A 57,671-nucleotide genomic window follows, 5' to 3' on the forward strand; every position below is an offset into this window, starting at 1 on the left:
ATATTAATTGCAGTATTGCTGAGAGTCTTGAGCGCTTCCGTCCACTGGTGGAAAAAGCGAAGCAAGACGGTATACCCGTGCGCGGATACGTATCCTGCGTACTTGGTTGCCCCTATGAAGGCGATATTGATCCGGCCAAAGTGGCAGAAGTTAGTGCCGCTCTATTGGAAATGGGTTGCTACGAAATTTCCCTCGGCGACACCATCGGTGTCGGCACCCCGGAATCCGCCAAGCGTATGCTGGAGCAGGTAATGACCCGCGTGCCTGTGGAAAAACTTGCGGTGCATTTCCACGATACCTACGGCCAGGCCTTGGCCAATATCTACGCGGCCTTACAAATGGGTGTCGCAGTAGTAGATTCCGCCGTAGCCGGCCTGGGCGGCTGCCCCTATGCCCGTGGCGCTTCCGGTAATGTTGCCAGTGAGGATGTACTCTATATGCTCAATGGCATGGGTATTGAAACCGGCGTGGATTTACAGTTGCTGGCAGAGGCTGGGAACTTTATTTCTGAACAGCTGGGGCGGGAGACTAACTCCCGTGTGGCTAAGGCTTTGGTGCCTTGCTGAGAAATTTCTAGGGCGGTTGGAACACCGCCCAGATACTATGGATTCACTTATTAGCGAAGATCAGATATTTACCCGATAAATTAGTGGGTAATTATTTCCGTTACCTTCCCTGCAATCCTCTACTCCAAAACCTACAGTATTAGATTTTGCAAAATATGCAGACAAAAGTGATGAGAATTGCTCTTTCGTGTCATTATTATTTGTTCCATCATTGCGGTCGAATTCTATGACTACATGGTTGCTGGAAGCTGATGGGCAGCCTTCCCCTAATTCGTTGCCGCTAGCATTTGGTGAGAATTTAATAACTGCATAGTATTTATAGGTAGTAATGCCTTCGATAGTTTTATTAGGCTCAATTGTACTTGATGCAAAACTGGTGCTGGCTAGTAGCGCTAGTAGTAGTCCGGAGAATAAATTTTTCATTTTCATAATATAATTAAAAACTCTTAACTCACTTAAAGTGTAATGAAAATCATCTGTCAATTTTTAGCCCGGCCATTTTATGGTTAATTAAGAAAGATTGAAATCGATTTATTATTATTTTGTACCCCTCGTTTAATTGGAATTAACCGCCATATTTGCAAGTGATAGTTATTACTAGAAGCTCCCGTGCTGCGCCTAAAAAAGGAAAGAGTAGGTGTGGATAATAATTTTTAACCTGGGTTTTTTGGTTTTCTATATAGGGTTAATTGTCGCAGGTGGTAAGCTTTTTTGTTTCTATTTCAGTAAGTTTTTGTTGGTTGGTTGTTTTAAGCTTATAGCTAGAAATTTCTGTATTTGCTTCTTGTTTTCTTATTGTCTTATTAAATTTGAGTTGTTGAATAATGATAGCCAATCAATACTCCGGTCTTGAGTTGAGATTAAAGGTTATCTGTTTAGTGATTATTTTTCGGTTTAGGCGCCAATACCTTAAACGGTCGCATCATATCGTAATCTTCATGAGAGAGTAGATGACAGTGCCATACATAGAGGCCCTCACGGTCAAAGCGAGCTATTACCCGTGTTACTTGGCCGGGAAGGGCAATGACCGTATCTTTAGGGCCGCTTTCTTCTGGTTGTGGTGGAAGGGGTTTCCCCTGTAGAGATGTTACTTCCAGTCGTGCCCCCTGAAATACCTCATCGGTATGCATAAATTTCTGCGGCTTGGGGATAAGTTTGCCTTTAAAAGGCTGACGATCCAGTACCTGGAATTCCACCAGATGAATATGGATTGGATGAGCCGATACTGTAGGGTTGTATATCTCCCAGATCTCTACGGCGTTGTGCTGGATAATTTCCGTGGTAGGGTCCTCGAAAAATAGGGAGCCTTCTTTTACTGGACCTAACATCAGCAGATTACGGCCATAGGGGTCGTCCAGGCGGTAGGTGGCAAGCTGTCGTGTGTAGTTCGCTTGACTAAGCCTATTAAGTGGAGGGCGCAGGGGAGTATTCAAGGTTAGCTTTAAATCTCCAATCATATCTTTGACCGCTGCTTTCTGTTTATCGGGAGAGGCTTTTGCAGGCGCCGAAGCAATATGGAATTGCAAAACTTGGCCAGTGGTATCGGGGTCGGTAGCTGGTGTGGTGCCACCGCGCCCATCACTTAATACACGTTTACCATCAGGGTTGTATACCAGTGGAATTGAACTCTTTGGATCATTGGCCTCTACAAATCCCTTAAAAGGGATATCCGGTCCAAAATTTCGCAGTGTCAGTTTGTGTCCTTCATAACCACTGAAATCCACTAAAACATCTGCTCGCTCTGCGGGCGCCAATACCAGCTCGTTAAGTTGCACAGGGAGATCGAGAAAGCCACCGTCGCTGCCGACCTGCACAAAGGGGGTACCTTCGTCGATCCTGAGTATCAGTGTGCGTGTATCGGACGCATTGAGAAATCGCAGTCGATAAACGTGTGGTGTGACGTTGACTTTGGGCCAAGCCATGCCGTTTACCAACATAAAATTGCCAAAAAATTCGTCCAGGTGAGAAGGGTTGGGCCAATTGGCCTTCACTGCCTTGTGGGAAACCGGTGATGGAGGCTGGTCCCTCCAACCAGGAAAATAGAGCTGCCCATCTGAGCTAAACAGGCTGTCTGTAATAGCGGCAACCAAGGTACGCTCTTCTGTGGGAAGTAGTTTTTCCTGTATCAGGCGATCTTCATTGTCGTCGCCGACCAAGTAAAAACCGAATAATCCTGCATAAACATTAAGTCGGGTCATTCCCAGGGTGTGATCGTGATACCAGATAGTGGTGGCATCCTGGGAGTTGTCGTATTCGTAAATCTTTTTGTCAAATAACGGGCCCGTCTCGTGATAATTTCGTGTGTACCAAGCGAGGGGATTGCCGTCACTTTTCCATTCTGTATGCCCGCCGTGAAGATGAATAACCATGGGTACAGCTTTGGGATCTTTTACATCGGCGAGGTGAATGGATCGATCCACCGGAAATAGATGCGGCCCCGGTAGCTCATTGGCCCAGTGTACAAATACCGGTTGGCCTTCCCGGGCGCGAATAGTAGGGCCGGGAGAGTGGATGCGACCTGCATACTCAAAACCCCAGGCCTTTGTCATTAAACGTTTGCCTTCCTTATCCCGTAGCCCCATCCAAACCTGGGTGGGCCTTGCTGGCAGTTTGAGTGGAGCTGAGCTCTTGGGTCGTATCTCTACAGGTATTGGCAGCTCGTTAACGAATTTATCCACAGTTGTTGGATCCAGGAGGGTCAGGGGAGGTGCCTTGACGACGGAAATTTTTTCCTCGCTAGCAATTAGGGAAACAGGAAGTGATAACAATAGGCAGAAGAATATCCGAAGCATTGGCTGCTCATGGTGGTTCGTATTTAACAGCCAAGTATAGGTAAGGGAGTACTGTCAGATCGGAGAGACCTTAAGTGCAGACAAAGGCGCACAGGGCCCTTACCTGATGCGACCCTTCACTAGATAAAGCGATTGATCGCCGTTTTGGCATTGTCCTGATAGGTAGGGTTGTCCAGGTCCGGGAAAAGCTTCCGCTGTTCACCTAGAGGTCCTGTCAATCCGCGTTCACTGCCGTAAAAAATACCTGTGCGGAAGGATGTTGTATCCAGCAGGGCATCGATATAGCGCTTGGCGCCTATTTCGACTTTGTGGACTTTGCCCAATAGCAGCATAATCCGCATCATGCCCTTCATCATATATTGCTTGAATAACGACAGTGTATTGAAGCCCTCTGTGCCTACAGTAGCCCCCGGACTCATGGTTACGAAGCGGATATGGGGGAATTCCCGTGCCATGGAAGACATCCATAGGGCGCCCATATACTTTATCGGACCATAGGGCACCGTAGCGTCTTTGGTACTGGCATAGAGCTCTCCTTCACAGATCTGCATAAATTCCTCCACAGAGGCGCTTTTCAGGTCTGGTTGCTTCATACCCATCTCTTTTACGCCGCGAGCGGCCTCGGAGCCGGCGTAGATAGCAGCCTGGGTTAATTTATTGGCTTTCAGCAACTCGTTAGTCAGTAGTGCATGCCCGAGCAGGTTGACGGCGAAAATTTGTGTGACTCCCTCAGGGGTTTTCTTATAAAACTCTTTACCTCCAGTGCCGCCAGCATTCATAACCAGTGCATCAATTGGGGAGTCTAAGGTTTGAACCGCCTCTTTCACGGATTGTTGATCTGCGACATCGATCAGCAATACTTCGAAGATATTCCTGCCTGTTTCCGACATCAGCTCGGCCTGGGCTTCTTTGACTCTCTGCAGATTGCGGCACCCGAGATAGATCTTGTTAATCTGCTGGTACTCCGCCAGTTGCTTGGCGCACTCCCTGCCTAAGCCTGCATTCGCTCCGGTAATCAATACACTCTTAATCATCTTTCTGTCTCTGTGGATATTGGGAACTGGTACCCGGATATGGATATACCCGGCTGTTGGAGGGAAAGATAAGCGGTTAAGCGCCTCGGGTTTTGATATTTCTTGCTGTCCTCATGGGATACCAAGACCGCAAGAAATATCAAAAATTGGGCCTTACCGACCAATATGATTAGGTCATCTCTTCAAATACGGCAAACTAAGGTGACACTATGAATCAGGCGAGTTCTATAGAAAGAAAAATTTTCCAATTGTTAGTGGTAGCACTGGCAGTGATCTGTTTTGTTCCTGGCGGGATCAGTGCATTTGGGGGGCTGAATGGCAGTGCTGCCCTGAGTGGTGGTGCTATGCTTTTCGGCCCGGATAGCCCCTTGAGAGGATTTGGGGATAATCAATATCGATTTGCCTTTGGTGTTTTCTTTGCCCAGGGGTTGGTTCTACTGTATTTCCTGAGCAATATCGAAAAACATAAAGCATTGTTTTACTTCGTGGCTTTATCCCTCTTCATTGGCGGTCTGGGTCGCTTAAGCAATATTCTGGAATTTGGATTGGTGGATGACCAGGTCTTACCGCCTACGATTATTGAGCTTGCGATAGTTCCACTTCTGGTTTTTTGGCATAGGCGAGTGGCCTCTCAAAGTTAGTCATTAGAAGCTCTTAGTCAAGCAACTTAAAATTTTTTATGCTTAAGAGGTTATTGCTTTGTTACCAGTATTTTTACATATAGAGTCTTCACCAAACCTACAGGAATCGCAGGCTCTTCAGCAGTATATAGGTTTGGCTCCGCAATTAATGCAACAGTATGGGGGGGTGCCTATCGCCTCTTATGATGTGGAAGAAGCCCTGGACGGAGGTCGGTCACCAAAGGCATTTGTTGTGGTATCTTTTCCGGATCGGGAGGCGATCTATGCATTCTTCAATGATCCAGCCTACCAGGCGATTATTCCTTTGAGGGACAAGGCATTTGCCCATTTACGCTTTTTTATCACTAGTGAACGAATTTGATTTAAAGGCATGCTAAACCGGGAAGGTATTCCTCAAAAATCTCACCGTCCCAACGTAAATAGGCAGTAAAGGAGCCTCTCATGCAGCGATTTTTTAAAAGTATCAACTTCGTAGAGCAGCATCTATACGACAAAATTTCTGTTCACGAAATTGCCGCTGCCTCTCATTACTCCACCTACCACTTCAGCCGTATTTTTAAGGCATTAGTGGGGGACTCACCGAAAGAGTATTTGCGTAAGCGCCGATTGACCGTCGCTGCAAAGAGGTTGTTGAGTGAAGATATTGGTATTCTTGAGCTTGCCATGGAGTGCCAATTTGATTCCCAAGAAGCGTTTACTCGTGCGTTTAAAGCTTTATTTAATGTAACCCCGGCGCAGTATCGAAAGCAGCAGGACCCTTTCCGGTTGCTATATAAAGATCAATTCAGCCCCCATATGCTGCACTTCTTGAAAAATGAGCTGTCCATGGAGCCACAAATTATTTCGCGCCCAGCGATGCAATTGGTGGGGATAGCGCAGGAATACGATCATGAAAATCTCAGCTTGCCAAAGCTCTGGTCTGCATTTCGACCTTACAGGGATAAAATCCCCAATCGTATCAACGATGAATCGTTTGGCATCTATGAGTGTTATGAGGAAGCGGGTGATGAAATTCAGTTTAAGTATGTCTGCTGTGCGCCGGTTGCCGACCTGACTCAGGTACCCGAGGGAATGGTGGCGCGGGAACTACCGGAGCAGCTATATGCAAAATTTGTTCACCGCGGATCTATTACCACCCTGGAGCAGACATTGAAGTATATCTGGGGGAGCTGGCTGCCAAAGTCTAATTATGACTATATCGAGAAGCCAGACTTTGAGCTCTATCCGCCCAGGTATCAGGTTGCCAGCCCGACAGCCGAAATGTACCTCCATATCCCCGTTAAAGAGAGACAATGATCGTTTAACAATAACGCAGAGTTATCACTATTCAACATTTTTGGCTACTTGATCTGTGCCATACCGATTTTGCAGATTGCTTCTTCGATCGAAATTTTTATGTAATAAATTCTATATTGGAGGGAAGTACTCCCTGCAGGTGTTCGCGAAAGAAGGCAGGCTTATTGGATGGAAAGATAAATTACGGAATTTTTCCTGGTGAAATCTGGTTGTAGGATAGGGAAAAATAGCCATGCTCCTCAACTGAATCAATGGCTATCTTTCTTATTTCGGATTTTTTGATTGATAAATTGCCAATAAAGGAAAACGTTTCATCGAGTCGTACATGGGAAACGGCAAAGCCGATCACTATGGTGCTATAGGAGAGTGGCCCTTTTACTTTAAATTGTGAGAATTGTTCTGCCCCTCAAAAAGAAGAATAATTTTTAATTTCTTAAGCAGAACTCCCTTACTCTATATCTTGGTTTTCTTGGCTTCTCTAGATAATGGTTGCCAAAGAGGATAAGGCGCTATGCCCAGTGGTTTATTCTTAGAGTGGTTCTAAAGAGTAGCAACTATAAACCTTGCTGGTTTCTATCTTGGTATTTCGATCGTACTAGTTTCTGCATAATCTGCTAACATCGGCGTAAATCCTGTTGTTAGATCAATCCCTATGAAACTATTACGTTGGCTCCTGCTTATTGTGCTTGTCTTATTGGTGATTTCCGCCCTTGCGGCGCCGGGTTTCATTGGCCCCAAGGTGGAGGAGGTCTGGAAACAACAGGTCGGTAGGTTACAAGGGGGTAATTCCACGAGTTACCAGCGTGGCTGGTTTGGTGCTGAGACTAATACTGAGGTTGGACTGCAAAATGGTACTACCGAGCTGCATACTGAAATTCACCATGGCCCTGTACTGTTTACTTCCCAAGGGCCGAGATTAGGGGTTATCTATAGTGAAACACGCTTGGAATTGGAGCAGTTAACCCCTGAATTGCGCGCACGGCTTGAGAACATATATGGCCGTTTACAGGATAGCCCATTGGTGCTGGAAACTCTTGTAACAGCCGATAACCGCGTACTGAACACACTGCGTTTTGAGCCCTTCAAAAATACCGGTACCTATGGCCAGCTGGAATTTGATGGCGGTGAAATCACAGTAAAAACGGATTATAGCGGAGCCATGTTAGATGGCGTTATTGATTTGGGTAGCCTGCGACAGATACGGGACGAGGTGGAGGTATTATTTACTGAGCCCCTCAAGGGTGAGTTTCAAGTAGAGCCCGGGCGCGGTGGTAAGGCGCAGCTGCAATTATCGTTGTTACGTGCTGAGTCTGATTCGGGACCTGTACAACTGCGAAATATTACTCTCGACCTGGATTTGGAGATACTTGCTGCACAGACTTTAAAAATTGTAAGTGATTTGCAGTTGCCCAGTGTAGAGTCTGCAACTCCGATCATCTCCGCTCGTCAACAGATGACCTTGCCCGAAATCACCGCTGCAGACTTGGGCCACTACCTGCGTGTATTGTTGCCCAATCCTGAGCGCAACTGGGCCCGTGAGATGCGCCCACCTTTGCGTCTTCAACAGCAACTGGTAGTGGAGTCACATAATGGTCCGGTGTTAGTGGATGCGGATATTGACTGGAAAGGGTTACAACGTCCACCTCGTCACCGTGGGGGCAGCCCACTGAATCAATGGTTGAAACCACTGGTGGGCACCATGACATTGAGCGCGGCGGAGTCAGCCCTATTGCAGTCACCATTAGTAGCTCAAGCAATGATGTTACGAGAATATGGGCTGCTGCTGGAAAAAGATGGTGAGTTGCAAATGCACCTTGAAGTAAAACGGGGACGGTTGGAAGTGAATGGCCAGGATTTGCCACCGGACCTATTTATCATGGCGCTTACCGGGCGGTTTTGATCGGAACTAAATAGGGGAGCGGCCCGTCCGCTCCCCGCATACTATCTAGTGGCCTCGATTTGATCACACAGCTGTGCTGCACTATCTTGGAACGGGTTTCTTACCACCCTCAACCAGTATTGCGCATACCGGCTGCAATTCCGGCGATGGTAACCATTAAGGCACTTTCCAATACCGTGTCGGCCTCCCTCTCCCGCAAACGCGCCATCAGCTCTGCCTGGAGCAAGTGAAGTGGATCTGTATAGGGGTCACGTACGCGTATCGACCAACGCATTACCGGATTATTATCCAGCAGACTTTCCCGCCCGGTGAGCCGCTGCAGTGCACTCACTGTGTGGCTGAGGCGCTCTCGGAGGTTCTCACCAAGGGCAATCAATTCCTGATCGTCGGTCAGTCGCTCCTCATACCAGGAGGCGACCCGTGTATCGGACTTGGCCAATACCATTTCCAGCATATCCACCACGCCTTGGAAGAAGGGCCACTGGTGGTTCATATCGCGCAGAGTATCGGCCTCGTCAGCGTGCTTTAAGGCCTGCTCCAAGGCGGTACCGGTACCCAGCCAAGCGGGTAACATTAAGCGAATCTGGGTCCATGCGAATACCCAGGGAATGGCACGCAATGTTTCCACGCCGCCACCGGGCTTTCGTCTTGCAGGACGGCTTCCCAGAGCGAGCCGGCTCAACTCCGTTTCGGGAGTGACGGTGCGTAAGTAAGCGACCAGCGCGGGGTCGTCGCGAACAACCTCCCGGTAGCTATCGACAGAGATATCCGTAAGGCGCTCCATTTGGTTGCGCCACTCAGGTCGTGGTTGCGCGGGTGGCATTAGGGTGGCCTCAAGTGTTGCAGCCACGTACTGCTCCAGGTTATAGGCAGCAACTGCCGGGCGGCCGTATTTAAAGCGGATCATTTCTCCCTGCTCGGTAACCCGGATGCGGCCGGCAACAGAACCTGGCGGCTGAGAGAGCAGAGCCATCCGCGTGGGGGAACCGCCACGGGAAATGGAGCCTCCGCGACCATGGAATAAAGTCAGTGGAATACCGTGGTTGCGAAAGATATCGGTGAGTGCTTCCTGGGTGCGAAATTGCGCCCAGGCGGCACCGAGGAAGCCGGCATCCTTGGCGGAATCTGAATAACCAATCATTACCTCCTGGCCATCCAGCACACGTTGCTTGTATTGGGAAATATTGAGCAAGGTGCTCATGGTGGTAGCAGCATTGTTCAGATCGTCGAGGGTTTCAAACAGTGGTACTACGCGCATTGGTTGTTGAACGCCGGCAATTTTTTGCAGCAGCATTACCGCCAGGACATCGGAGGATTTTTTCGCCATGGAAATCACATAGGCACCGAGACCTTCGGTGCCCTGCTCAGCGACTACCTTGCAAGTTTCCAGCACTTCGCGCACATCTTCATCGCAGAAATCTGTTTGGTAAAAATCTGCGTTGATCAATGGCCGGCGGTTGTCCAGCTCTGCCAGTAGGAACTCCAGTTTGCGCTTCTCATCCCAGGTGATGTAGTTGCCAATACCGAGATAGCGAGTGATGGCATCGAGAGCATCTGCATGGCGAGTGGATTCCTGGCGAATGTCGAGACGTAGCAAGGTAATGCCGAAACAATTGAGACGGCGCAGGGTATCTTTAAGCTGGGCATCGGCAATTGCGGAGAGGCCCATCGAGCGGAGGGAGCGGTCGATTAGGCGCAGTTGTTCGGACAGTTGGCCGCTGGTGAAGGTTTCGCCCTTGGGCTTCGGTTGGTTATTGATGCACGCTTCTATCTGCGCGCGAGTGTTGCGCAAACGGTTGCGGATCTGGCGCAGCACCAGGCGATAAGGCTCGTGGCTGGGTCCGGTATGCGCTAATAACTCTTCGCTGGCTTTGTGCATCGATAAGTCTGCAAGCAGATTTTCCACATCCCGCAAGTAGAGATCAGCAGCCATCCAGCGCGCAAGTAGCAACACCCTACGGGTTACCGAGGCAGTGACATTGGGGTTGCCATCGCGATCGCCCCCCATCCAGGAGGCAAAGCGGATAGGCACCCAGTCTTCCGGCAGAGGCGGTAACTCCGCCAGATCAAGCTCTTTCTCAATGGCGCGCATGCTTTGGGGAACTGCCTGCCACAGGGATTGTTCGATAGTGGCAAAGCCCCACCTGGCCTCGTCGACCGGTGTCGGCCTTTCGCGCCGAATTTCATCGGTGCTCCAGGCAGAGAGAATCTGTTCATGTAAATGTCGCCGTAGCTCCTGGCTTTCCTCTACAGTGAGGTCTGGCCGGTCCAGCTTAGCGAGCAGGTCAGCAACTCGGTCGTACTTGCGGATCAAGGTGCGGCGGGTAACCTCTGTAGGGTGGGCGGTAAGGACCAGCTCTACTGACAGGTTCTGCAAAACCTTGTGAATTTCATCTGAGGGTATCTTGGCCCGTTTCAGCTCCTCCAGCACCTGGCGTAGGCCGCGATCGGTGTCTGGGTCGCCGGAGAAGCGCTGGTGCTGCCGGTGCAGGCGTTCGCGATGGCGTTGCTCAGCAATATTCGCCAAGTTCAGGAATTGGCTAAAGGCGCGGGCTACCTCGAGCAGGGTCTCATCATCGAGGGGGTCAAGTAGATGACGCAGGCGATCTACCTGCATCTCTCCAGTGCTGCGGCTCTCTACAGCGGCCTGGCGTATCGTTTCGACGGTATCGAATAGCTGCTCGCCAGCCTGCTCAAGCAATACCGAACCCAGCTCCTCGCCAAGCAGACGCACATCTTCCCTCAGTGGGGTATTTTGATCCTGACTCACGAATCCTATTCTCCCTAGCAAAGGCAACGAGGCGACTATCTTCGCATAATTTCACCTGCTGAGGGATTGGGCTTCTAGCCATACTGAAATTCAGGGCGAATAATCCGAACAATAAGAAATTTAAATTAGTAAGTATTCAACTAATTAATAGCTGGTTGGTAGTTATTTGTCATAAATTTACACAAATTGGGGGAGGTGGCTTTTTCTAGTGAAATTAGTGAATTTAGAGAGGCAAAAACTTTTTACTTCGAATAATTGAGCAGAATCTTTATTTCTTTTGCCACTGGGTGTGTGTTCTTAGCAGTAGTGATTAAAAGGAAAATATTGGCTTTAGGAAGGCTTATGAAAATTAAAGAGAATGTAAAACCTGCGCAATATGTTGCGCAGGTAAAACGAAAAATTTGAATTTATTAACTTTTGCAAAGTCAGTAGGCTGGGCGACGATCTACGAGTACCAGCCAGCCGCGGATGACACGGTATAAAACCCAGATCCAGTTAATGGCGAGAACGACATAGCCAAGGCCAAAAATCCATACGGTGCAGATGCCTACGATGGTCCACAGCAGCCAGAACCAGAAGGTACGAATCTGCCAGCGAAAATGGGATTCTGCCAGGGTGCCGCGCACATCGCTGCGTTTAAAGTAGTTGATCAGCACACCAATAAACATTGGAACAGCAGTAAACAGGCTGATGGCCTGGATTAAATAAACCATGATGGCCAGGTCGCGTCCGCTTTGCTCTCGGGCTTCCTGGGACCGCACGGGGTACTGCTCAGACATAACTTTATTCTCTTAAGGGTTCAGTAAAATATAGTGTGGCCTGAGCGATTCAATTCAACTTAGGTGAGTTGGAATGGCAGTTATTTGCGACAATCGGATGTGGTTGCCGCCTTTGACGATATGGAGCTACCCCTTTTATTTCAAGGCCCACTCTGTGTGTACATTGCGTTCACGCCAGGCTTTTAGTTGGCGAACGGATTCACGCATAAGCTGCAGCAGCTCCGTGCGCTGTTGCCTGCAGTGCTCCCGCTCGCTGTCGATCGATAGATTGGCTGCGAGGCTGCGCAGGCGTGCGGCGACACTGTCGAGCCCAACCTCTGATGCTGCTCTGGATATATTTTGTGCCTGTTTTTCCGCATCCCGCCAGTGGCGTCCAGTCAGGGCACTGGTCAGGGTGGTTATCCGTTTGGGCAAGGTGGCACTGCGATCACTGAGGAGTTCGGCGAAAGTCAGGTGATCGAGAGTGTCCCGTTGGCGAAACAAAGTGTTGGTATTGAGAAGTTTTGCTGGCCGCGGTTTTTGTTGAATATTGGCGTCCTGGCTGCGTCGCCCGGCCCAGCTCATTAATTGCATTATTTGGCGGTCGGCGACAGGGTGAGTAAGCACCCCGGTAAAACCGCGGGCCTGGTAGCGCTCTTTGTCTCCAGTATTAGTATTTTGCAGCAGGGCAAAAATTGGGAGTTCAGCGCCGCGTTCACGGCGAATTTCACGTACTGCTTCAACACCATCCATTAGTGGTAGATGAGTGTCCGTGAGAATCAAATCAAATGTTTTTTGCAGCGCGGCACTACTGCCGTCAATACCATTACATTCCCGTTGCACATGGTGTCCCATGGATTCCAGGACTGACTGGAGGGATTCGTGTTTATTATTTTCTACTAATAACACTGAAAGGCGAGTACCGTTATTTCCAATAACTTCCTTTGGCAACTTCAGTTCCACCATTTCCACTTTTCCAACCTGGCGAAGGTCATCCAGAGATTTAAGTACCGCATTAAGTTGGCGCTTGCCGATTTCCACCAGGGCCTTGATGTTATTGTCTTCACTACGTGCCAGTAAATTAAGGGTGCCGAGTAAAGTATCTAGTGGATGGTGTAACTGGTGACGGGCGATAGTGAGTAGATCAGATTTTTCCTGTCGTAAAAGTTCCAGGCTTTCGCGAGTTTCTTCCAGTTGCTTTCCCATAGCATTAAATTCGCTATTGCGGCTGTGCACTTGCTGAAACAGACTGGTATTTTCCGCGCCCAGACTATCAATGCGTCGGTCAGTTTCCCGTTTTAATTTGCTTAGACTCAACTGTCTATTCAGTGCAAAAGCACAAACTATCAAAAACGCAATGACCGTTAAGACGAGCCAGATAATTGGCAGCTGTTGATCGAGAGTGGGCAGCTCGTAAGCCTGTGCGATACTGGAGATAAACACAGAGCCACATACTATTGAGCCGATCAGCAGGGCGTGTAATGAAACACGACGAGAGGGTACCCTCCCAGAAGATATGGTTTTTATCATCCTTGTAACCATTTTTTTGTTGGGGCGGACTAAATCCTGCAGTCCGCATTCTGTTTTTTACGGTGGGTTTCTATAGATACTCCCGAATACTTCAGACCGTTTGATACTGCAATATTGCACAGGGCACAAGAGATATTTTTTGGATGAAGGCCCTATGCAGGAGGAGAAAACAGTCATATGTATGAATGCTTTCTCTACTATCCAAGTAATATCGCGCCAATCAGGCATTGGCGATTTTTTTGTAGGGGTTAATAGGTAGGAATTGCAGCCTATTACAAAGGCTGGGAGGACAGACTTTTTTACAGGACGCGTACGAGGTTTGGCGAGTTCACAACTCAGGCTAAACGGCGCGATTCCCTGTGAATAAAACCCTGAGGCAATTAGGCGGCCTGGGGTAAACGCTCCTGCAGTAGCTGTAACATACGCTCTGAAGGGAGGAAGAGACGGATGCCATCGCAGTGGGCGAGTAGCTCCTGATAGAAATAATCAAAGTGGGTGCAACCCAGGATCAGGATTTGCACGCCGCTTTTTACCAGTGCGGCAACGAGGTCATCGAGGGCATGCTGCTGCACGATCATTTCCGCGGCGAGACCGTCCTCAATATCCTCGACAATCTGCAAGTTGCCGATGCCAATTACTTTTGCAGTTTTATTGCGCTCGAGGATTTCACGCTCGATATTGGCGCAACTCTGGCAGTTAGCTGCGAGCAGGCCAAAGTTGCGATAGCGCTGTGTCAGCTCGGCGTAGACTTCCAGGGGCGAGACAACCTCAATGGGGGAGGCGGCTTTGACTGCCGGCATATCTACCGCACCGGAAAGGGAGTTGCAGTAGATCATGGCAGCATCAGCACCTGCTTCGTGCAATTGCTTGATGGCTTCGATCAGTTGCTGAGTGAGGGCACCGCGCTCCAGGGCTTGCAGTTGGGTCTGGGCTTGTGGCGATGCTGAAAGTGAAAGGCCCAGCCCGCGAAAGTGTCGTGCAGCAAGGAAATCGAGACCAAAGCGGGTATCTGTGGGGGTGCCGGCGACTATGCCAATGGTCATGGAACTCTTCTCAATGGCGTTATAGGTCAACACAGCGAATTTCCTCTCTCTCGTAATGCTCAGTCGAGTGTTATTGTTCGCCTAGGAGACTCTTCTGCTCCACAGGGAACTGACATTATTAATCCATACTCGGCGCACCCAGTCGAGATAAATCCCATAAGGGCGCCCGAGAGCGCCGGCGATTAGCATAAACGTGATACTGGCAGTGGCGATTTCATCCCAGCTGGCGCCGCCGAGGCGCATATTGCACAGATACAGAGGAAACTGAAAGCTCAGAAATACGAAGGTGTCCACGAGGTAGGCATTGACCACACCGCCTCCGCCAAATCTGTTCACAATCCAGCTGCGATAAACACTGAAAGGACGTGCTATCAGAGTGTTGAATACCAGCGCCATCAGTCGCACTTTCAGGTGTTCATTCCAGCTCATACCGGCCAGGACCAGCTCAATGGGAATTGCCACAGCCCAGGAGAAGCTGTTCATTGCGAAGATATCCAGCAGAAAGTCCCAGCGGCGAGCATTGGGCGTTTCTGTGTCGGCGTCTGGGCTGGATGGAGTGATTGCGGGCGCGGACATGGAGCTGGAAACCTCGTAGACTTCTGGCCGCCTGATACAGGGTGGCGGCAAGCCGGCGATTATATCTACAATTGGCATAAATGCTAGCCCCTACATCTCGACTGGTAAGACTTGTCGAGATAAACATCCTAAATTTTTTTAGAAAATTAATCTAATTATCTTATTGGCTCCTGGTGCCTCCTGGCTATAAGGGCTATTCAGCAGTTAATATGCAACTCTTTGCATAAGCTTAATCGGAGTTCCTATGTCCTTGCGCTATGCTGTCCTCACCTTGCTGGATATCGAGCCCGGCAGCGGTTATGACCTAAAGCGCCGTTTCGAGCGCAGCGTTTCGCACTTCTGGAGCGCCAGCCACCAGCAGATGTATCGGGAACTACACAAGTTACACGCTGAAGGTCTGTTGAATTGCGTGGAACAGCCCCAGGAGGGAAAGCCGGATAAGAAAGTCTACAGCCTCACTGATAAAGGCCGAATGGAACTGCGCGACTGGGTGACCCAGCCAGCGGCGCCGCAAAAGATCCGCGAGCCCTTCTTGGTGCGTATGTTTGCCGGCCACCACCTGAGCCAGGAAGAGCTACGCTCGGCACTGAATACGCAACTAAGGCTTCACCGGGGACTTCTGGATAACTACAGTGAGCAAAACGAGCGAGTACTAAATAGTGATATTGCCCTGCAAGAGCGCTACTGGCTCGCGCACCAGACCCTGTTGTTGGGTATTGAGGCGGAGAAGACCTGGATCACCTGGGCGGAAAAGTTGCTCGAAGAGCTGGATGAGAAGTGCGAAGAGGATGGCCAGGCAGTGAAATAAAAAAACCGGGCCCGGCCCGGTTTTTTCAAGTCTGAAGTAAGTCTAATCAGATCGCGATCTTTTCTACCACCAGACTGCCGATGGAATAGCCGGCGCCGAAGGAACAGATAATGCCGCGATCTCCAACCTGCAAGTCGTCACTGTGCAGGTTGAAGGCGATTACCGAACCGGCGCTTGCGGTATTGGCATAGCGGTCGAGTACTACTGGGGCGCGCTCGATGCTGGCTTCGTCTCCCATCAGTTTCTTGGCGATCAGGTTGTTCATATTGATATTGGCCTGATGTAGCCAGTAGCGGCTCACGCTTTGCGGATTGGTATCGGTTTCCTGCAGGTGCGCCTCAATATGGGCTGCAGCCATGGGGCAAACCTCCTTAAAAACCTTGCGACCGTTCTGGCGGAACAGTTTGCCAGGGCCGAAGGGATCAACATCCGCGGCGCGCGCTGCATATCCGAAGTTTGAGCGGATATTGTTGGAGTAGACGGTCTTGGCTTTGGTGCCGAGTATTTCCCAGGCACTATCTACAGAGCATGTCTCACGGCGCTCGATTACGCTGGCTACAGCCACGTCCCCGAAGATAAAGTGACTATCGCGGTCTGTGAAGTCCACTTGAGGGGAGGCCAGCTCCGCGTTAATCACCAGCACAGTGCGCGCGGCGCCAGAGCTGATCGCATCTACCGCTCGTTGTAAGGAGAAGGTTGCAGAGGAACAGGCGACTTCCATATCAAAGGCAAAGCCGTCGATACCGAGAGCACCCTGGATTTCGATAGCAATAGCTGGGTAGGCACGCTGCATATAAGAGGCGCCGACGATTACCATATCCACATCGGAGGCTTTCTTACCGGCTTTTTCCAGCGCCAATTTGGCAGCATTCACGCCCATCTCGGCCTGTACACAGAGATCGTCGTCATTGCGCTCGGGGATAAATGGGCGCATGCGCTCTGGGTCGAGAATCCCCTCACGGGTAACTACATAACGGCTTTTAATCCCTGAGGCTTTCTCGATAAATTCTGCAGAGGATTGGGGTTTGGCTTGCAGTTCCCCATCTTCAATTTGCTGCGCGTGCTTCAGGTTGTACTGTGTAGCGTAGGTATTGTAAGCATCTACCAACTCTTCATTGCTGATAGATTCTGGTGGGGTCCATAGGCCTGTCCCGCTGATGACAATGCCCCGTGGCAATTTGTACTCACTCATCGCTGAATTCCTGGCCCGCACCAAAAATCGTGCGAGCAATTAGTCACTGAATAGAACCTTAGCAGCGCTGGCTGATGTGGGACTTTCGTGCCAGAACGGCAAGGCATAATATTGTGACGCTATTGTGACTACTGGTCTATCTGCGGTCGCGCCGATGAGTCATGGCGTTCTGGCCAAAATAAAGGCACTTACCTTGGTTGCGCCTGCTTCAAGCAGTTTCAGTGCTGCTGCTTCCAAAGTGGCGCCGGTGGTCAACACATCATCCACCAGGCCGATGTGTAGCCTCTCAACATTCTCATCGACAGAGAAGCTATGGAGTAAATTGCGCAGGCGCTGGTTACGGCGCAATTGAGATTGTGTCTGGGTGGCACCGAATTTTCGCAGTAATCGAGGGCGTACCGGTAGTTGCCACTGCTTTCCCAACTCAGCTGCTACCAACTGCGCCTGGTTATAGCCGCGCAGCCAATAACGACGCCAGTGAAGAGGGATGGGGACAAGCAGGTCTGGCCCTTGGTTGGCTGGTTTGAAAGCTTGGGCGGCCAACTGGGCAAGGCTGTGACCCGCAGCCAGGTCGCCATGGTATTTGAAGCGTTGTATCAGTTGGTTTATCGGGTAAGCATAATGCCAGGCGGCGCGGACTCGGCTGTAGTGTGGTGGCTGCCTCAGGCAGGCGGGGCAAAGCTGGGAGGGCGGCAGCAGCGGCAAAGCACAGGTCTCGCAGGCGTTTTCCAGAAAGGGCAGATCCTCTATGCAAGCGGGGCAGATCCCATAATCGCCGGCCCGGTCACCACATAAAAGGCATTGGGCCAGGTTTCGGGTAATAAACAGTGGGGAGATAATCCTGTAAACCATAATCGGGCGATTGAGTTGACAGCGATACGGGCCTGGCTAAACTGGCCAGTCTGTTTGGTCGAGTCTGCCACTGCAATTAGTGATAGTCACCACGGCCCTGCGAATAAAAAAACAGTACGAATAACTCCAGCAACTAGAGAGAGTAAGCCCTGTGACTGCCGCCCAGCAATTACCCGCCGCTGAGATCCGCCACGATTGGACCCGCCAGCAGATTCTGGACCTCTTTGCCTTGCCATTTAGCGACCTGATATTTACCGCCCAGCAGGTGCATAGGGTGCATTTTGATGCTAACCGGGTGCAGGTGAGCACGCTCTGCTCGATTAAGACTGGCGCCTGTCCGGAAGACTGCGCCTACTGCCCCCAGAGTGCTCGCTACGATACCGGGCTGGAGCGGGAAAAGCTGATGAAGGTGGAAAAGGTTTTGGAAGAGGCCAGGGCGGCCAAAGCCGGCGGCGCTACCCGTTTCTGCATGGGTGCTGCATGGCGCTCGCCCAAGAAAAAGGACATGCCCTACGTCACCCAGATGGTGCGTGAAGTTAAAGCGCTGGGTATGGAAACCTGTATGACCCTGGGTATGCTGAATGATGACCAGGCGCAGGAATTAGCGGATGCCGGGCTCGACTATTACAACCACAATCTGGACACCTCACCGGAGTATTATGGTGAGATTATCACCACCCGCACCTACCAGGACCGTCTTGAGACTCTGGGTAGGGTGCGCGAGGCCGGTATGAAGGTCTGCGCTGGTGGCATTGTCGGTATGGGTGAGGGGGACAAAGATCGCGCAGGGCTACTGATGCAGCTGGCCAACCTGCCTGAACACCCGGAGTCGGTGCCGATCAATATGTTGGTAAAAGTAGCGGGTACGCCGTTAGAGCAGGAAAAGGATCTGGACCCCTTCGAGTTTATCCGCTGTATTGCCGTGGCCCGAATTATGATGCCCAAGTCCCATGTGCGCCTGTCTGCCGGACGTGAGCAAATGAGCGATGAAATGCAGGCAATGGCTTTCCTCGCCGGTGCCAACTCCATCTTTTATGGGGAGAAGCTGCTGACCACCGCTAACCCTGAGGCCAACAAAGATATGCAGTTGTTCAACCGCTTGGGAATCCTGCCGGAGGAATACCAGCAATACGCTGACGAATCAGAAGTGGAAGCTGAGCTGACCGCCCAGATCAGCGAGCGACAAAACGATGCCTTTTTCTACGACGCGGCCAAATGACCCTGGATCAAACCCTGCGCCAGCGCCTAGATGAGCGGCGCAGGCGTAACCTCTACCGGGAAGTCAAGACTCTGGATTCGGTGCCGGGGCCTGAGGCCAGGGTTAATGGCCGAGAGCTGCTTACTTTCAGTAGCAACGACTACTTGGGGCTGGCAACCCATCCTGAGGTCATCCGCGCCCAGCAGGCCGGAGCTGAGCTGGGCGCTGGTGCCACTGCCTCTCACCTGGTCAATGGGCACTTGCAAGTCCATCAACAGCTGCAATACAGTCTTGCTGAAGTCACCGGGCGCGAGGCTGCATTGGTATTCTCCAGTGGCTATATGGCTAATGTGGGCACGCTTTGTGCGTTACTGGGCCGTGCCGACAATATTATTTCCGACAAGCTCAACCACGCTTCACTGATCGATGGAGCACGCTTGTCTGGTGCTAACAGCTTGCGCTTTCCCCACAACGACCTTATTGGTCTGGATCGCCAATTACGGCGTGCTGCCAGTCGAGGTGGCAATATCCTGGTGGCGGTCGACGGTGTTTACAGTATGGATGGTGACCTGGCGCCGCTGGCAGAGATTGCTGATCTGTGTCGTGAGTATGGTGCCTGGTTGATGGTGGATGAGGCTCACGGATTTGGGGTAATGGGCAGCGAAAAATTTCCTTTCGCTGGCAGTTGTACTGCGGCGGGTCTTGACCAGTCCCAGGCACCAGTGATCATGGGCACCCTGGGCAAGGCCGCTGGTAATGCCGGAGCCTTTGTGGCTGGTTCTCGCGAGCTGATTGATTATCTGGTGCAATTTGCCCGTACGTACATCTACACCACTGGAATGCCTCCGGCGGTGGCCGCGGGCTGTGTTGCCGCTGTTGATTTGATGCGTAGACAGCCTGAGTTGACCAGGCGCCTGGAGTCTAACATTGCCCACTTTCGCCACTGCGCCAGGCAATTGAATTTACCTCTGGCTGACTCCCCCAGCGCAATTCAGCCGCTCCTGCTCGGCTGTGAAGAAACCGCTATTTCTATTTCTGAACAGTTGGAAAAACGCGGTTTTTTGGTGAGCGCTATTCGCCCTCCGACAGTGCCCGCGGGTACTGCCCGCCTGAGAATTACCTTGAGTGCTTCACATAACCATCACCAAATCGATGCGCTTCTCAATGCCTTGGCGGAGGTCCTCCGGGAAAACAAGGCGGTGCACTTGTGAGCCAGATAGAGAACCTGGTGTTCTTGCATGGTTGGGGCGGAGACAAGGGGCCCTGGCAGCCACTATTGGAGGCTGTGCATGAACAACTGGGGCTACCGCTGATTTGTATCGAGTTACCGGGGTTTGGTGAACGCAGGGAGCAGGCATGGCCAAGGCTAGAGGTGCTTCTACAACAGCTTTACCAAGCGCTACCGCAAAATTGTGTTTTGGTAGGCCACTCCCTTGGCGGCATGTTGGCTCTGCAGATTGCCGCCAGGCCAGGACAAGAGAAAATCCATGGAGTTGTCACCATCTCCGCCAATGCTTGCTTTGTAGAGAGGGACAATTGGCCCGGCATGCCCCGTCGCACTTTTGATAGGTTCCGTAGCGCTTTCGTGCAGGATCCCTATGCTACCTGGGAGCGCTTTTGCGCCCTGCAGTCCCATGGTGATAACGCCATGCGTGACCTGGTCAAGCAACTGAAAGCGCGCAAACCCAACATTAACCCCGGAGACTGGGTTAAGGCCCTGGACTGCCTGGCAGAGCTGGATAATCGGGATCTTCTGCAGTCGCTGGAAATCCCCGCACTCCACCTGTTTGGCAAGCGGGATGCCCTGGTGCCGCTGGCGGCCATAGAGGAAATCCAGGCCTATGGTGCGGCAGTAGAGGTGATGGAGGGCTGCGGCCACAAACCACAGTTGTCACAACCTCGCCAAGTGGCAGAGCGATTACGACACTTTGTCGAGAGTTTATCCCCCTCTAGTGCCCTAGCGGCAGAGCCCTTTGATAAATCTGCGGTGGCGCGCTCCTTCGGCCGTGCCGCCGCCAGCTATGACGATTGCGCACATATACAGAGAGCGGTGTGCCGTCAACTGATGAAAATGGCGGAACGCCACTGGGAACCTCGTACCATTGTTGATTTGGGCAGTGGCACCGGCTTTGGCAGTGAGTTGCTGCGCCAGCATTTTCCCAAGGCAAAAATTATCGCCCTGGACCTGGCAGAGGACATGTTGCGCTTTGCCCGCACAGAGAGGCCGCTGGCAGATGGCTATATCACTGCGGATGCGGAGCAACTGCCCCTGGCAGAAGGTACTGTAGATCTGGTGTTCTCCAGTATGGCACTGCAATGGTGCTACCGATTGCCGCAGTTATTCGCCGAGTTGCGTCGGGTACTTTCTCCCGCTGGACAATGTCTGGTGGCGACATTGGGGCCGGGTACCCTGGCAGAATTGCGCGATAGCTGGGCTCTGGTAGACAGCGGTGTTCACGTTAATCGCTTCCTGCCACTGGCCAACTGGCGTGAGGCAGCGGCGCAATCGCAGCTTTGTGGTGAAGTACTCGACGAGCAACGCCTGTTGCATTTCGACAGTCTGCGCCAGCTGATGAAGGAATTGAAAGGTGTGGGAGCACATAATATCAACCGCGCGGCCAAGCGAGGCATGACTGGGCGAGCCCGGTTACAGCGGTTGGCCGAAGCCTATGAAGGTCTCCGGCAGCCAAAGGGGCTACCGGTGAGTTACGAGGTGATTTATATGAAGCTGGCCCTGGGGGGTAATCAAGGGTAGATATCGATGGGGATGGGGGTTTTCACCAGAGCCCAAATTTCATCCATCTCCCGGTTGGAAGCTACGGCGATACAGCCATCGGTCCAGTTGTTACGGCGCAGGTGGTTTTCCATATAGGCCCATTCGGGTTTGATGCCGTGGATCATGATATCGCCACCGGGGCTGACCCCCATCCTGGCCGCCCGCGCTCGGTCCTGTTTATTCGGGTAGGACACGTGGATGGAGCGGTAGAAGCGGCTATTGGGGTTTTTCCAGTCCAGGGTGTAGCGTCCTTCTGGGGTTCGCTCGTCCCCTTGGCGGACTTTGTGTCCCCTGGGGTTATCGCCGAAGGAGACTGTGTAGCTTTTCACTACCCGGCCGTCGCGAATAAGCTGCATCAGCTTCTTCGACTTGTACACAACAACATGATCGACAGGGGTTACTTTTGCTGAGGCGAGCAGTGGCATCGCCAGCAATAGGGCAAGAGTCAGGTATCGCATGGTCTCTAAGCTGCTTGAATGTTTTCAGTTATTTCGAGATTTTCCGCGTCCCTGCAGAGCATTTTCCCCTTTTGGGGGAGTTATTTTGTTAGCGCTACCCCGTGCCTTTGTTATCAGTGCTCGGCTTGATTTGTTCAAAATCTGCGCTACATGGCTAAATTATCATCAAGTTGATGGCGTGAAAAGTCACCACAAGAAAAAAATTGAACTTTTTTGATTAGCGGAGGCGATGGCCTTGGGCAGAACCTATTTTGTGGCCGGTACCGATACCGAAGTGGGCAAGACCTTTGTCAGTACAGCCCTGCTTACAGCAGGCACAACCGCGGGATTACAAACCGCTGCGGTGAAGCCGGTAGCGTCTGGCTGTGAGCGGACTGAAGATGGATTGCGTAATGAAGATGCCCTGCTATTGCGGGAGGCGATGACCCTGCAGCTGCCTTACCAGCAGGTGAACCCTTTTGCGCTAGAGCCTGCAATCGCACCTCATATTGCCGCTATTGAGGCGGGAAAGCAGTTGAGTGTGTCACGTATGGCGGGCGTTTGCCGTGGTGTGATGTCTGCCGGCGCCGACCTGGTGCTGATTGAGGGCGCTGGAGGCTGGCGTACCCCTCTGGGACCAAGGAGCTTCCTGTCCCAGTTGCCGAGGGAACTGAATATCCCTGTGGTACTGGTGGTGGGTATGCAGCTGGGTTGTATCAACCACGCTCTACTTACTGCCGAGGCTATCCGTCGTGATGGTCTGCCGTTGGCTGGCTGGGTGGCTAACTTTGTTCGTCCGGGCATGGAGCGAGCCGAGGAGAATCTGGCCACCCTTGAAGCCCTGATACCTGCATCATTACTCGGTGTACTGCCCCATAGCGAGGGGCGGGATTATCGTAAGGCAGCCGAAAACCTGGATATCCGCCCGTTGCTACCCTCCTGAAGAACCCACCGTAAAGGCCGTTCCATCCGGGACCCGAGAGGGCCCAAACCAGTTGACTTTGCCCGCCTTCGGCCCTAGATTCAAACAAGCGTTTGAAACACTTGAATGAGGATTGGGAGCATGGCCGACTACAAGGCGCCCCTGCGGGAGATGAACTTCCTGCTGCACGAAGTCTTTGCTGCAGAAAAACTCTGGACGGAACTGCCCGGACTTGCTGGGGTGGTAGATCGCGAGACCGCAGATGCGATTCTCGAAGAAATGGCCAAGCTGGCTTCCAATACCCTGGACCCTATCAATCGCAGCGGCGATGAAGAGGGTTGTCACTGGAATGAGGGGGTTGTAACCACCCCGGAGGGCTTCAAGGAAGCCTATGCGACTTTCTGCGAGGGCGGCTGGGGCGCACTGCTGGGTAACCCGGAGTATGGCGGTATGGGTATGCCGAAAATGTTGGGTGCTCAGGTCGAGGAAATGATCAATGCCTCCAATATTTCCTTTGCTCTCTACCCGGTATTGACCAACGGCGCCTGCCTGGCGATTGATGCCCATGCCAGCGAAGAGCTGAAACAGAAATATTTGCCCAAGATGTATGAGGGCACCTGGGCTGGCGCCATGGACCTGACCGAGCCCCATGCGGGCACCGACCTTGGGATTATCCGCACCAAGGCAGAGCCCCGCGAGGATGGCAGCTACAGCATAAACGGCAGCAAGATTTTTATTACCGGCGGCGACCAGGACCTGTCCGATAACATTATTCACCTGGTACTGGCCAAGCTGCCGGACGCACCCCAGGGCCCCAAAGGCATCTCCCTTTTCCTGGTGCCGAAATACAAAGTGAACGAAGACGGCAGTGTTGGCGAGAGCAATAACGTGAATTGCGGCTCTATTGAGCACAAGATGGGCATCAAAGCCTCCGCCACCTGTGCGATGAATTTCGATGGCGCCCAGGGCTGGCTGGTGGGCGAAGAGAACAAGGGTCTCGCCGCCATGTTTACCATGATGAATTACGAGCGCCTGGGTGTAGGTATCCAGGGCCTCGGCGCTTCCGATCGCTCCTACCAGAATGCCCGGGAATACGCTCGCGACCGTATTCAGAGCCGCTCTCCGGCCGGTGCCCAGCAGCCAGAGAAAGCAGCCGATCCGATTATCGTACACCCTGACGTGCGCCGGATGCTGCTCACCCAGAAAGCTCTGGTTGGTGGTGGCCGCGCCCTGTCCACTTATGTGGCCCAGTGGTTGGATATTTCCAAGTTTGGTGAGGGTGAAGAGAAGAAGAATGCCGAATCCATGGTGGCATTACTGACCCCGGTGGCCAAGGCCTTTACCACCGATATGGGCCTGGACTGCACCGTAATCGGTCAGCAGGTATTCGGCGGCCACGGATATATTCGTGAGTGGGGTCAGGAGCAGCTGGTGCGCGATGTGCGCATCACCCAGATTTACGAAGGTACCAACGGTATCCAGGCCCTGGATCTGGTGGGCCGTAAAACTGTCGCCAGCGGTGGTGCCCTGTTTGAGCTGTTTGCCGCGGATGTACAGAAATTTATCGACAGCCAGGTGGATCGAGAGGCGATGGCGGAGTTCGTGCAGCCGTTGGCAATCGAGCTGCAGCGCCTGCGCGAGGCCACCGAGAAGATGATTGCGGCTACCCAAGAAGATCCCCACGCGCCTGGTGCGGCATCTGTAGAATACCTGCATCTGTTCGGTTATGTGGCCTACGCCTTTATGTGGGCCAAGGTGGTTGCAGTAGCACTGGATCAGCAGGAGGCAGATAGCTTCTACAAAGGTCAGGTGAAAACTGCGCGATTCTATTTTGCGCGTTTGCTGCCGCGCACCCAAGCACTGGCTGCAAGTGTAAATGCCGGCAGCGCGACCCTTATGGATCTGGAGGACGAGCTGTTCTAAGGGGGCTGGAGAGAGTCCCAAAAAGCCCCGCATCGCGGGGCTTTTTTATTTTGGTTGTTTAGGTTTCAAAGCTTGTCACGGCTTGGCTTCAGCAGTCAAAGTCAGTCCGTTAAATGCTTCGTAGCCATGCAGGGCGATATACCATGTACCGGCAGAGGGGTTATTGAAAGAGCAGCTCTCAGTGTTATATCCGTTGGTGTTTCCTACCCACTCGTAAGGTACGCAATTCTCAGTATCATTCACTACGCTCCCCCTGGTCGGGCTGCTTCCGTAACTAACATAAAGGTCGACTTCACCGTTATCGTTGAATATCTCAATATCCAGGGAGGACATGCCTGGCTCTACCTCAATCTGGTATGTCAGCCAACTGCCAGACGCACCTGCAACATTAGTTTCCACAAGACTGGTGCCGTTGCCGGTATTGCCATTTCCGGTAATAGACGCTACCGCAGCCGCAGCATCGACGATGCCTGCACCACAGCCAGTACATGAAGATGGGAAGCTACGGGTAGTGTTACTGAGTACGGATTCAACTTCATCTGGAGTCAGGTTCGGGTCTACCGAGTAAAGTAAAGCGGCTACGCCGGCAACATGTGGCGCGGCCATGCTGGTGCCTTGGCTGTAGTAGTAGGCATCACTTCCGGGGCTTCTGGTACCGCTATTGTCTGTCGAGAGGATGCCATTGGAATCATTGGCGAAGCTCTGTGCGCCCCCAGGAGCGGCCATATCGACTGCATTGCCGTAATTGGAATAGTAAGCGCGGCCGCCATCGCGATCTGTTGCGGCAACGGTGATAACGCCATCACAGCTCGCCGGGGTGTATCTACTTGCGTAATCATCGTCATTACCGGCGGCCACGACAACGGTTGCGCCGAGACTGCGTGCGGTATTAATAGCCGTTTGGTAGGCCGAGCCACAGGCACCCTCACCACCGAGGCTCAGATTGAGAACCTGTGCCGGGTTGGCATTAGTCGGTACACCGGAAACACTGCCCCCTGCAGCCCAAACGATGGCATCTGCGATATCTGAAGTCAGACCGCCACAGCGGCCGAGTACTCGAACTGGGACCACCTTGGCTTTGTAAGCGACGCCGGCCACTCCCATATTATTGTTAGTAGTGGCTGCGATAGTGCCGGCAACGTGGGTACCGTGCCAGCTGCTGTCGCTTTCGTAATTTCTGGGGTCATCACTCTGGCAGGCATTGTCTGTGTGCCAGTCACCTGGGTCAGTGGCATCGCCATCACGTCCATCGCCATCGACTGAGACAAACGTATTGGAAATCATATCGTAGCCAGGTAGCAGGTTGTCGACCAGGTCGTGATGGGGGCGATAGCCGGTATCAAGGACGGCTACTACAGCGCCCTCACCCTGTGTGACATCCCAGGCTGAGGGCAGATTGAGGCCACCTGTGGATTCGGAGTAGTGCCATTGATTCCAATAACTGGGATCATTCGGAGTTGCCATTGGACGCATCAATAAATCTGGTTCTGCGTACTCTACATTGGGGTCCTGCTTTAGCCGCTCAACTATTTTTTTCAGTTCCGCCTTGCTTTTGCGGCCCTCTAGGCGCATGACCTGGGCTCCTGAAGCCATACGGCGCTTGTGGCGTAACTTGTGGCCGGCTCGCTGAGAGGCCTTATCAATAGTGTCTTGTGCAAGCTTGGCACCATGACCAATTTTTGAGTTTTTCTTGTACTTGATGATGATGCCGTCAGTCAGGCCGGTCTCATTCGCATGAGCCGCGAAAGGGGTAGCACACGCAAGCGAAACTGCCGTTGCGATTGCTGTTTTTTGCATCAGGGCTTTTATTGATGAGCGCATTATTATTGTTTTCTCCACAACTTTTGGAATTATCCGCACTGGCTACTTTGTCAGTACGTTTTTCATTGTTGGCTCCAGATGCGCTCGCTAGCCTAATAAGTTTGACTGATCCCTGAGCGGGCGGCCTTAGCCTCAAGGCTCTGTGCATGTAAGACACAGAGTCCAGGAATTTCATTCTTCAATAAATACTCACCTGGGCATATTTTGTAACGAATTCATAACGTTAGCCTTCAGGCTTTAATTGAACTTTTCTTATAAAATTATCTAATAAAGTTATTACTTGTTTGCCGGTTGAGGGTAACTTGGGCCCACTTCCCTTCGCTTGGGAAACCTGGGTATAGGGAGTGGCCCTGATATCAGTCTCCCGGGAATTTCGCTGTTTCATAATATTAAGCAATAGGAGATGGCGTTTTTTGTGGAGTCACTTTTCGCTTTCTCCTACACTCGGGACAAAACAATAACGAGCGAAAGAGCCAATGTCCGATACCCCCCAAAAGAAACTGTCCGCAGAAGACCAGGCCCGGGTCGATCAGTACCTGCAAAGTGGTGTGAATCAGGTGGAGCGAAAGCCCTTCAGGCCCTGGTTATTGCTGCTGGTGGTTGTGGTTGTACTAACTCTCTTGTCACTGCTCAGTGTGTTTATCGCACAGACCAAAGGTGTGGTTTGAGGGGCTGGATATGACGACTGAAAAAATATTCCAGCCCTTGAATTTTACCCACCTTGACGATGATGAGATGCGCCGTCGTGCAGGTGAGTTCTTCCGACTGATGCGCCGGCGCCGCTCGGTGCGGGACTTCTCTGCAAGGCCCGTACCTCGTGAAGTTATCGAGGATGCCGTGCGTGCTGCGGGCAGTGCTCCCAGCGGGGCTAATATGCAGCCTTGGCATTTTGTCGTAGTTGAAAGTGCGGAGGTTAAACGCCGCATTCGCCAGGCAGCAGAGGAGGAAGAGCGTGAGTTTTACCAGCGGCGGGCCTCTGAAGAGTGGCTCAATGCCTTGGAACCACTGGGTACGGATGCGCACAAACCTTTCCTGGAAACCGCCCCTTACCTGATCGCAATTTTCCTGAAGAAATTTTCCAGTGCGGAAAGTGGTGAGCGATTAAAAAATTATTACACAGCAGAATCAGTGGGTATTGCTACTGGCATGTTGATTGCCGCTTTGCATAATGCCGGTGTGGCTACTCTTACCCACACCCCCAGCCCGATGAAATTTCTCAATGAAATTCTCGGTCGCCCGGTTGAGGAAAAGCCCTATATGATTTTGGTGGCCGGGCTGCCGGCGGAGGGCGCCCAGGTGCCGGCGATTGCCAGAAAATCCCTGGATGAAATCTCTGATTTTATTTGAGTTATGGCTAAAGCAAGCGTAGGGCTCAGTAAAAAATAGGTACACTGGCAGAATTTGAGCTTGGGGTCCTATGCCAAAAATACTGATCGTTGAAGATGAAGGCGCTATTGCCGATACCCTGGTCTATGCCCTGCAGACCGAGGGGTTTACCACTCGCTGGGTGGGGGTGGCCGGCGAGGCGCTGGTGCTGCTTGAGAATGAGCCTTTCGACCTGGTGATCCTGGATGTGGGACTGCCGGATATCAGTGGCTTCGAAGCCTGTAAGCAGTTGCGTCGTTTCTCCGAAGTGCCGGTAATATTCCTCACTGCCCGCAATGCAGAAATAGACCGGGTAGTGGGGCTCGAGATCGGTGCTGATGACTATGTGGTGAAACCTTTCAGTCCGCGCGAAGTGGTGGCGCGGGTTAAGGCCATCCTTAAACGCATGACATCGGGCTCCGATAAGTCACAAAAAACAGAGCTGAAAGGGCCTTTCCGCATAGAGCAGGGGAGTTACCAGATTCATTTCCGCGAGCAGTTATTACCTCTGACGCTCAATGAATATCGCCTGCTGGAAACCCTGTTAACCCAGCCGGGACGAGTGTTTTCCCGTGCACAATTACTCGATGCACTGGGGGTGGCACTGGAGGCGGGTTATGAGCGTAATATCGATAGTCACATCAAAGGGCTGAGAGCCAAATTGCGAATGATTGCACCTGATGCCAAGCCAATACAGACCCACCGGGGCTTGGGGTATAGCTGCTGCCTGGAATCCTAAAATGTCATTGGGTATTCGTATTTTCGCTGTCTATTTCCTGTTTGTTGGCTTGGCCAGCTGGTTTGTATTGAATACGGTGATGGAGGAGATCCGTCCCGGGGTACGCCAATCCACCGAGGAAACCCTGGTAGATACTGCCAACTTGCTGGCGGAAATCCTGCGTGATGATGTCAGGAGCGGTAATCTGGCTCAGAGCCAACTACCTGAGTTGCTGGAAGCTTATGGTCGGCGTCAGCCACAGGCAAATATCTGGGGACTGACCAAGAGCCAGGTGAATCACCGAATTTATGTCACTGATGCTTTCGGCCGAGTTTTATTGGATTCCAGCGGTCGGGCGGTCGGCCAGGACTATTCTCGTTGGAATGATGTCTACCTAACCCTGCGTGGCGATTATGGTGCGCGCTCTACGCGCGAAGATCCTGACAACCCGGATTCCTCGGTGATGTATGTGGCGGCGCCCATACTCGACCGGGAAGAAATTATCGGTGTGGTCTCCGTGGCCAAGCCCAATCAAACCCTACAGCCTTATATTGATCGGTCGCAACGGCGTTTGATGTGGCTGGGGGTGGGATTGGTCGTACTGGGATTATTGGTCGGCGCCCTGTTGTCCTGGTGGCTGGGCCGCTCACTGGGAAAACTGACCCAGTATGCCCAGGCTGTGAGTGCGGGGCAACGAGTCGAGCCACCGAAAATGTCTGATGGTGAGCTGGGGCAGCTGGCACTGGCCCTGGAACAGATGCGCTCTGAGTTGGAAGGCAAGAATTATGTTGAGCGCTATGTGCATACTCTGACCCACGAATTGAAAAGTCCGCTGGCGGCCATTCGCGGTGCTGCTGAACTGCTCGATAGTGAGATGCCCGCGGATCAGCGCCGGCGTTTCATAAGCAATATTCAACAGGAGACCTCTCGTTTACAGCAGTTGAGCGAACGATTGTTGCACTTGGCCCAGGTAGAGCAGCGTCAGGGGCTGGAGGAGAGGGAGGCCATTCCACTGGCACACTTGGTGGAAGAGCTGTTGCAGGCCCGACAGGCGCGTATTACCGCTGGCGGTTTTAGTGTGGAGTGGGCAGTGGAAGATACTCTGAGATTGTATGGCGAGCGTTTCTTATTGAACCAGGCCCTGGCCAATTTGCTCGACAACGCATTGGATTTCACTCCACAAGGTGGCCTGCTTCGCATTGGCGCCGGGCGGTGTGAGGGATGGATAGAAATCTGCCTATACAACCAGGCTGAAGCTATTCCCGAGTATGCCCTGGCGCGCCTGACGGAGCGTTTCTACTCACTGCCTCGTCCCAGTGGTGGACGTAAAAGTACTGGTCTGGGACTCAACTTTGTAAAGGAAGTGGCCGAACTGCACGGTGGTGAATTGACTATCGCCAATGTGGAGAGAGGTGTTGAGGTGCGCCTGACTTTGCCAGCTGATTAAGTTGAAGGCCAAAGTTCACATAATCTCCACAAAATCTCCTTTTAGACCCCATCGGCATCACACCCGGGCCGCTCAGACTCAGCAGATCGAAATTCGACACTGAGGTCTGAACCATGAACCGAACCCTGGCATTTAAATTGGGCGCGATCGCCTTTTTGGTGTTATTGCTGTTGATACCGCTGACTATGATTGGCGGTTTGATCGATGAGCGGCAGCGATACCAGGGAGAAGTACTTCGGGATATTGCCCGAAGTTCCAGTTACAGCCAGAAAATCGTTGGGCCTATTCTGATAATGCCATATACCAGAACAGTGCAGCACCTGAAGATAAACGACCAAACTGGCGAACGTTATCAGGAACAGCGTGAAACCAGTGGGCGGCTGTATTTTCTGCCGGAGCGATTTATTTTTGATGCCGAACTGGGCACCGAGCGCCGCGCCCGGGGTATTTATGAGGCGCTTCTTTACCATAGTGATAGCAAGGTGAGTGGGGTGTTTCGGTTGCCACAGAAGTTGGGTTTGGGTGAAAAACTGGATCAATATCGCTTTGATGCACCCTTCCTCTCCGTTGGTATCAGTGATATTCGAGGTATTCGTAAAGACCTGAAATTGCGTTTGAATAACGAAAGTCTGGAGTTCGCGCCCGGCAGTGGTACCTCTATGCTTGGCGCGGGTGTTCATGCGCAACTGCCCATGATAAATCCAGAGGGTGGTCAGGACCTGGAATTTGCCTTTGATCTGAACTTGCAGGGTACCGAGCATTTGCAGTTGGTGCCGGTAGGTCGCGATAGCCGGGTGATGCTGGCTGCTGACTGGCCCCACCCCAGCTTTATCGGCGAGTACCTACCGAGTCGCCGAGAGATCACCGATCGCGGTTTCACTGCCGAGTGGCAGACCAGTTTCTTTGCGACCAACCTGGAAGAGGTGTTGCAGCAGTGTGGGAAAGATAGCGAGTGTGCAAATTTACTCGGGCGCAGCTTTGGCGTCAGCTTTCTTGACCCTGTGGATCAGTACCTGAAGACTGATCGGGCGATTAAATATGCACTGCTATTCCTCACTTTGACCTTTGCCACTTTCTTCCTGTTTGAAGTACTCAAGCGACTGTCCGTGCATCCGGTGCAATACGCACTGGTGGGTTTGGCGCTGGCGTTGTTTTACCTATTGTTGTTATCGTTGTCGGAGCATATTGCTTTTGCCAAGGCCTATGCAGTTTCTGCAGCAGCCTGTGTCGGCCTGATTGGTTTCTATACCAGTTCTGTGTTGCGAAGCTGGCGTCGGGGTTTGGGTTTTGCCGCTCTGCTGGCAGCGCTTTACGGACTCCTGTATGGATTGCTCAGTGCTGAGGATTATGCCCTGCTGATGGGGTCACTGCTGGTATTCGCGGTACTTAGCTGCACTATGGTGTTGACCAGAAAACTTGACTGGTACAGCGTGGGACGTTCCCCTCACGAAGATAACTAAATTACCCGCAGCGGCGCCAAAGGCGTCGCTATGCCGTCAGCTTAGTCCGAGTTCGAGAATAGTGTCCCACTCACTTGCTTTTACAGGCTGTATCGACAACCGCCCCTGCTTAACCAGTACCATCTCCTCAAGTTCAGGGGTCTTCTTGATTTCGGCCAGTGGAACAGGTCGTGCAAACTCACTGCGCCAGGTTACATCGACACAGTACCAGCGAGGCTTGCTGGGGCTGGCCTTGGGATCGAAGTATTTGCTCTCAGGGTCGAATTGGGCCGGGTCTGGATAGGCGGCCCTTACCACTTCGGCGGTACCCACCACCGCTGGCACCTTGCAGGCACTGTGATAGAACAATACTCCATCGCCCACTGAGACCTGATCGCGCAGGAAGTTGCGCGCCTGAAAGTTGCGGATTCCATCCCAGCGTCCGCTGCCAGTGTTTTCGGCGGCGAGGTCCTGCAGGCTGTATTCGTCCGGTTCGGATTTGAATAACCAGTATGTCATGCGGCAGTTTGTCCCTGTGCTGCGCCGGTTGGTGTTTCGCCGGCGATCGACCCCATTTAGTATGAAGCCATACAAAAGTGTCAAATCGACGCCATATTTTGATGTCTTCAGCGGGAGATTATGGGAAATAAAGCATTTCAGTGGCTTTCACAGCGCCTTTCGAGCCATAAGTCCCAATACTGGGCCCTGCAGCTCAGCGGTTGGGCCGGCTACACCCTAATGACTTTTATCAGTAGTTTTTTCTGGGTGAAAGACCACTGGGTCCATTCGGGCTATATCGCCATGGCCACCACTGCCGGGATTTTGCTCAGCGGTTCCATGCGCTATGGCTTCCAGCGCCTGTGGAACAAGCCCCCGGCAACCCGTTTCCTGGGGTCACTGCTCTTGGTAGTGCTGGTAGCCGCGCTCTGGGCAGCCATCAAGTTCGGAGGTTTTCTGTGGTTGTACGGTAAAGTGAGCGATGAAAACCCGGTTTGGCAAGCCACCTACTGGTTTTCCTATTCATTTATGATTCTCACCACCTGGGCGGCACTGTATTACGGCATTAAGTATTATCAAACCTCGCAGACCCAGCAGGCGAAGGCCCTGCGTGCTGAATCTATGGCGCACCAAGCCCAGCTGAAAATGTTGCGCTACCAGTTAAATCCCCACTTCCTGTTTAACACTCTCAATGCCATTTCCACACTGATCCTGGATAACGATGGGCGCACCGCCAACAATATGGTAATGCGTTTGTCACAGTTCCTGCGCCACTCCCTGGACAACGACCCCATGCAAAAGGTCACCCTGGCCAAGGAGGTGGAGGCACTGATGCTCTACCTGGATATTGAGAAAGTGCGCTTTGCCGATCGTCTCGGTGTGCGCCTGGATTTACAGGGAGAGTCGCCTCAGGCGCTGGTGCCCAGCCTGTTGCTGCAGCCTCTGGTGGAAAATGCGATTAAATACGGCATTTCCCAGTTGGAGTGGGGCGGGGAAATCGGTATCAAAGCGCGGGTCTTTGCTGGAGAGCTTCTGTTGGAAGTCACAGACAATGGTCCAGGCATGTCGGAAAAGGAGTTGCGCCTGATTGGCAAGGGCTATGGTGTTGGCATTCGCAATACCTGCGAGCGCCTGCGCGCATTGTATGGCGAGGATCAGAGAGTGCGTTTCCGCAATCGCCCGGAGGGCGGCCTGTCGGTAAACATTCGCATTCCCTATGAACAGGAATAACGAGATGAGTGCAGTTGAAAACCTGACCGCAATTATTGTCGATGACGAACCCCTGGCCCGCCGTGGCCTGCGGCTGCGCTTGGAGCAGATGCCTGGTGTAAAAGTGGTCGCGGAGAGTGGTAATGGCCGAGATGCCCTGGAAAAAATTCTCGAATTCGGGCCCGATGTGGCTTTTGTGGATATCCAGATGCCGGGCATCAATGGCCTGCAGCTTGTGCAACAGATTCCTTTAGAGAAGTTGCCGCAAGTGGTGTTTGTCACTGCTTACGATCAGTACGCTGTAGAGGCGTTTGAAGTTAATGCAGTGGACTATGTGTTAAAGCCCATTGAAGAGGAGCGTTTAGCGTTGGCGCTGGCGCGCGCTCGCGAGAAAATGTCCACTGCAGATATTGCCATCCAGCGTGAGCAATTGCTGGAGGCTGTGGCGGATTTAACCAAGGAGTCTCCGGAGGCCTTAGAGCAAAAGCTGGTGAGTGGCCAGTTTGCCGGTAGTGCCTATCCAGACAAAATTGCAGTTAAGGATTCGGGGAAAATCACCCTGGTCCCAGCGCGTGAGATTGACTGGATTGATGCTGCCGGGGATTACATGTGTGTACACGCTCAGGGTGAAACCCATGTCATGCGTATCACCATGAAAGAATTGGAGCAACAGCTGGACCCTAAACTATTTCAGCGTATCCACCGCTCCACAATTGTGAATTTGAGCCGCGTGCGCGAAATTAGAGCGCATATAAATGGGGAATACCATTTGGTTCTGGATAATGGTGAGTGCCTGAAAATGAGCCGCAGCTACAAGAGCAAAGTGCAGCACTTCCTTTAACTTTCCTGTGGGCCACATCATTGGAAAATATCGGATGTGGCCTGATCGATAATTCCCGGCACTTGATCGCAAGTCTCTTGTTTGCCGTTTTTATTGCATTAGCCTTCATACTGGTTGGTCCGGCAAGCTTTTTCCGGATGAATTACGCGGCATAGGACAGTGCAGCAATAGTGCGAGCCCGAAAGCATGAAGTCTGTGTAAAAAACTGCATGGTTTTTTCGGAAATCAGTAAACAGGGGCGGGAAGCTCCGTCTTATTCTGTATTTATAACTAAAAAACAAGGGCCTATGGAATGGCGCTGACGAGAGCCGCTTTGAAAAACCCCGCCGCAGCCGGCGTGGCTGTGGTATTGGCTGTATTACTGGGAGCTTTTCTTGCCAGTCGCCTGCCGGTACAGCTTTTCCCCGATATAGAAAACCCCCGTATTGCCATCCAAGCTGGCTGGCGTGCCGCCGCGCCGAAAGAGGTAGAGGCGGAAATAGTCGAGCCTATCGAATCGGTACTGCAGGGCCTCACTGGCCTGGAAACCATGGAGGTGAATGCAGGTCGAGGCGGCGCCTGGGTGAACCTGGAATTCACCATGGGCACCGATATGGATAAGGTGCTGATCGATGTGATCAGCCGTATGAGCAGCCTGCCGCCACTGCCGCGGGATGCGGAGCCGCCGAGGGTTATGCTTGGAGGATGGGGCGGCGATGCCACCGCTCTCACCTATTTCTTTTTGCAAAAACTGCCTGGTAACGCCAATCACCTCGATGACTATGCAGGTCTGATTGAGGATGTACTGCGGCCGGAGCTGGAATCTGTACCGGGTGTTTCCAGTGTGGAAGCTCAGTCCGGTCGCGCCGCACAGGAGGAGCTGCAAGTCATTTTTGACCCCTGGAAAGCGGCTGAGCTGGGCATTCAGTTGCCGGCGATCAGCCGTCAGCTGGCCTCGGCGCGGGACGTCTCTGGTGGATTTACCGATGTGGGGCGTCGCCGCTACACATTGCGTTTTGTCGGTGAATATGAGCCGGCCGATTTATCTGAGCTGGTGCTGGAGTGGCGCGATGGCCAACCGGTGCGACTCGGCGATATTGCCGAGGTGCGGGTTGGACCGTCTGAGTCCCGTGGGGTTACAACGCAGAACGGCAATCCTGCGGTATCTATGCGCATTAACCGCACCAACGACGCAAATATGCTTGCCACCCTGGAGCTGGTAAAGCGGAAAGTTGCGGAGCTGAACGAAACCAAACTGAAAAACGAACAGCTGGTGCTGGTGCAGTCCTTCGATGCCTCGGTGTTTGTTTACCGCGCCCTGAATTTGCTCGGCGGCAATCTGATACTGGGCATACTGCTGGCGGTAGGGGTGCTTTGGTGGTTCTTGCGGCGTATGCGTGCCACCCTGATTGTTGCGGCGGCGATCCCTATTTCCCTGCTCTCGACCTTTGTAGTGCTGTCCGCTGCCGGACGCAGTGTGAATGTCATCTCCCTCGCCGGCCTCGCCTTTGCCACAGGTATGGTGCTCGATGCCGCGATTGTGGTGCTGGAAAATATTGTGCGTCTACGGGAAAAAGGCCTCGGCCCCGAGGAGTCATCGGAGCAGGGAGCCGGGCAGGTTTGGGGAGCACTGTTGGCGAGCACAGCAACAACTGTGGCGATCTTCCTGCCGGTATTTTTCCTCAATAGTGTCGAAGGGCAGGTATTTGGGGACCTGGCTCTGACTATTGCCGTGGCAGTGGTGTTTTCCCTATTGGCCGCTGTGGCAATAGTGCCACTGGCGGCGAAGCTTTGGCTGCCCCCTATTTCCAGCGAGGATCGCCTGGCGCGCGTTTGGGGAAAAATCACTTCCCAGGTAATGGCACTAACCAGCACTCGCGCTCGTCGCTGGCAGGTCATAGGTGGCTTCCTGTTGGTACCTGTCGCCGCGACATATTTTCTTTTACCAAACCTCGATTATTTACCCCCGGTAAAAAGGGATGCGGTGGATGTGTGGATGAATTTCCCTTCGTCCACCAACACCAAAACAATCGAAAAGGAAATCGTCAATGAGCTGGACCGGCGCATGGCACCCTATATGAGTGGTGAGCGGGAGCCGGCCCTGAAGAACTATTACATTATTTCCTGGCCCAATGGCGGCACCATGGGTGTGCGCGTTAAGGATATGGACCAGGCCAAGGAGATGGAGCGGCTGCTGCGTGAGGAAATCCTGGTGGATATTCCCGATTTTCAGGGATTTGCTGCCCGCGGCAATCTGTTTGGCCAATTCGGTGGAGATCGTCGGATAGCTTTGCACTTACAGTCGCGCGATGCCGATGGCCTGATGCGTGCCGCCGCCCGTGGTGTGGAAGTCATGGAAGAGGTGATGCCGGGCACGCCGGTGCAGACCAATCCGGGGCTTTCTTTATCGGAACCTGAGCTAACTGTGCGCCCGAACGACCGTGCAATGCTGGAGCAGGGCTGGAACCGTCAGGATATGGGCAGCTTGATTCGCACCCTGGGTAATGGTCTCTACGTGGGCGAATATTTTGACGGGGAAAAACGTCTGGATGTGATTTTCAAGGCACAGCCCTGGAGCACCCCGGAGCAGTTGCAGAATACCCCGTTGGTCACGCCCCGCGGTGAGGTAGTGCCGCTCAACCAGCTTGCCAATGTTGAGCGCACTGTGGGTCCGGGCAACCTGCGCAGGGTGGATGGTCGCCGCACTATTACATTGAATATTGTGCCGCCCGATGATGTGTCCCTGGAGGAGGTTCGCGCGCAGCTGGAGGCGGAAGTGCTGCCGCAAATCCGCGAGGCTCTGCCGGATGATGGCAGTATTCTGGTGGGTGGTAATGCCAGTGATCTGGATAAGGCCCTGGTATCCCTGTCACAGAATTTTGTTTTGGCGTTGTTGATTCTATTCCTGTTGATGAGTGCCTTATTCCGCTCTTTGCGTGATGCTGGACTGGTTTTGCTCACCGTGCCACTTGCCACGGTGGGTGGAGTGTTGGCTCTACAATTCCTGAATTTAATTGGCTTCCAGCCTCTCGATCTTCTCACCATGATTGGCTTCGTTATTTTGCTGGGCCTGGTAGTGAACAATGCCATTCTGTTAGTGCACCAGACCCGTGCTGCGGAAGATGCCGGCGCTAGCCGGGTAGAGGCAGTAGAGCAGGCATTGCGCCTGCGTCTGCGCCCGATCTTTATGAGTACCCTGACCAGTGTGTTTGGTATGTTACCCCTGCTGGTCGCGCCGGGTGAGGGCAGTGTGATCTATCGCGGGCTGGCTGCGGTGATCGTCGGCGGCATGGCAGTCAGTACCCTATTTACCTTGATATTGTTGCCGGCGCTGCTGCAGACCGGGCGTGTGCCACTACCGCAATTTACCCGCCTGCGCCAAAGATTGGCTGTGAGGAGTTCCCAATGAGAAAGTTTTTAGCCGGGGCCGCCTTTTCCCTGCTCATCGCTGAGCCGGTTTTGGCTCAGGGCGGGGCAGTGGCAGTCACTGTCGATAGGGCGCAAACCCGTGAAGTGGTGCCGAGCCAATGGTCTGCCGGGGAGGTGGTGAGTCGTCGCGATATCCTGATTTCCTCTGAATTGGATGGCGTGCTGGAATTTGTCGCCGAGCCGGGCAGCCTGGTGAAAAAAGGCCAGCGCCTAGCACAGCTGGATGCTACGCACTGGCGCCTTCAGTTACGTAACAGCGAGAGCCGGATAGCGCAATTGCAGGCACGCCTCACTTATATGGATGCCCAGCTGCAGCGGTTGAGCAAGCTGGCGGAAACCAATAGTACTTCGCGCTCGGCGCTGGAGGAACAGCACGCCGAGCGCGAGGCAATGGCCCAGGATCTGCTGGCTGCGCAAATTGAAAGAGACAGGCGAGCTTACGAACTCTCCAAAACCAAAATTGATGCGCCTTTTGATACTTTGGTGGCGAGCCGTGAATTACAGGCAGGGGAGTATGTGCGCACTGGTTCCGAGTTATTGCGCGCCCTGGATATGTCGCAACTCGAAGTGGAAGCGGATATCCCGCTAGCCGCTCTGCCGTTGATCGCTGCTGGTGATACCATAGCCGTGCGCAGTGATGCGGTATCTCGCTCTGAAGGAGAGCGCACCAGCGACCAGGTTTTCACTGGCCAGGTGCGCCAGTTTGTACCCGTGGCCAGTGATAATTCGCGGCGGGTGAAGCTGATGGTGAAGTTACCGCAGAGCGCACCACAACAGTGGGACTGGATTGTAGGAATGCCGGTCCAGGTCGCTGTGCCCCTGGCCGAAGCCCGCGCGACTATGGTGGTGCCGCGGGACGCTCTGGTTCTGCGTAATGGTGACACCTTTGTATTCCGCGTGGGCGATGAGGATAAAGCGGAGCGCTTGTCGGTCCGTATTGGTAGCGGTGATGGAGAGTGGATAGCCGTTTATGGTGACCTCGATAGTGGTGACCGGGTGATTGTTCGCGGTGCTGAGCGCCTGCAGCCGGGGCAGGAAGTGAAGATACTCTCAGAGGTGGTACGTGATGAGGATGGTACCAGTATTGAGGGGGATAGCTGACCAGTTTTACGGTCACAGTTTTATTTAAATAAATTGGGGAACAGTGTTCTCCGACAATACACTTCTGCGACACTTAATTGCTCGTCGAGGTGTCTCATGCGTTTCCTGTTTGCGCTGCTGTTAATGACTATTACCTCAGCACCCCTAGCGGAAACGCAGGCGGAGCGCCTGCCGGATGGGGCGCGCCTTGTTGAAGCCAATGATGAGATTTATTTCTACGTGGGTGGATACTTCTATCGCCAGGGGCCGGATGGGTATACCCGAGTGGAACCGCCTCTGGGAGCTAGGGTGCCGGAAGTACCTACGGGTACTTCATTTTTCCTAAATGGAAAGGACTACCGGCGGGCGGGCAATGGCACCTTTTTTGAGTTTGACTCGCAGGACAACCAATTTGTCGTAGTCACACCGCCAGCTAACTGGCGCAATTACAATCGCAATCCCCTCGCACGCCAGGTGGAAATCTATCAGCGAGCCTACCCACCCAAGTATGAATCTCCCCGGCGTGTTAGTCAGCTGCGCAGTTTGCGCAGTTCGGATCGTAACATCGGCCGCAGGGAACTGTTTTGTAAGGCCAGGGCCGCCAATCTTGTGAGAAGTGTGCACCAGCCCGGCAGGGTGTCAGTGATCAGCTCGCGCGCCTATCGCAGGCAGTACCTCAATTGTATGCGTAAGTATGGTCGTAGACGTTATTGATACCACTTTGAGTCGTCTGTCCCTGGAGTCTGGTCGCTCTCGACTACACTGAAATATATGCCCTCGAGGGGGCATATTTTCTTCCTCGCGATTGTTTCTCCACGGACAGATGTAATCTATGGCGGGCGCTGGCGGTTTCTCCCTCCTTCGAAAGAATTCCACTGAATGCCCGCTGCTTCGCCTGCTTTCTCTCTTTACTCTCCTCATTGTTGTCGCGCTATTCTCTCTGCCCGCAAGTGCACAACTGCCTGGATCGAAGCCGAAGGAATTTAAACCGGAAATTCCCGACTTTGCTGAACCTTCCGCGGATTGGTGGACGGGATGGAGCAATGCCTCACCGGAGCAGCGACGCGAGTGGTTGGACGCATTGCAAACTGCTTGGTCTGAGTGGGAAGGAGAGTTACCGGAAGACGACGAAGCACTACAAAAAGGCGCGAAGAAAATTTCCCAGAGCCTGGATGGGATAGAGATAACCTGGAAGAAGCGTCAGGAATATTTAAAAGTAGAACTGATGCCGGAGGTGAAATTCCCGGAAAATCCGACAGTACTCGACTGGGCCAGAGCGGACTCGGCAATCAGTCGTGGGCGGCGACGTTTGAGTGGGGTACAGCTGGAGGCGCGGCAGCTGCGGGATACCCGCTCCCAGTCCTTGTCGCAGTTGCGCAGGCAGGTGATTGTACTGCGCGATGCCAAAGGCAAGGAGGAAGATGAAGCGGCGCAAGCACTGCTGCTGGCCCAGATTAATCACCTCAATATTATTGAGCAGCTGGCGACAGTGAATGATTTCCTCGGTACTTGGCAGGAGAAAATTGAACTGGCTGAAAGCAAGCTGCGACGCATGCTCGACGATCTGCAATTCAGCGAAAAAGATGCCAAGGAACTCGAAAAAGCTATTGCTGATACAGATAAGAAAATTGAGCGTATAGCCGCAACCCGTACCAGTATACAGAGTACCACCGAGCCCTCCACCGACCCCGATACCAATATGAAAAAAGATCTCACCCTGATGCAACTCGAGGTGGATCTGCTGGAGGAGCACCTCGGCAAGCGCAAGAGCGAATTGCTGCAGTCTATTAACACCGTACTGGACCCGGCGGCAGAGGAGCGCCCGTTAATTGTCAGCAGGGAACTCTTGGAGAATGCAAATACAGTGATTGATGCTACGTCGCGGGAACTCGCTATCCGTCAACGCCAAGTGGTGGCCTGGCGGGGCGAAGATGAGAGCGAGGACCTCAGTCGCTGGTGGAATTATTTTGAACGGATCGGCAGTGGTTTGGCTCGGGCCAACGACCTGGAGCAGGATATCCAGCGCTATGAAAAAGCACAGCTGGAAGTTTACCGCGAGCGCCAGGGTTGGTGGGCCACAGTGCGTGAGCGTGTCTCTCTGGCTGCCCGCCAGGTATACAAGCGCTGGCGCACTTTGGCTGATTACCAGTTATTTACCATCGCACAAAACCCGATTACCCTGCGCCTGATTGCCAAGATGATATTTGTCTTGGTGTGTGCCTGGCTCCTGTCGGTGTTGACCAGGGCTTTCCTGCGCCGCCTGGTGCGCAGGGAGCATGCCAGCGAATCCTCCATGTATAACCTGAGCAGGGTGTTGCACTACACCTTTGTTGCAGTCGCCCTTGTTATTGTATTGAGTATGCTTGGGCTGGATACATCCAAGCTAGCGCTGGTGGCTGGTGCGCTCTCCGTAGGTATTGGTTTTGGTTTGCAAGCCATTTTCTCCAATTTTATTTCCGGGCTTATTTTGTTGTTCGAACGGCCCTTGAAGGTGGGGGATTTGGTGGAGCTGGAGTCTGGTGTCTTTGGTCGGATTCGCGACATCAACGTGCGTTCTACCCGTATTACCACTCGGGACAATGTGGATATCCTGGTGCCTAACACCGAATTTGTTGCCGGTCGTGTAATCAACCATACCCTGGATGATCCGGTGCGACGTATCCATGTGCCTTTTGGTGTTTCTTATTCCTCAGATCCAGACCTGGTACGTGAAGCAGCGCTGGAGGCTGCTGACCGGGTCAATATCACCCACACCGACTGGAAACGCAAAACCGAGGTTTGGTTGATGGAGTTCGGTGATAACTCGCTGAACTTCAAGCTGGTCGTGTGGGTAAACAGCAATATGGTCACTTCTTTGGGGGACTCATACGCGCTTTATAACCTGGAGTTGTTGAGAGAGTTTCGCGAGAAGGGGATCGAGGTGCCTTTCCCACAGCGGGACCTACACCTGCGCAGCTGGGATGTACCGGCCATTATTGGCCGAGCGGCTCGGAAATAGGCCAATAGCACCGCGGCGGGTATTCAGCCTCGGCGAATATGCGTAGTATTTTCCCTGCGGCCGATGTGACAATCGGCCCCGTCCAATTCACTTTGTATTGCTGCGTTTTGCTACCGGGCGCTCGAGCAATAGTAACAAGGAAACGCCCGTGCTGATCATCCCTATCGAGAATAAGCCGGACTGGCGCCGCCCGCCGTTGATGTGCTTTGCGTTGATACTCGCAAATTTACTGGTATTTATGTTTTACCAAGGCGGTGATGAAGCTCGTTGGCTGGAGGCTGAAGATTACTATTTTGCCAGTGATCTTCCGGATCTGGAGGAGCAGCGTTTTCTGATGTATGTCGATGAAATGCATCCCGAATGGCGCCTACAGATGGATGCGGAAGGCGAGGAGTTTGTCTACCGGGAGCTGCTGTGGAATCCGGAGTTTCACCACTGGCTGTTACCTAAATTAGAGCTGGAAGGGCAAACCCTGTGGCTGCAGCAGCGCGAGCACTTTGCCGGGTTACGTGATCGTATCAGCAGTATGGCCTTGGGCCTAACACCGGCGGAGCCGAGTATTGGAGGCATGTTTGGGCATATGTTCCTGCACGGAAGTTGGGATCATCTTATCGGCAATATGATTTTCCTGCTGCTATTTGGTTTGTCGGTAGAGCTGGCGCTTGGCGGGCTCTGGTTTATCACACTCTATTTGCTTGGGGGCCTGGCCGCTGCTGGCTTACATATGCTGGTGGAGGCTGGTAGCTATGTGCCAATGGTCGGTGCTTCTGGAGCCGTGTCGGCGATTATGGGAATGTTTGTCGCTATCTACGGAGTGCGGCGCCTGCGTTTTTTCTACACTGTTGGCTTTATGTTTGGCGAATTCAGTGCCCCGGCACTAATGGTATTGCCCTTGTGGCTCGGCAAGGAAATTTTCGGCTATCTCTACGGAGATGCCGGTATTGCTTACTGGGCTCATACCGGTGGCCTTTTGGCTGGTTTTGCCTTGGCGCTAATGTTGATTTACTGGCGTCCGCCAGTTCGGGTTATGCCAGAAGAAGAGGAAGAACTGCCGTCGCCACAAAAAAGTGCTCTCACTCGTATCGATCGCTTTCAGGAGGAGGGCAAATTGTTGGAGGCCGCCGACGCTGCGGCCGCTGCGGTGCGGCAGTACCCGGATTTTTTGCCGCTCATCCTGCGCTATATAGAACTGACCGCTGTTTCCCCGGATAGTGAGGCCTACCACCGCGCCAACCTGGCACTATTTTCCCAGGCGGCCAATTCGCGGATTGATACTTATGTCCTGGCAGATGGATATCGCAGCTATTTGCAGGCTACTCAACAACCTCACGCATTGAGCTCTAAAGCGTGCCTGTTAATGGCACGCCGCGCTGCGGAAGCTAAAAACTGGCCGTGGTTGGAGGAGCTGCTTCAGAGACTAATTTCACAGGGGGTACAGCACCCATTAATACCCAAGCTCGGTTTGGCCCTGGTAAATTATTACCGGCGTATGGGAGAGGAAGGCAGTGCGCGGAAAATGAAAGAATTAACCCAGGCAGTGGAGATACAGGGGCAATCCTAGTAGCGACCTTTTAAATTTGGTAGGGAGAGCACAATTTTTAGGTCACCAGTAAAAGATTGGATAGGTTTAGGAAAAGCATGAGTAAAAATATTCTTAAGAATGAAGAAATTCTGGAAATGGAAGGCGAAAAGAAGGTGCACTTCCTCAATCCAAATGCCGTGCGCCGCAATAAATCTCTCGGAGATATGACCGGAATTACCGGTTTTGGATTTCATGTTATTGAAATAGAACCGGGTTATGAGTCTACGGAATTTCACTGCCATCAATTCGAGGATGAGTGTGTTTATATCCTGCAAGGTCAGGCGCAAGTTCAAATTGGTGAGAAGGTATACGGGGTATCGGAAGGGGATTTTATTGGTTATCCGGCTGGTGGACTGCCACATGCAATGAAAAATACCGGCACTGAGACCTTGCGCTGTATTGTAGTGGGCCAGCGCCTGGATCATGATGTGGCCGACTACCCCAATAAAAGTAAGAGGATTTACCGCAATAAAGGGCTGCCCTGGGAGCTGGTAAATCACGATGATATCGAGAAACCCAGGTAAATTGACCGATTTCTTTCCTCATGACCGCCAAGATTCGTGTTTTCTATAATTCCGCCTGCCCAGTGTGCAATGCGGGTATTAGTGCTCAAAAGAAAAAGCTCAGTACCTGTGAAGTAGCCTGGGAAGATGTACATCTGGATAATGCCAAGGCAGAAGAGCTCAATGTGGACCTAGAGTCTGTGCGTGAGCGTTTGCACGTGATTGATACACAAGGGAGGCTACAGGTTGGTTTCGAGGCGTTTATTACAATTTGGGAGAACTCCCCTGGCGAGCATTGGAAAGCAAAAGTGTCCAAGGTTCCAGGAGTGCGTTGGGGACTCAACAAAGCTTACAATGGATTTGCCCGCTGCCTATATCTGTGGAATAAGGCTCTAAAGCACTGGTGATCTCTTCTGTCAGATCGATCAGTTTGTGGTTTCTGCGTTACTCAAAACTTTCCACTGGCTGTGTGCTTGGTGAGTAGCAAATAAACAGCATCCAGTTGCGGATATTTTCCTTGTGAAGGCTATTTAGCATTTGTGCCACCAGTTGGTAACTGTGTTGTTGATAGAGCAATTGGAGCAGAGCGTGACAAATTCCCAGCTTTTTACACTAGAGTGGATTCCATGGCGAGATAAAGCTCGGTTGCTTTATTAGGCCTATTTAATATTGTGTGGAGAGAAGAAGACGGTAGTAATACTCTTTGAGAAATTTATCGTTGGGATAGTGGAGTAGTCGTCGAGTATTTTTGACGTACTGTTAGAATGTAAAAAGAACTGCAAAAAAATTGGCATAAAGGTTTCAAGAAAGGTGTTGTATGACAAAAGCTATGCGCGTTCAGTTGGTTGAAGGTAAGGCAGGTGATCCGTGGAGCGATTCTGCGCTTTTGAGTTTTACTGGTGGCGATGCTTTTATCCATATTGGCGCAACCAATGGTGCCTCTTTGGTAGCTGCACAACGTGCAGCTCGCCGGCTGGATGGCATGGGAGTAACCGAAGTTGCCCTGAGTGGCGACGGCTGGGATATCGAAAGCCGCTGGGCCTTTTGGGCTGGATATTTCAATCCCAAGGTAACCAAGACTATCCATTGGGGCTCAGAGGATGACGAAGAGATAAAAGAACTGGCTGCCCGCGAAAGTGCCGCACGTTGGGTACGCGAGATTACAAACGGCACACCGGATGATGTCTCTCCCCGTGTACTGGCAGAAAGTGCTGCTGAAATGTTGCAAAAACTCGCCCCTCAGGCCTTAAGCTACCGGATTGTTGCGGGAGATGATCTGCTGCGCGAGGGCTTTGTGGGTATCCATAACGTGGGCCGTGGTAGTGTGCGTGAACCGGTGATGCTTCAGGTGGACTACAACCCAACCGGAGAGGATACTGCGCCGGTAGATACCTGTTTGGTGGGCAAAGGTATTACTTTCGACTCCGGTGGCTACAGTATTAAACCGTCAAGTAACATGGCCACCATGAAGTCTGATATGGGTGGTGCCGCCATGGTCACTGGTGGCCTCGCTCTGGCTATTGCTCGCGGTTTGAACAAGCGGGTGAAGATGTACTTATGCTGTGCTGAAAATCTGGTATCCGGTCATGCTTTCAAGCTGGGCGATATCATTAAATACAAAAATGATGTCACTGTGGAAGTACTGAATACCGATGCCGAAGGGCGTCTGGTACTCGCCGATGGACTAATCGCGGCCTCAGAGGAGCAACCGCGCTGGCTGCTAGATGCTGCTACCCTGACGGGTGCTGCGAAAATGGCTGTGGGACGTGATTTTAATTCCGTATTCAGTTTTGAGGATGAAATGGCCCGAAAAGTCCTGGATGCTGCAGCTCAAGAAAACGAAAAAGCCTGGCGGTTACCTTTAGAAAATTTCCATCTGGAGCAGACTCCCTCCAGCTTTGCGGATATATCCAATATCGGTATTGATGGCAGTCCAGGCGCCTCCACCGCAGCGGCTTTCCTGGCTCGCTTTGTGCCCAATGAAGGCCGCAACTGGGTTCATATGGATTTATCCGGTTCCTACCAGCCAGCAGCTAATGATCTTTGGGCCACTGGTGCCAAGGGCCACGGCTTACGCACTATCGCGCGCTTTTTACAGGAAAATTGACTCTTATTACCGCACAAAACGATTACAGAGACAGTAGAAAAACGCGTCTATTATAAGGCGCGTTTTTCTATTTGGGACTGATGAAATTGGCACAGCTGGTGGTCCAGTGTTTTGTTGAATCCAGTGTGATTAATATCCAGTGGCTAGTTAACCAGCAACAAAGAATTTTGTAATACTATCCGCGCTCTGGTAAGAAAATAAAAGGGGAGATGTAAATGAGTACCTCTGGGGTAACAGAAACGAACTCGGTGAAGCAGATCCGTTGCGCCAACTGCCAGACTGAATTACTGGGGCCACACTGCTACTCCTGTGGCCAACCTATTAAGGGGATGGTTCGGCACTTTTCCTCTGTAATAGGAGACCTTTTTGACACCCTGCTAGCATTAGACTCCCGTATCTGGAAAACCCTGCCACCCCTTCTTTTTAAGCCTGGCTTTCTAACCGCTGAATACTTTGCAGGTCGCAGGGTACGTTATGTCAGTCCTGTACGTCTGTTTATTTTTTTGTGCGTAACTACATTCTTTGTAGTGCGTATGAGTAGCGACTGGAGTATCAACTTCGGTGCTGATAGTAGTAGCTCGAAAGAGGCAGTTAATATTGCTGAAAAAAAAGTAAATGACGCCCTGGATACAGTGGAGCAGGCAAAGTTAGCTAATGCTAATAATCCAGAACTTTTAGCTGAGCTGAATAAAGTTCAACTAAATTTGACGGATGATACTGAGGCGTTGCAGGATGAGGCAGCCACTATTGAAAGTGGAACAAGTGAGCCGGAGAAATTAACGAAAGCTGAGGTTACCTCGGGGTTAAAACAGGCAATTACCGAAGTAGACCGGGATTTTTTAGAAATTGATGGTTTACCGGAGGGGTTCACGAATTGGCTTGATAAAGAGGTTGCCAGGGCACAAGACAATATTGCACGAGTCTCCGATGACCCAAACCGCTTTAAAAAGGCGTTTCTGGGTTCTCTTCCCTCTACGTTACTTATTTTGGTGCCACTCTTTGCACTAATGCTTTGGGTAATTTATCTCTTTAAGCGCCGCCTCTATATGGAGCATCTGATAGTCGCTCTTCATAGTCATGCCTTTATTTGTTTTGTATTGTTGCTGGTGACTTTACTGGGAGATCTTCAAGATTGGCTAACTAACAACAGTTTGATTGATACTTTATGTAATTGGACCCTGGTAGCACTTATCTTATGGATACCTATTTACCTTCTGCTTATGCAAAAACGGATTTACCAGCAGGGTTGGATTATAACTCTGATGAAATATTGGGCATTAGGTATTTTGTATCCTGTATTGTTGATATTTGGTGCAACCCTGACAGCCCTATATACTCTTGCTGAACTTTAAATATTGAAAATAACGAATTGGCTTTCAACGTTAACGCTCCTTTATCATAGAACGATGATATAAAAAACAGAATACACTTATAAGAAAATAGTAATCCTGGGAAAATCTATTGCAGTACTTTCTGTGATTGCTTTGGAGTGACTGTTGCTAAGGGAATCATCAATTCGCCTGAGTTTGGGGTTATATTTTGCTCTAAAATTTGATGCTTTTGAAATTAGTATATAAAAAATCAACAAATAAGATTAATTTAGGTTGTACTTCTATAATACGTTGTTTTCTATTCTTTTCCCCTAAGTATTTTTGTTGGGTGGGTAGGGTTAGTTGAAGTGAGTCTGTATGTGAGTAGTTTAGCGCCAGTAACTGTTTTTGGCTCGTTTAAAGAGTTGTACCGCTTATTTCGATCGAAGTAAATATCTTTAAATTATTTGTTTTTGAATTATAAGCAGGCTATCAGGAGCTATTCCACTAGAAATATATCCTTACAGTGCTTATACATGAATTGAAACTACGCCATTATTTTTCGATAGTACATAGAATTTTATAAATGCCTTCTTAAAATCGGTTTGCTCATCAAGTAATCCTGAAACTCTTACCAGTTATTGATTGAGCATATTTTTTGATATTAATATTTCTTAGGGAGGATGATATGTTGAGGCATTTATTAGCTCTTTTGGCTTTAGGATTAACTTGGTCCTTGGTAACTGTTAGTTATGCAGATCCAATCCAGGATCTGAGTATGCAGAACTACGAGGCGGGTTGGTATCCCAACTTTTGGCAGGGTCAAGGTCCTTTGACCTGTCGTAGAACCTGTTCGATCTGGGTGGGAGGTGTGCCAGAATCAGAAATGACTAAGGATATGACTGAGGAATTTGAGCGCACTAACGTTTGTAAAATTACGCGAGATTCGGAAATTATTGAAAAGCCGATTAATGATCCGCTTTCCCATTGGCTCTATGGAAATCAATTTGATGATAAAGCCAACTGTTATGTCGGTACGCCTTATGGAGTGAAAGAGGATGATCATTATATGTGCTTGTGTGTTTGCGACAAGCCGGACTTAGTGGTGAGTAAAATATATGATCCAGTTTGGGATGGCGGATCGGGCCAGTCGGTGATAACCGTGGATATCACCAATGTCGGCGCATCGGCTTCTATAGCCAGTTTTGCCCGACTGATAGACCCAGATACTCTGGCAAATGATGTTCAGGCTACGCCGGTTATTGCTCCGGGAGCAACTGTGACACTGGTTTTTACTTTGGGCTATTGGGTGTTTGATCCAGATGCGCATCTAGAAGTCACAGCCGACTATAAGGAAATGGTCGAAGAGTGTGATGAGACCAATAATACCTTGGTGTACAGTAAGCAAGGATAAGAATATTTAAATAAGCCTCCCCAGAACAGTGATTGGGGAGGCTGGGATCAGATTAATGAGTTAGCGGGCGAGATAAACGTTAATTACTTGGCAATTTTGTTTATTGACTGTAGCAGTGGGGGAACCCCCTTCTTTCAATTTCTTGTCGAGCTTTTTGGGGACTATCAAATACATACGTGGATAGTTACGCACCAGATAGTCTTTCTTATTGGCGCTTTGCCAAGGGTATTCATAAGTAATAGCAGCTACGCCTCTAGCGAGCGCTATACCATCGGTGCAGGTATCTGGCGTTGCACTGGTTGCAAGCAGGGCTATAGCAATAGAAGAAAGGCTCATACTCGTTTGGCTACAGTTTGAGAAAAAATGGTACATCTCGACGAATAAGCCCGAGTATAGCGTAAGGTAGGAAATATCTATAGTACATGGCTCTAGATGCCTATCTATTTAGACGACGAAGTGATTGAAGCATGACTCAGGTGAAACTTAATCTATTTATGTGGCTAGAGGAAATTTCAGGTGCGTTTCAAGTTGGAATTTAATAGGGCTTATTTGTTGATGTATCATCTTTGGCATAATCCAAGTGAAGCCAATAAAACAAGTATCGCTCTCAGGTTGAGATTCAGATTATTTACTTTCTCGTAAGGCTTTTACATTCAACTTTAAAATTCTTAGGTGAAATAATCTATTTCATTAACGGCAGTAAATAATCGAACTGCCTAAAAGCAGTAGACTTCCATCTCTCCTTAAGACCACATCGTCATGAAAGCCACCATCAAAGCCAGTGAAGTATTTGATATTAAGGTTTTACGATCTTTATGAGTTAGGAGTATTAAATGTCTGTTTAGGCCGTATTTGTGTCTTTTCCGACTTGGATGAAGGTTTAAAATGCAGTCACGGAGGAGGCATTATGTCTAAGAGAATAGGTTTTTTTATTGCTAATGGGTTCCAAGCTTTAGACCTTTTTGGTCCCCTGGATGCATTTATGGAGGTAAATAGCTTTGTAAGTGAGGCTTATATTTGTAGCCTGATTGGCCTTGAGGCCGGCCATGTCAAAACCGCTTATGGTCAGTCTCTAACTGTAGACGGCGATATTTATCAGTTACCTCAGTTGGACTACTTGGTTATCTGTGGTGGAATTGGCATGCGGCAACTAGAGCTGAGCTCCAAGCAGCTCAGTGCGCTAAGGTTAATTGCAAATAGTGCCAGTAGGGTTGTGAGTATTTGCACCGGTGCCTTTGTTTTGGCTAAGATCTTCCCCGAGCAGAGCCACAGAGTTACTACACACTGGCGTCATTGCCAGCAACTGGCTCGGCAGGCCATTAATTACCAGGTAGAACAAGATCCATTGTTTATTGAAAGTGGGGCGATTTGGTCCTCCGCTGGTGTTTTGTCCGGTGTCGATTTGGCCTTGGAGATTATTCGTCGGGATCATGGTAATACGATTGCAGCGAGTGTGGCGAAGGAGCTTGTCATATACCTGCAGCGTCGAGGAGGTCAAGCCCAGTACTCAGACCTGCTTCAGGTACAGTCTGGCGATAGTATGCGTCTCAACCCATTATTGGAGTGGTTGGCTGAGAACTACCAGAAATCTATCAGTGTTCCGGACATGGCGGAGAGAATATCAATCAGTGAGCGCCAGCTTACTCGCTTATTTAAACGCCATTTGCAGAGCACTCCAAGCCAATATCTAAATCAGATACGTCTAAATCGCGCGAGGGACCTTATTACTTGTGAAAGTCTCAACCTGGAACAGGTTGCTTTGCGCGTCGGATTCGCTAGTTATGATAGCTTTCGTCGTGCGTTTTTTGCCCAATTTGGCGTATCTCCCTCCTACTTCAGCAGAAATCATGGTTAAACAGAAATTTCTTTGTGCATTTGGGAAAATAAATAACCCACTAGATCTGCGATCACTGGATTTCCTGTTTCCGCCGTTATGTGTAAGAGCAGCTTAAAACGTAGCGAAAGGAAACTTTTTATTTCTACTGGGTCTTAGCTACACAATATCTTCCGAGAAGCTGACGTAATCATTTCCTGGCTTATTCTTATAATTAATAGATACTCGGATAGTTATCTATCCCCTTGTTAAGTGAAGTCAGTAATTCTCTATTTAAATTTAGTGGAGAGTTTTTAGCTTATCCCCGCATCAGGGTTTTAAAATCCTGTTGCGGGGGGTAAAAAATTTTTTTAAAAGTAATTACCACTCTACACAGATTTTTCCAAAGTGTGACCCTTTGGCCTGGTGCTTGAAGGCCTTTGCCAGATCAGTAAAGGGGAGGGTTTTATCAATTACCGGATGGATATTATTGGCTTCCAATGCGGCCACATAGTCTTGTTGCTCACAGCGATTTCCCACAACAAGCCCTTGTAAACGGGCTTGTTTACCCATCAGCAGGGCGGTTGGAATTTCACCCTGCCTCCCAGTCAAAACACCAATCAGTGAAATATGCCCACCGACCCTGACTGATTGAATCGATTGTTCCAAGGTGGCAGGGCCGCCTAATTCAATAATATGGTCGACACCTTTTCCATGGGTTAACTCCAATACCTTTTCTGACCACTGGGCATGGGTTCTATAGTTGATACCCTCAGTCGCCCCCAAGGCTTTTGCCCGCTTCAGCTTCTCATCAGATGACGAAGTCACGATCACTTTAGCCCCTAGCATGTTGGCAATTTGAATCACTGCTATTGATACGCCACCGGTGCCGAGGGTTAATATGGTGTCACCTGGCTTCACTTTGCCGTCACTCACCAGGGCTCGCCAGGCAGTGAGGCCGGCTGTAGTGATCGTGGCGGACTCTGCATGGCTCCAGCCTGTAGGTGCGAGGGTAAATGCGTTGGCGCTACGAACAACATACTGAGCAGCCATTCCATCAATACCATCGCCCGGCGTATTGCCGAAGCCCCAGACGTTGTGGCATGCAGGCCCTGCTTGCCACTGGGGAAAGAAACAGGAAACTACAGAATCGCCAACTTTAAATTCACTCACACCTTCTCCAACAGCTTCCACTGTGCCGGCGCCATCTGACATCAGGATGCGGCCGTCTTCCGTGGGTATACTGCCGTTGGCGACAAGCAAGTCATGGTAGTTAAGTGAAGATGCGCCAATAGCAACTCGAATTTGATTTGGGCCTGGCTCCCCTGGGTCTTGCATATCGCTTACAGATATGTGATCCAGTCCACCAGGTGCTTTTAGTGTCAGTGCTTTCATTATTTTCTTCCTTTAATCTTAAGTGCCTCTGTTCTCAGGCCCTCTAGCCAATCTTGGTGGCCATTAATCATAGGGTTAGGTCGTGTTTTCGCTAATTCAATGGCTGGTAAACCATTCTGTGTTTCCTGGGTGAGGATACGTACTCGGTCGCCGGATAGATCTTCTATTAACCAGGCGTGGTGAACATCTAGACGAGCATCTCCTTCACCAGCCCATCCATGCCAAGCTACTCGCGCGGGCTGCCCTTTGACCGGGGCAAGGTACTCTACACAGCGCGCTTCAACCGGAAAGCCGAAAGTTTCAAATGAAAACCGCGTACCCTCTCTCAATTCAGGCCCCAGCCCATCCTGGAATTGGATATTGGCAGAGTTTGCATAGTAGCGGGGCCATAGCGATGGAGTGTTGAGTAATGGCCATATATCCGTAGTAGATAATCCGGCGACAATTAGCTCATTAGAGCAATAGTTATCGGTAAATCCTGGAACAAAGCCCTGAGGCCAAATAATTTCACTCATTGTGATTTTCTCGATTTTGACACCGGTCATTCACTTATTCCCTGCGGGTTTACCGGCATCTCGTTCAATCTTGCAGGTCTACTTCAGGGAGTTCATAAGATCATAATGGCGGATAAATATAAGTCTAATTTTAATTTATAATTTCTTATATAGCCAAATCTTATATCTGATTGAAGTGTTGAGTTCCCCCAATAAATTTGATCAGAGGGTTAAAATTACATAAACCAACAATTGTTTAATTAATTAAAGAGTATTTGGCGTTCTTGTCTGCTTCAAGCTGCTATAAGTATTTAGCAGGCATACACCGCTGGTTAACTGGATATCGCTCATGACGAAGGTATTGAATGGGAATAAATTGCTGATGACTCTGATAGTTTGTTTATCAGTAACAAATTTTGCATATTCTGAGAGTTACGACACTGGTAATGAGCGAGACTGGTTGTTAAACGCAGAAAGTGAAAAAGATCGCTTGATTTTGCTGCAAAACTATCTTGGTGGTTTTTCTACTTCAATGTGGGAAGTGGGATATCGATACAAAAGCATTTTCTTAGCTTTACAGGATGAGAATTTTGATCTTGCTATATACCACTGGAAAAAAATAAAAACTGCTATTGAAAATGGCTATCTCAAGCGCCCCGCACGCAAAGCCAATGCCGATGCTATTTTCTTGGACTTGGTATACGGTAATGTGCTTGGTTCATTTGAGAGTAGAGATATCAAAAAGGCATGGCAGGGATTTTCTAACGGTCGTTCAGCCTGTATGAAATGCCATGCTGCTGAAAAAATTCCATGGATGAATAATCAGCCACTATTTCGCACTACTGTAGCTCCACAGTAGTACAGGTTTTCTTTTATATGATATTCGGTATTGAGCATTTAAAATGCCATGGTATATAAGCTTTTTAGATCGTTAAGATTTTACTTCTTAAAATATCTTTGATAGGCAAATAAGTGTCATTTTATGACAGCCTATATTTATCTTTTTGAATTATGGTTTGGCCGGACTGTACATGTTGATGATGTTAAGATTGTTTTTTGGCAGGGTAATAATCTAACAGAATTTTAGAAAATTCTTCTATTGAGTGGCTCTAAAAATATTTTTCAGCATAGTTTTTTGAATTTTTTAGTTAGTTGTTTGCTATCACTTAACTCCTATGCCGAGCCTCTGGTTGTGACATCTAAGGGGATTCTGGTTCCGGTTCTCTTCGCGCTGTACTTTCCATAGCCTCTAAACTTTCGACTCCTCCTATAATTAGCATTGTAACAGGCGGTGATATTTGAATTGCGGAGCCTTTGGAGTACTCAGGTAAATTGCCTTTGGTTATCCATGATGTGGACAAATTATTATAACTCAAAATAATGTTGACCTTTTACGAATCAGCGAGGGAGCTGATTTATCACTCTCAAATCTAAATTTTGAAGGCCCTGGTGGTTTTCATATCGAGAACAGAGGGGATCTTTCTGGACCTGGTGGGAAAGGTATTTATGTCAAGATAGGCGAGAGTCAGAAGGACACTGTAAATATAATTCTTGAAAAATTTCATGTTAGCGGAACGGCTTATCATGGTATTCACATATCCGACTGTGTTCTTCGTGATAAATGTGGAGGTGGCTTGGGTGGCGGTGGTGATGGTTCACCAGCGTCTATATCCGCACATTTGGCGAATGTAAAGATAGAGTCTGTCGGGTATGGAACCTTTGATGGTGATGGTATTCGGATTGATGAACGTGGCGAAGGCAGTATCTATACAACTGTCATTGACTCATTTTTTTCGCGTATTGGTGCTGACGGTATTGAGCTTGATGAAGGGGATAAGGGAGATGTTACGGCACAAATTATTCGAAGTCGTTTTGTGGATAATGGAAATTACTGTGATCCGACAGTCTTGAAAAACTATATCCACAAGCAGCCAAGCGATGAAGAGATGGCCAAAGTAATGGGTGAGAGCGGACCTGTTCTGGGAAAACTAAAAGAGGCCCCCGATGATCGCTGTATCGAACGCCATCTGTCTAAGACAGATGGGGCAAAAGCTAAAATTGTCGCGGAAACAGTTATTGATCTGGATGATGGAATAGATATCGACGAAGCTGCTGATGGAGATATTCATGTTTCCATTACTGACAGTGAAGTCTTGGATAACAAGGATGAGGGCATTGATCTCGATGAGTCAGGAAAAGGAGATGCAGTCATATCAATTATCCATACTAAAAAGATGACAACACCGATGATGGTATTAGGACTCGGGAAGCGGGGGAAGGAGATATAATTGTTCACTTTTATGAGACCTTGGCACGTAGAAATGGTCGGTTTGGGATTAGTGTTCAGGAAGGAGGCGTTGGTAAGGCAACTGTTTCTGCTACCAGAGTGGGTACCCTGCGGAATAAAACCGGATTTCGTGTAACTCAGGAGGAAAGACCTGAAGGGTCACTCAATATTTCAGAATCAGCTTTTAAAGACGATATAAAAACCTCAAATGTGATCATAACTGAGGAATAGTAATTGAGGTTGCTAGCAGTAGTATCCTTAGAATTTGTCATCCAACCGGTTTGTTCTTATGAAAACTTTACTGTGGAAAAGTTTTCATAAGCGACGAAGAGCTAAGGTAATAGCTTTTAAGTTTTGGGGAGTATGGTGGCCTCCGGGACTTGAACCCAGAACCTGCCGATTATGAGTTAGTCGTTTTTCTTGTTGATAAAAATTCATTTAAATTAACGAGTATCTATATTTATAGATTTTTTGGTGTTTTTAGGCTTTTTATAGATATTTCTAATATTGCTTGAGGTTAAAGAAATTTGATATTTTTTGTGGAATATTTGTAGCACAAGGTAGATATGTCAGAAAGTAATGTAACCCCATTCACCAAGACGAAAATCAAAGGTTTGAAACCGAAGGATAAGTGTAAAATATACCGCCATTCATCGCTGACGGGGCTTGTATTAGAAGTTTCTCCGTCTGGTACTAAAACTTATCGAGTTTACAAACATATCCAAGGGCAGAGCTCTCCGATCAAAGTGACGTTGGGCTAGTTTCCTGAGTTGACAGTTGAGAATGCAGAGAAAAGAGCACTTGAAGCTCTTTCACTTATTGCTCAGGGCGCCAATCCAAATGAGCAACGTAATAAAAATGAGAAACTTAAAATGACCTTCATTGAAGTCTACAAGTCAGTTAAAGACTTATCAAATAAATCATTAATTGGTTATGACCAATGTATAAATGCATATGTAAAAGACTGGCATGATAAACCACTAGTTTAAATCACAGAAAAGATATAAAGACACGCCATCAGTATCTCATTGAACACTCGGAAGCTCAAGCTAATTATTGTATGCGTATTGTTCGGGTCATGTACAGCTATGCGATGTATGAATATAATAGTATCGATGGAGCATAGTTAATAGGTGAAAACCCTGTAGATATTATTCGTCAATAGAGTTTGTGAAACAATGTATCTAGAAAACAAACCCGCTTAAAAAATCAGAAATAAATAAACTGCATGTCGCTTTGTCCAAACTACGTGCTGACAAAACAACAGATGGCTTTATGCTGGCAGTATGTGACTTTGTTCAGTTTGCGCTATTTACTTGGCTTAGAAAAATGGAATTACTTAAACTCGAATGAAGCCGGGTAAACTTGGATAACAAATTCTTTTATATATATAAAACCAAAAATGGCAATCCATTTGAATTGTCAATAGGACTTCACTTCGGAAGCCTTATAAGTCGATGAAAATAGGTTGCTAATAATAATTTTGTTTTCCAAACTGATAATGAGCAAGGCTATGTTCGAGAGCCTAGAAAATATATTTATAAGGTATGTAAGCTTGCTTGGGTTGAATTTAATCTTCACGATGTTCGAAGAACATTCACAAGTATCGCTAAATTACACAAAGTTGGTTCATATGTTTTGAAGCGCCTTATTAACCATAAAACGGCACGAAACGACGTAACTGGCGGATACACAGTTTTTAGTGCTGAGAAATTGAGTAATCCCTAAGAAGAAGTGTAACGCGTCCTTTTAAAAGCTATGAATGTCCCTTTACGTAATTTACCTAATGGGCTTGGCAAGGTTGAAAAAGAAAATGCATTTTACATATTAAGAACGGAGTTTAGCCAATGAGAAATGTTAATTAATTAACAAAAAATTCTCCGTTAACTTTTGCAACTTTTAATATAGGCGGCGAGCTTGTAGCACTATACTAAAAAAGATTAATTTAACTACTATCTTTAAGTGTTAAATTAATATCTAATTTTTTTATCTTTTCTAAGAAAAAATTTGAAAAATCGCTTCTTTTTATATGGGTAAGCTCTTGATAGCGAGCATCATATAACCTGTTTTCAATTGACTCTTTTAATTTTCCTCGATTTTCGAGGTGGGTCAGAAATTCCTTATGATTAGATTGTATAGATGATACTGTCCACATAAGAGAGTACTTGTCTACACCTCCTTCCGTCAGTTTAGGGCTGCTCCTGTGTAATAGCCTACCGTCCCAAATAACTACATCCCCAGCTACGGAATCGATGTTAACAGACTTGTTTCTAACCCTTCTAAAAATTTCGAGGCTTTCTGACAAGCTTTGCTCTTGGATTTGCCAAGTTTCTTCTAAATGAGATTTAGGTATAACATCAATTCCTCCACCATATTTGTAATGGTTATCTTGCAAAAACATAGAAACTTGAATAAATTGTGAGTTACTTTCATTATTAACTACCTTGTTTCCTGAAAAAGCATCGTCAACGTGCCAAGGGCTGAATGTTGCTTTTCTTGCTGTTAAGTTAGGATAAATCCTCAAGCTTTTTCCAAGTAACTGCTTTAAAACTCTATTTATTTTTTCATTTGAAACTAGGCTTAAGAAATTGTCTTCGGCTACAAAATCAAAAATAGATGCAGATAATCGAGAACTACCATCGAAAATTATTTCCAATCTACTCCTTAGTTTTTTAATTTTTTCTTGTGTAATAATTCCTCTCAATAAAAGAAAGCCAGTCTCATTAAAGCACTCTCGGCTTCTTAATAAATTGATCTCTTTGTCAAAGTCAATCACATTATTTTTTGAAACTTCATCCATGGCAGTCTATGACCAGTTCTATTTTAGCTTTAAACCTTAACTGACTTACGCCAATAACAGTCCTTGCAGGAATATGTTCATTCATATATTGGGAATAGGCTTTGTTAAACGCTTCATATTCTTCTATA

At 50.1% G+C, this 57,671-nt stretch carries 51 protein-coding genes and 1 pseudogene (2 of these 52 running past the window's edge); 33 read left to right on the plus strand and 19 right to left on the minus strand.

The window, feature by feature from the left end:
- On the plus strand, window positions 1-566 hold the 3' portion of the coding sequence (locus ACJJJB_RS20915) for a hydroxymethylglutaryl-CoA lyase (RefSeq protein ID WP_444938240.1). 334 nt of this gene lie to the left of the window's left edge; 566 of the gene's 900 nt are visible here — the last part of the coding sequence; its start codon lies beyond the left edge, outside the window; its stop codon occupies window positions 564-566.
- A 60-nt stretch (window positions 567-626) separates the two neighbouring features.
- Here ACJJJB_RS20915 and ACJJJB_RS20920 read toward each other — a convergent pair whose 3' ends face one another.
- From ACJJJB_RS20920 to ACJJJB_RS20935, 4 genes are all read right to left on the minus strand, one after another.
- Window positions 627-1,049, minus strand: coding sequence for a hypothetical protein (locus ACJJJB_RS20920; RefSeq protein WP_353377101.1), 423 nt, complete (start codon window positions 1,047-1,049; stop codon window positions 627-629).
- A 202-nt stretch (window positions 1,050-1,251) separates the two neighbouring features.
- Window positions 1,252-1,401, minus strand: a complete 150-nt coding sequence (locus ACJJJB_RS20925; RefSeq protein ID WP_445365428.1) for a hypothetical protein — start codon at window positions 1,399-1,401, stop codon at window positions 1,252-1,254.
- Between the two features lie 40 nt (window positions 1,402-1,441).
- Window positions 1,442-3,358 (minus strand): multicopper oxidase family protein, encoded by a 1,917-nt coding sequence (locus ACJJJB_RS20930; RefSeq protein WP_445365429.1) that lies wholly within the window; start codon window positions 3,356-3,358, stop codon window positions 1,442-1,444.
- 119 nt (window positions 3,359-3,477) lie between these two features.
- Window positions 3,478-4,392 (minus strand): SDR family NAD(P)-dependent oxidoreductase, encoded by a 915-nt coding sequence (locus ACJJJB_RS20935; RefSeq protein WP_445365430.1) that lies wholly within the window; start codon window positions 4,390-4,392, stop codon window positions 3,478-3,480.
- A 209-nt stretch (window positions 4,393-4,601) separates the two neighbouring features.
- Here ACJJJB_RS20935 and ACJJJB_RS20940 point away from each other — a divergent pair, with 209 nt between their 5' ends.
- The 4 genes from ACJJJB_RS20940 (at window position 4,602) to ACJJJB_RS20955 (ending at window position 8,229) form a co-directional block, all read left to right on the plus strand.
- On the plus strand, window positions 4,602-5,033 hold the full coding sequence (locus ACJJJB_RS20940) for a DUF4345 domain-containing protein (RefSeq protein ID WP_353377098.1): 432 nt from the start codon (window positions 4,602-4,604) through the stop codon (window positions 5,031-5,033).
- 58 nt (window positions 5,034-5,091) lie between these two features.
- Window positions 5,092-5,394: a DUF1330 domain-containing protein gene (locus ACJJJB_RS20945; protein ID WP_020411580.1), complete on the plus strand. Its 303-nt coding sequence runs from the start codon at window positions 5,092-5,094 to the stop codon at window positions 5,392-5,394.
- 80 nt (window positions 5,395-5,474) lie between these two features.
- Window positions 5,475-6,329: an AraC family transcriptional regulator gene (locus ACJJJB_RS20950; RefSeq protein ID WP_020411579.1), complete on the plus strand. Its 855-nt coding sequence runs from the start codon at window positions 5,475-5,477 to the stop codon at window positions 6,327-6,329.
- Between the two features lie 652 nt (window positions 6,330-6,981).
- A complete protein-coding gene (locus ACJJJB_RS20955; RefSeq protein ID WP_445365431.1) occupies window positions 6,982-8,229 on the plus strand; it encodes a DUF945 family protein in 1,248 nt (415 codons plus the stop codon).
- A 109-nt stretch (window positions 8,230-8,338) separates the two neighbouring features.
- On the opposite strand, the gene ppc is transcribed toward ACJJJB_RS20955, so the two are convergent.
- The 5 genes from ppc to alaE form a co-directional block, all read right to left on the minus strand.
- Complete coding sequence (gene ppc / locus ACJJJB_RS20960) at window positions 8,339-10,999, minus strand: phosphoenolpyruvate carboxylase (RefSeq protein WP_445365432.1); 2,661 nt, start codon at window positions 10,997-10,999, stop codon at window positions 8,339-8,341.
- Between the two features lie 425 nt (window positions 11,000-11,424).
- The gene (locus ACJJJB_RS20965; protein WP_445365433.1) at window positions 11,425-11,778 is read right to left on the minus strand and encodes a DUF4870 family protein; all 354 of its coding nucleotides are present in this window, start codon (window positions 11,776-11,778) and stop codon (window positions 11,425-11,427) included.
- Between the two features lie 135 nt (window positions 11,779-11,913).
- On the minus strand, window positions 11,914-13,287 hold the full coding sequence (locus tag ACJJJB_RS20970) for a response regulator (RefSeq protein WP_282951816.1): 1,374 nt from the start codon (window positions 13,285-13,287) through the stop codon (window positions 11,914-11,916).
- A 380-nt stretch (window positions 13,288-13,667) separates the two neighbouring features.
- Window positions 13,668-14,363: an aspartate/glutamate racemase family protein gene (locus ACJJJB_RS20975; RefSeq protein ID WP_353377096.1), complete on the minus strand. Its 696-nt coding sequence runs from the start codon at window positions 14,361-14,363 to the stop codon at window positions 13,668-13,670.
- Between the two features lie 48 nt (window positions 14,364-14,411).
- Complete coding sequence (alaE, locus tag ACJJJB_RS20980; protein WP_353377095.1) at window positions 14,412-14,984, minus strand: L-alanine exporter AlaE; 573 nt, start codon at window positions 14,982-14,984, stop codon at window positions 14,412-14,414.
- A 166-nt stretch (window positions 14,985-15,150) separates the two neighbouring features.
- On the opposite strand from alaE, the gene ACJJJB_RS20985 reads away from it, so the two are divergent.
- Window positions 15,151-15,714, plus strand: coding sequence for a PadR family transcriptional regulator (locus ACJJJB_RS20985; protein ID WP_020411572.1), 564 nt, complete (start codon window positions 15,151-15,153; stop codon window positions 15,712-15,714).
- Between the two features lie 46 nt (window positions 15,715-15,760).
- Here ACJJJB_RS20985 and ACJJJB_RS20990 read toward each other — a convergent pair whose 3' ends face one another.
- Both ACJJJB_RS20990 and ACJJJB_RS20995 read right to left on the minus strand, forming a co-directional pair.
- Entirely contained in the window at window positions 15,761-16,906 is a 1,146-nt protein-coding gene (locus tag ACJJJB_RS20990; RefSeq protein WP_444945789.1) for a beta-ketoacyl-ACP synthase III, read from the minus strand.
- Window positions 16,907-17,065: 159 nt separating this feature from the next.
- On the minus strand, window positions 17,066-17,758 hold the full coding sequence (locus ACJJJB_RS20995; protein WP_020411570.1) for a ComF family protein: 693 nt from the start codon (window positions 17,756-17,758) through the stop codon (window positions 17,066-17,068).
- A gap of 151 nt (window positions 17,759-17,909) precedes the next feature.
- On the opposite strand from ACJJJB_RS20995, the gene bioB reads away from it, so the two are divergent.
- Genes bioB through bioC form a run of 3 tightly spaced genes read left to right on the plus strand, consistent with a single transcriptional unit; the run spans window position 17,910 to window position 21,711 of the window.
- Window positions 17,910-18,977: a biotin synthase BioB gene (gene bioB, locus ACJJJB_RS21000; protein WP_282951812.1), complete on the plus strand. Its 1,068-nt coding sequence runs from the start codon at window positions 17,910-17,912 to the stop codon at window positions 18,975-18,977.
- Window positions 18,974-20,167 (plus strand): 8-amino-7-oxononanoate synthase, encoded by a 1,194-nt coding sequence (bioF, locus tag ACJJJB_RS21005; RefSeq protein WP_020411568.1) that lies wholly within the window; start codon window positions 18,974-18,976, stop codon window positions 20,165-20,167. Before bioB ends, bioF begins: the two co-directional genes overlap by 4 nt.
- Window positions 20,164-21,711: a malonyl-ACP O-methyltransferase BioC gene (gene bioC, locus ACJJJB_RS21010; protein WP_445365434.1), complete on the plus strand. Its 1,548-nt coding sequence runs from the start codon at window positions 20,164-20,166 to the stop codon at window positions 21,709-21,711. Before bioF ends, bioC begins: the two co-directional genes overlap by 4 nt.
- On the opposite strand, the gene ACJJJB_RS21015 is transcribed toward bioC, so the two are convergent.
- Window positions 21,702-22,190, minus strand: coding sequence for a L,D-transpeptidase family protein (locus ACJJJB_RS21015; protein ID WP_020411566.1), 489 nt, complete (start codon window positions 22,188-22,190; stop codon window positions 21,702-21,704). The two genes, bioC and ACJJJB_RS21015, sit on opposite strands and share 10 nt — an antisense overlap.
- 229 nt (window positions 22,191-22,419) lie before the next feature.
- Here ACJJJB_RS21015 and bioD point away from each other — a divergent pair, with 229 nt between their 5' ends.
- Both bioD and ACJJJB_RS21025 read left to right on the plus strand, forming a co-directional pair.
- Entirely contained in the window at window positions 22,420-23,112 is a 693-nt protein-coding gene (gene bioD, locus ACJJJB_RS21020) for a dethiobiotin synthase (RefSeq protein WP_445365435.1), read from the plus strand.
- A 120-nt stretch (window positions 23,113-23,232) separates the two neighbouring features.
- Window positions 23,233-25,014: an acyl-CoA dehydrogenase C-terminal domain-containing protein gene (locus tag ACJJJB_RS21025; protein WP_282951809.1), complete on the plus strand. Its 1,782-nt coding sequence runs from the start codon at window positions 23,233-23,235 to the stop codon at window positions 25,012-25,014.
- A 75-nt stretch (window positions 25,015-25,089) separates the two neighbouring features.
- On the opposite strand, the gene ACJJJB_RS21030 is transcribed toward ACJJJB_RS21025, so the two are convergent.
- Window positions 25,090-26,835 (minus strand): S8 family peptidase, encoded by a 1,746-nt coding sequence (locus ACJJJB_RS21030; protein ID WP_445365436.1) that lies wholly within the window; start codon window positions 26,833-26,835, stop codon window positions 25,090-25,092.
- Between the two features lie 476 nt (window positions 26,836-27,311).
- Here ACJJJB_RS21030 and ACJJJB_RS21035 point away from each other — a divergent pair, with 476 nt between their 5' ends.
- The 5 genes from ACJJJB_RS21035 to creD all read left to right on the plus strand — a co-directional run bounded on the left by ACJJJB_RS21035 (window position 27,312) and on the right by creD (window position 31,825).
- A complete protein-coding gene (locus tag ACJJJB_RS21035; RefSeq protein WP_020411561.1) occupies window positions 27,312-27,503 on the plus strand; it encodes a DUF3094 family protein in 192 nt (63 codons plus the stop codon).
- A gap of 10 nt (window positions 27,504-27,513) precedes the next feature.
- Window positions 27,514-28,182, plus strand: coding sequence for a nitroreductase family protein (locus ACJJJB_RS21040; RefSeq protein ID WP_445365437.1), 669 nt, complete (start codon window positions 27,514-27,516; stop codon window positions 28,180-28,182).
- Between the two features lie 70 nt (window positions 28,183-28,252).
- Window positions 28,253-28,939 carry a two-component system response regulator CreB gene (gene creB / locus ACJJJB_RS21045; protein ID WP_282951805.1) on the plus strand — a complete coding sequence of 229 codons (687 nt, stop codon included), beginning with the start codon at window positions 28,253-28,255 and terminating at the stop codon, window positions 28,937-28,939.
- A gap of 1 nt (window position 28,940) precedes the next feature.
- Complete coding sequence (gene creC / locus ACJJJB_RS21050; protein ID WP_353377087.1) at window positions 28,941-30,365, plus strand: two-component system sensor histidine kinase CreC; 1,425 nt, start codon at window positions 28,941-28,943, stop codon at window positions 30,363-30,365.
- Window positions 30,366-30,478: 113 nt separating this feature from the next.
- Window positions 30,479-31,825, plus strand: a complete 1,347-nt coding sequence (creD, locus tag ACJJJB_RS21055; RefSeq protein ID WP_020411557.1) for a cell envelope integrity protein CreD — start codon at window positions 30,479-30,481, stop codon at window positions 31,823-31,825.
- Between the two features lie 36 nt (window positions 31,826-31,861).
- Here the strand turns inward: creD and ACJJJB_RS21060 are convergent, their stop codons facing one another.
- Window positions 31,862-32,323, minus strand: a complete 462-nt coding sequence (locus ACJJJB_RS21060) for an EVE domain-containing protein (protein WP_445365438.1) — start codon at window positions 32,321-32,323, stop codon at window positions 31,862-31,864.
- A gap of 120 nt (window positions 32,324-32,443) precedes the next feature.
- On the opposite strand from ACJJJB_RS21060, the gene ACJJJB_RS21065 reads away from it, so the two are divergent.
- The 13 genes and pseudogenes from ACJJJB_RS21065 (at window position 32,444) to ACJJJB_RS21125 (ending at window position 48,754) form a co-directional block, all read left to right on the plus strand.
- Window positions 32,444-33,532: a sensor histidine kinase gene (locus tag ACJJJB_RS21065; protein ID WP_020411555.1), complete on the plus strand. Its 1,089-nt coding sequence runs from the start codon at window positions 32,444-32,446 to the stop codon at window positions 33,530-33,532.
- A 4-nt stretch (window positions 33,533-33,536) separates the two neighbouring features.
- Window positions 33,537-34,352, plus strand: a complete 816-nt coding sequence (locus ACJJJB_RS21070; RefSeq protein ID WP_020411554.1) for a LytR/AlgR family response regulator transcription factor — start codon at window positions 33,537-33,539, stop codon at window positions 34,350-34,352.
- 292 nt (window positions 34,353-34,644) lie between these two features.
- The gene (locus ACJJJB_RS21075) at window positions 34,645-37,740 is read left to right on the plus strand and encodes an efflux RND transporter permease subunit (protein WP_282951801.1); all 3,096 of its coding nucleotides are present in this window, start codon (window positions 34,645-34,647) and stop codon (window positions 37,738-37,740) included.
- Window positions 37,737-38,861 (plus strand): efflux RND transporter periplasmic adaptor subunit, encoded by a 1,125-nt coding sequence (locus ACJJJB_RS21080; protein ID WP_445365439.1) that lies wholly within the window; start codon window positions 37,737-37,739, stop codon window positions 38,859-38,861. The genes ACJJJB_RS21075 and ACJJJB_RS21080 overlap by 4 nt, the downstream gene beginning before the upstream one ends.
- Window positions 38,862-38,957: 96 nt before the next feature.
- Complete coding sequence (locus tag ACJJJB_RS21085) at window positions 38,958-39,554, plus strand: DUF6515 family protein (protein WP_445365440.1); 597 nt, start codon at window positions 38,958-38,960, stop codon at window positions 39,552-39,554.
- Window positions 39,555-39,672: 118 nt separating this feature from the next.
- Window positions 39,673-41,838: a mechanosensitive ion channel domain-containing protein gene (locus ACJJJB_RS21090; RefSeq protein ID WP_282951799.1), complete on the plus strand. Its 2,166-nt coding sequence runs from the start codon at window positions 39,673-39,675 to the stop codon at window positions 41,836-41,838.
- 148 nt (window positions 41,839-41,986) lie between these two features.
- Window positions 41,987-43,399, plus strand: a complete 1,413-nt coding sequence (locus tag ACJJJB_RS21095; RefSeq protein ID WP_020411549.1) for a rhomboid family intramembrane serine protease — start codon at window positions 41,987-41,989, stop codon at window positions 43,397-43,399.
- 77 nt (window positions 43,400-43,476) lie between these two features.
- Window positions 43,477-43,944, plus strand: a complete 468-nt coding sequence (locus tag ACJJJB_RS21100) for a cupin domain-containing protein (protein ID WP_282951797.1) — start codon at window positions 43,477-43,479, stop codon at window positions 43,942-43,944.
- A 20-nt stretch (window positions 43,945-43,964) separates the two neighbouring features.
- Window positions 43,965-44,330, plus strand: coding sequence for a thiol-disulfide oxidoreductase DCC family protein (locus ACJJJB_RS21105; RefSeq protein WP_282951796.1), 366 nt, complete (start codon window positions 43,965-43,967; stop codon window positions 44,328-44,330).
- A 410-nt stretch (window positions 44,331-44,740) separates the two neighbouring features.
- Window positions 44,741-46,030 (plus strand): aminopeptidase PepB, encoded by a 1,290-nt coding sequence (gene pepB / locus ACJJJB_RS21110; RefSeq protein WP_445365441.1) that lies wholly within the window; start codon window positions 44,741-44,743, stop codon window positions 46,028-46,030.
- A 329-nt stretch (window positions 46,031-46,359) separates the two neighbouring features.
- A pseudogene (locus tag ACJJJB_RS21115) lies at window positions 46,360-46,539 on the plus strand (DUF3667 domain-containing protein); the annotation flags it as partial.
- Window positions 46,540-46,563: 24 nt separating this feature from the next.
- On the plus strand, window positions 46,564-47,382 hold the full coding sequence (locus ACJJJB_RS21120) for a hypothetical protein (RefSeq protein ID WP_445366298.1): 819 nt from the start codon (window positions 46,564-46,566) through the stop codon (window positions 47,380-47,382).
- A gap of 646 nt (window positions 47,383-48,028) precedes the next feature.
- Complete coding sequence (locus ACJJJB_RS21125) at window positions 48,029-48,754, plus strand: CARDB domain-containing protein (protein WP_445365442.1); 726 nt, start codon at window positions 48,029-48,031, stop codon at window positions 48,752-48,754.
- 60 nt (window positions 48,755-48,814) lie between these two features.
- Here ACJJJB_RS21125 and ACJJJB_RS21130 read toward each other — a convergent pair whose 3' ends face one another.
- Complete coding sequence (locus tag ACJJJB_RS21130) at window positions 48,815-49,090, minus strand: hypothetical protein (protein WP_020411543.1); 276 nt, start codon at window positions 49,088-49,090, stop codon at window positions 48,815-48,817.
- Between the two features lie 571 nt (window positions 49,091-49,661).
- On the opposite strand from ACJJJB_RS21130, the gene ACJJJB_RS21135 reads away from it, so the two are divergent.
- Entirely contained in the window at window positions 49,662-50,609 is a 948-nt protein-coding gene (locus tag ACJJJB_RS21135; protein ID WP_445365443.1) for a GlxA family transcriptional regulator, read from the plus strand.
- A gap of 339 nt (window positions 50,610-50,948) precedes the next feature.
- Here the strand turns inward: ACJJJB_RS21135 and ACJJJB_RS21140 are convergent, their stop codons facing one another.
- Both ACJJJB_RS21140 and ACJJJB_RS21145 read right to left on the minus strand, forming a co-directional pair.
- Entirely contained in the window at window positions 50,949-51,962 is a 1,014-nt protein-coding gene (locus tag ACJJJB_RS21140; RefSeq protein ID WP_445365444.1) for a zinc-dependent alcohol dehydrogenase family protein, read from the minus strand.
- Entirely contained in the window at window positions 51,962-52,507 is a 546-nt protein-coding gene (locus ACJJJB_RS21145; protein ID WP_445365445.1) for an SRPBCC family protein, read from the minus strand. The genes ACJJJB_RS21140 and ACJJJB_RS21145 overlap by 1 nt, the downstream gene beginning before the upstream one ends.
- Window positions 52,508-52,805: 298 nt before the next feature.
- On the opposite strand from ACJJJB_RS21145, the gene ACJJJB_RS21150 reads away from it, so the two are divergent.
- From ACJJJB_RS21150 to ACJJJB_RS21160, 3 genes are all read left to right on the plus strand, one after another.
- On the plus strand, window positions 52,806-53,315 hold the full coding sequence (locus tag ACJJJB_RS21150) for a hypothetical protein (RefSeq protein ID WP_445365446.1): 510 nt from the start codon (window positions 52,806-52,808) through the stop codon (window positions 53,313-53,315).
- Window positions 53,316-54,090: 775 nt separating this feature from the next.
- Entirely contained in the window at window positions 54,091-54,744 is a 654-nt protein-coding gene (locus tag ACJJJB_RS21155; RefSeq protein ID WP_445365447.1) for a hypothetical protein, read from the plus strand.
- 769 nt (window positions 54,745-55,513) lie between these two features.
- Window positions 55,514-55,732, plus strand: a complete 219-nt coding sequence (locus ACJJJB_RS21160) for a hypothetical protein (protein WP_445365448.1) — start codon at window positions 55,514-55,516, stop codon at window positions 55,730-55,732.
- A 956-nt stretch (window positions 55,733-56,688) separates the two neighbouring features.
- On the opposite strand, the gene ACJJJB_RS21165 is transcribed toward ACJJJB_RS21160, so the two are convergent.
- Both ACJJJB_RS21165 and ACJJJB_RS21170 read right to left on the minus strand, forming a co-directional pair.
- The gene (locus ACJJJB_RS21165; RefSeq protein WP_445365449.1) at window positions 56,689-57,543 is read right to left on the minus strand and encodes a phytanoyl-CoA dioxygenase family protein; all 855 of its coding nucleotides are present in this window, start codon (window positions 57,541-57,543) and stop codon (window positions 56,689-56,691) included.
- Window positions 57,536-57,671, minus strand: the end of a protein-coding gene (locus ACJJJB_RS21170) for a RidA family protein (RefSeq protein WP_445365450.1). 230 nt of this gene lie beyond the right edge of the window; only the last 136 of its 366 coding nucleotides appear in the window; the start codon falls outside the window, past its right edge — the gene reads right to left on this strand; its stop codon occupies window positions 57,536-57,538. Before ACJJJB_RS21170 ends, ACJJJB_RS21165 begins: the two co-directional genes overlap by 8 nt.

The organism is Microbulbifer variabilis, from assembly GCF_052468405.1.

Excerpts from the sequence above, each read along its gene's own strand:
- ACJJJB_RS21090 (WP_282951799.1), top strand. The coding sequence starts at position 39,673 with ATGGCGGGCGCTGGCGGTTTCTCCCTCCTTCGAAAGAATTCCACTGAA.
- pepB (WP_445365441.1), top strand. The coding sequence starts at position 44,741 with ATGACAAAAGCTATGCGCGTTCAGTTGGTTGAAGGTAAGGCAGGTGAT.
- ACJJJB_RS21135 (WP_445365443.1), top strand. The coding sequence starts at position 49,662 with ATGTCTAAGAGAATAGGTTTTTTTATTGCTAATGGGTTCCAAGCTTTA.
- ACJJJB_RS21085 (WP_445365440.1), top strand. The coding sequence starts at position 38,958 with ATGCGTTTCCTGTTTGCGCTGCTGTTAATGACTATTACCTCAGCACCC.
- ACJJJB_RS20935 (WP_445365430.1), bottom strand. The coding sequence starts at position 4,392 with ATGATTAAGAGTGTATTGATTACCGGAGCGAATGCAGGCTTAGGCAGG.
- ACJJJB_RS20940 (WP_353377098.1), top strand. The coding sequence starts at position 4,602 with ATGAATCAGGCGAGTTCTATAGAAAGAAAAATTTTCCAATTGTTAGTG.
- ACJJJB_RS21060 (WP_445365438.1), bottom strand. The coding sequence starts at position 32,323 with ATGACATACTGGTTATTCAAATCCGAACCGGACGAATACAGCCTGCAG.
- ACJJJB_RS21030 (WP_445365436.1), bottom strand. The coding sequence starts at position 26,835 with ATGCGCTCATCAATAAAAGCCCTGATGCAAAAAACAGCAATCGCAACG.
- ACJJJB_RS21120 (WP_445366298.1), top strand. The coding sequence starts at position 46,564 with ATGAGTAGCGACTGGAGTATCAACTTCGGTGCTGATAGTAGTAGCTCG.
- ACJJJB_RS21025 (WP_282951809.1), top strand. The coding sequence starts at position 23,233 with ATGGCCGACTACAAGGCGCCCCTGCGGGAGATGAACTTCCTGCTGCAC.
- ACJJJB_RS21105 (WP_282951796.1), top strand. The coding sequence starts at position 43,965 with ATGACCGCCAAGATTCGTGTTTTCTATAATTCCGCCTGCCCAGTGTGC.
- ACJJJB_RS21080 (WP_445365439.1), top strand. The coding sequence starts at position 37,737 with ATGAGAAAGTTTTTAGCCGGGGCCGCCTTTTCCCTGCTCATCGCTGAG.
- ACJJJB_RS21075 (WP_282951801.1), top strand. The coding sequence starts at position 34,645 with ATGGCGCTGACGAGAGCCGCTTTGAAAAACCCCGCCGCAGCCGGCGTG.
- ACJJJB_RS20985 (WP_020411572.1), top strand. The coding sequence starts at position 15,151 with ATGTCCTTGCGCTATGCTGTCCTCACCTTGCTGGATATCGAGCCCGGC.
- creC (WP_353377087.1), top strand. The coding sequence starts at position 28,941 with ATGTCATTGGGTATTCGTATTTTCGCTGTCTATTTCCTGTTTGTTGGC.
- ACJJJB_RS21130 (WP_020411543.1), bottom strand. The coding sequence starts at position 49,090 with ATGAGCCTTTCTTCTATTGCTATAGCCCTGCTTGCAACCAGTGCAACG.
- ACJJJB_RS20965 (WP_445365433.1), bottom strand. The coding sequence starts at position 11,778 with ATGTCTGAGCAGTACCCCGTGCGGTCCCAGGAAGCCCGAGAGCAAAGC.
- ACJJJB_RS21040 (WP_445365437.1), top strand. The coding sequence starts at position 27,514 with ATGACGACTGAAAAAATATTCCAGCCCTTGAATTTTACCCACCTTGAC.
- ACJJJB_RS21015 (WP_020411566.1), bottom strand. The coding sequence starts at position 22,190 with ATGCGATACCTGACTCTTGCCCTATTGCTGGCGATGCCACTGCTCGCC.
- creB (WP_282951805.1), top strand. The coding sequence starts at position 28,253 with ATGCCAAAAATACTGATCGTTGAAGATGAAGGCGCTATTGCCGATACC.
- ACJJJB_RS21100 (WP_282951797.1), top strand. The coding sequence starts at position 43,477 with ATGAGTAAAAATATTCTTAAGAATGAAGAAATTCTGGAAATGGAAGGC.
- ACJJJB_RS21165 (WP_445365449.1), bottom strand. The coding sequence starts at position 57,543 with ATGGATGAAGTTTCAAAAAATAATGTGATTGACTTTGACAAAGAGATC.
- ACJJJB_RS21140 (WP_445365444.1), bottom strand. The coding sequence starts at position 51,962 with ATGAAAGCACTGACACTAAAAGCACCTGGTGGACTGGATCACATATCT.
- ACJJJB_RS21150 (WP_445365446.1), top strand. The coding sequence starts at position 52,806 with ATGACGAAGGTATTGAATGGGAATAAATTGCTGATGACTCTGATAGTT.
- ACJJJB_RS21125 (WP_445365442.1), top strand. The coding sequence starts at position 48,029 with ATGTTGAGGCATTTATTAGCTCTTTTGGCTTTAGGATTAACTTGGTCC.
- bioD (WP_445365435.1), top strand. The coding sequence starts at position 22,420 with ATGGCCTTGGGCAGAACCTATTTTGTGGCCGGTACCGATACCGAAGTG.
- ACJJJB_RS20970 (WP_282951816.1), bottom strand. The coding sequence starts at position 13,287 with ATGATAAAAACCATATCTTCTGGGAGGGTACCCTCTCGTCGTGTTTCA.
- bioF (WP_020411568.1), top strand. The coding sequence starts at position 18,974 with ATGACCCTGGATCAAACCCTGCGCCAGCGCCTAGATGAGCGGCGCAGG.
- creD (WP_020411557.1), top strand. The coding sequence starts at position 30,479 with ATGAACCGAACCCTGGCATTTAAATTGGGCGCGATCGCCTTTTTGGTG.
- ACJJJB_RS21035 (WP_020411561.1), top strand. The coding sequence starts at position 27,312 with ATGTCCGATACCCCCCAAAAGAAACTGTCCGCAGAAGACCAGGCCCGG.
- ACJJJB_RS20955 (WP_445365431.1), top strand. The coding sequence starts at position 6,982 with ATGAAACTATTACGTTGGCTCCTGCTTATTGTGCTTGTCTTATTGGTG.
- ACJJJB_RS21145 (WP_445365445.1), bottom strand. The coding sequence starts at position 52,507 with ATGACCGGTGTCAAAATCGAGAAAATCACAATGAGTGAAATTATTTGG.
- ACJJJB_RS21065 (WP_020411555.1), top strand. The coding sequence starts at position 32,444 with ATGGGAAATAAAGCATTTCAGTGGCTTTCACAGCGCCTTTCGAGCCAT.
- ACJJJB_RS20950 (WP_020411579.1), top strand. The coding sequence starts at position 5,475 with ATGCAGCGATTTTTTAAAAGTATCAACTTCGTAGAGCAGCATCTATAC.
- ACJJJB_RS21070 (WP_020411554.1), top strand. The coding sequence starts at position 33,537 with ATGAGTGCAGTTGAAAACCTGACCGCAATTATTGTCGATGACGAACCC.
- ACJJJB_RS20930 (WP_445365429.1), bottom strand. The coding sequence starts at position 3,358 with ATGCTTCGGATATTCTTCTGCCTATTGTTATCACTTCCTGTTTCCCTA.
- alaE (WP_353377095.1), bottom strand. The coding sequence starts at position 14,984 with ATGCCAATTGTAGATATAATCGCCGGCTTGCCGCCACCCTGTATCAGG.
- ACJJJB_RS20995 (WP_020411570.1), bottom strand. The coding sequence starts at position 17,758 with ATGGTTTACAGGATTATCTCCCCACTGTTTATTACCCGAAACCTGGCC.
- ACJJJB_RS20990 (WP_444945789.1), bottom strand. The coding sequence starts at position 16,906 with ATGAGTGAGTACAAATTGCCACGGGGCATTGTCATCAGCGGGACAGGC.